The organism is Bacteroides congonensis, assembly GCF_900130125.1.
GTDB lineage: Bacteria > Bacteroidota > Bacteroidia > Bacteroidales > Bacteroidaceae > Bacteroides > Bacteroides congonensis.
This window is the reverse complement of the sequence record NZ_FQXY01000007.1, coordinates 403,700-461,370: the sequence shown is the minus strand read 5'-3', so window position 1 is coordinate 461,370 and position 57,671 is coordinate 403,700. Positions and strand designations below refer to the sequence as shown.

Annotated in this window: 39 protein-coding genes and 2 pseudogenes (2 of these 41 running past the window's edge); 24 read left to right on the top strand and 17 right to left on the bottom strand. The window is 42.1% G+C overall.

The features are described 5' to 3' along the window. From BQ7997_RS03255 to fsa, 6 genes are all read left to right on the top strand, one after another. Positions 1–1,624: the end of a SusC/RagA family TonB-linked outer membrane protein gene (locus tag BQ7997_RS03255; RefSeq protein ID WP_073343483.1), read on the top strand. The gene continues 1,970 nt to the left of window position 1, outside the view; the window shows 1,624 of its 3,594 coding nt (coding positions 1,971–3,594); the start codon falls outside the window, past its left edge; it ends in the stop codon at positions 1,622–1,624. A 21-nt stretch (positions 1,625–1,645) separates the two neighbouring features. Further along, the gene (locus tag BQ7997_RS03250; protein ID WP_073343480.1) at positions 1,646–3,073 is read left to right on the top strand and encodes a RagB/SusD family nutrient uptake outer membrane protein; all 1,428 of its coding nucleotides are present in this window, start codon (positions 1,646–1,648) and stop codon (positions 3,071–3,073) included. Positions 3,074–3,090: 17 nt separating this feature from the next. After that, a complete protein-coding gene (locus tag BQ7997_RS03245) occupies positions 3,091–5,601 on the top strand; it encodes a zinc-dependent metalloprotease (RefSeq protein WP_073343477.1) in 2,511 nt (836 codons plus the stop codon). Between the two features lie 238 nt (positions 5,602–5,839). After that, positions 5,840–6,586 carry a 2,3-diphosphoglycerate-dependent phosphoglycerate mutase gene (gene gpmA / locus BQ7997_RS03240; RefSeq protein ID WP_022137775.1) on the top strand — a complete coding sequence of 249 codons (747 nt, stop codon included), beginning with the start codon at positions 5,840–5,842 and terminating at the stop codon, positions 6,584–6,586. 27 nt (positions 6,587–6,613) lie between these two features. Continuing rightward, on the top strand, positions 6,614–7,666 hold the full coding sequence (locus BQ7997_RS03235) for a class I fructose-bisphosphate aldolase (protein WP_022137774.1): 1,053 nt from the start codon (positions 6,614–6,616) through the stop codon (positions 7,664–7,666). A gap of 67 nt (positions 7,667–7,733) precedes the next feature. Beyond that, positions 7,734–8,390, top strand: a complete 657-nt coding sequence (gene fsa / locus BQ7997_RS03230) for a fructose-6-phosphate aldolase (protein ID WP_073343475.1) — start codon at positions 7,734–7,736, stop codon at positions 8,388–8,390. Between the two features lie 104 nt (positions 8,391–8,494). Here the strand turns inward: fsa and BQ7997_RS03225 are convergent, their stop codons facing one another. Then, entirely contained in the window at positions 8,495–12,442 is a 3,948-nt protein-coding gene (locus BQ7997_RS03225) for a two-component regulator propeller domain-containing protein (protein ID WP_073343473.1), read from the bottom strand. Between the two features lie 115 nt (positions 12,443–12,557). On the opposite strand from BQ7997_RS03225, the gene BQ7997_RS03220 reads away from it, so the two are divergent. The 15 genes and pseudogenes from BQ7997_RS03220 to BQ7997_RS03145 all read left to right on the top strand — a co-directional run bounded on the left by BQ7997_RS03220 (position 12,558) and on the right by BQ7997_RS03145 (position 40,482). Next, the gene (locus BQ7997_RS03220; protein ID WP_073343469.1) at positions 12,558–13,991 is read left to right on the top strand and encodes a RapZ C-terminal domain-containing protein; all 1,434 of its coding nucleotides are present in this window, start codon (positions 12,558–12,560) and stop codon (positions 13,989–13,991) included. 7 nt (positions 13,992–13,998) lie between these two features. Further along, positions 13,999–14,748, top strand: coding sequence for a nucleotidyltransferase family protein (locus tag BQ7997_RS03215; protein ID WP_073343466.1), 750 nt, complete (start codon positions 13,999–14,001; stop codon positions 14,746–14,748). Between the two features lie 109 nt (positions 14,749–14,857). Beyond that, positions 14,858–16,858: a hybrid sensor histidine kinase/response regulator gene (locus tag BQ7997_RS03210; RefSeq protein ID WP_073343464.1), complete on the top strand. Its 2,001-nt coding sequence runs from the start codon at positions 14,858–14,860 to the stop codon at positions 16,856–16,858. 671 nt (positions 16,859–17,529) lie between these two features. Then, a pseudogene (locus BQ7997_RS03200) lies at positions 17,530–18,270 on the top strand (PD-(D/E)XK nuclease family transposase); the annotation flags it as partial. Positions 18,271–18,593: 323 nt separating this feature from the next. Next, positions 18,594–21,926 (top strand): SusC/RagA family TonB-linked outer membrane protein, encoded by a 3,333-nt coding sequence (locus tag BQ7997_RS03195; RefSeq protein ID WP_073343459.1) that lies wholly within the window; start codon positions 18,594–18,596, stop codon positions 21,924–21,926. Between the two features lie 17 nt (positions 21,927–21,943). Then, on the top strand, positions 21,944–23,749 hold the full coding sequence (locus BQ7997_RS03190) for a RagB/SusD family nutrient uptake outer membrane protein (RefSeq protein WP_073343456.1): 1,806 nt from the start codon (positions 21,944–21,946) through the stop codon (positions 23,747–23,749). 30 nt (positions 23,750–23,779) lie between these two features. Beyond that, positions 23,780–25,708 carry a DUF5006 domain-containing protein gene (locus tag BQ7997_RS03185; protein ID WP_073343454.1) on the top strand — a complete coding sequence of 643 codons (1,929 nt, stop codon included), beginning with the start codon at positions 23,780–23,782 and terminating at the stop codon, positions 25,706–25,708. A 38-nt stretch (positions 25,709–25,746) separates the two neighbouring features. Further along, positions 25,747–27,081, top strand: coding sequence for a PL29 family lyase N-terminal domain-containing protein (locus tag BQ7997_RS03180; RefSeq protein ID WP_073343451.1), 1,335 nt, complete (start codon positions 25,747–25,749; stop codon positions 27,079–27,081). A 229-nt stretch (positions 27,082–27,310) separates the two neighbouring features. Beyond that, a complete protein-coding gene (locus BQ7997_RS03175; protein WP_073343448.1) occupies positions 27,311–28,894 on the top strand; it encodes a sulfatase family protein in 1,584 nt (527 codons plus the stop codon). 18 nt (positions 28,895–28,912) lie between these two features. Then, complete coding sequence (locus tag BQ7997_RS03170; RefSeq protein WP_073343446.1) at positions 28,913–31,237, top strand: glycoside hydrolase family 20 protein; 2,325 nt, start codon at positions 28,913–28,915, stop codon at positions 31,235–31,237. A 70-nt stretch (positions 31,238–31,307) separates the two neighbouring features. After that, complete coding sequence (locus BQ7997_RS03165) at positions 31,308–34,388, top strand: glycoside hydrolase family 2 TIM barrel-domain containing protein (protein WP_073343443.1); 3,081 nt, start codon at positions 31,308–31,310, stop codon at positions 34,386–34,388. A 147-nt stretch (positions 34,389–34,535) separates the two neighbouring features. Continuing rightward, positions 34,536–36,353: an alpha-L-fucosidase gene (locus tag BQ7997_RS03160; RefSeq protein WP_073343441.1), complete on the top strand. Its 1,818-nt coding sequence runs from the start codon at positions 34,536–34,538 to the stop codon at positions 36,351–36,353. 138 nt (positions 36,354–36,491) lie between these two features. Then, a complete protein-coding gene (locus BQ7997_RS03155) occupies positions 36,492–37,667 on the top strand; it encodes a mechanosensitive ion channel family protein (RefSeq protein ID WP_044653838.1) in 1,176 nt (391 codons plus the stop codon). A gap of 107 nt (positions 37,668–37,774) precedes the next feature. Continuing rightward, positions 37,775–39,385, top strand: a pseudogene (locus BQ7997_RS03150) (ATP-binding protein). Between the two features lie 65 nt (positions 39,386–39,450). Beyond that, on the top strand, positions 39,451–40,482 hold the full coding sequence (locus BQ7997_RS03145; RefSeq protein WP_073343605.1) for a DUF7309 domain-containing protein: 1,032 nt from the start codon (positions 39,451–39,453) through the stop codon (positions 40,480–40,482). A 56-nt stretch (positions 40,483–40,538) separates the two neighbouring features. Here BQ7997_RS03145 and BQ7997_RS03140 read toward each other — a convergent pair whose 3' ends face one another. Both BQ7997_RS03140 and BQ7997_RS03135 read right to left on the bottom strand, forming a co-directional pair. Beyond that, positions 40,539–41,687 (bottom strand): endonuclease/exonuclease/phosphatase family protein, encoded by a 1,149-nt coding sequence (locus BQ7997_RS03140; protein ID WP_073343437.1) that lies wholly within the window; start codon positions 41,685–41,687, stop codon positions 40,539–40,541. After that, complete coding sequence (locus BQ7997_RS03135; protein WP_044653842.1) at positions 41,668–43,128, bottom strand: aminoacyl-histidine dipeptidase; 1,461 nt, start codon at positions 43,126–43,128, stop codon at positions 41,668–41,670. Before BQ7997_RS03135 ends, BQ7997_RS03140 begins: the two co-directional genes overlap by 20 nt. Before the next feature lie 134 nt (positions 43,129–43,262). Here BQ7997_RS03135 and BQ7997_RS03130 point away from each other — a divergent pair, with 134 nt between their 5' ends. Both BQ7997_RS03130 and BQ7997_RS03125 read left to right on the top strand, forming a co-directional pair. Further along, positions 43,263–43,496: a hypothetical protein gene (locus BQ7997_RS03130; protein ID WP_022136759.1), complete on the top strand. Its 234-nt coding sequence runs from the start codon at positions 43,263–43,265 to the stop codon at positions 43,494–43,496. Between the two features lie 27 nt (positions 43,497–43,523). Further along, positions 43,524–44,126, top strand: coding sequence for an OmpH/Skp family outer membrane protein (locus BQ7997_RS03125; protein WP_022136760.1), 603 nt, complete (start codon positions 43,524–43,526; stop codon positions 44,124–44,126). Between the two features lie 121 nt (positions 44,127–44,247). Here the strand turns inward: BQ7997_RS03125 and BQ7997_RS03120 are convergent, their stop codons facing one another. Together BQ7997_RS03120 and BQ7997_RS03115 are read right to left on the bottom strand one after the other, a co-directional pair. Next, a complete protein-coding gene (locus tag BQ7997_RS03120) occupies positions 44,248–44,589 on the bottom strand; it encodes a hypothetical protein (protein WP_073343434.1) in 342 nt (113 codons plus the stop codon). 3 nt (positions 44,590–44,592) lie between these two features. Further along, complete coding sequence (locus BQ7997_RS03115; protein WP_044653844.1) at positions 44,593–44,889, bottom strand: FtsB family cell division protein; 297 nt, start codon at positions 44,887–44,889, stop codon at positions 44,593–44,595. Positions 44,890–45,050: 161 nt separating this feature from the next. Between BQ7997_RS03115 and BQ7997_RS03110 the strand changes: the two genes are divergently transcribed. Continuing rightward, positions 45,051–46,922: a DNA polymerase III subunit gamma/tau gene (locus BQ7997_RS03110; protein ID WP_073343431.1), complete on the top strand. Its 1,872-nt coding sequence runs from the start codon at positions 45,051–45,053 to the stop codon at positions 46,920–46,922. A gap of 78 nt (positions 46,923–47,000) precedes the next feature. Here BQ7997_RS03110 and BQ7997_RS03105 read toward each other — a convergent pair whose 3' ends face one another. The 12 genes from BQ7997_RS03105 to BQ7997_RS03050 form a co-directional block, all read right to left on the bottom strand. Then, positions 47,001–47,234 carry a PspC domain-containing protein gene (locus BQ7997_RS03105; RefSeq protein ID WP_073343429.1) on the bottom strand — a complete coding sequence of 78 codons (234 nt, stop codon included), beginning with the start codon at positions 47,232–47,234 and terminating at the stop codon, positions 47,001–47,003. A gap of 107 nt (positions 47,235–47,341) precedes the next feature. After that, positions 47,342–47,800, bottom strand: coding sequence for a hypothetical protein (locus BQ7997_RS03100; protein WP_073343426.1), 459 nt, complete (start codon positions 47,798–47,800; stop codon positions 47,342–47,344). Next, the gene (locus BQ7997_RS03095) at positions 47,797–48,252 is read right to left on the bottom strand and encodes a DUF3990 domain-containing protein (protein ID WP_073343423.1); all 456 of its coding nucleotides are present in this window, start codon (positions 48,250–48,252) and stop codon (positions 47,797–47,799) included. The genes BQ7997_RS03100 and BQ7997_RS03095 overlap by 4 nt, the downstream gene beginning before the upstream one ends. A 773-nt stretch (positions 48,253–49,025) precedes the next feature. After that, a complete protein-coding gene (locus BQ7997_RS03090; RefSeq protein ID WP_139165025.1) occupies positions 49,026–49,553 on the bottom strand; it encodes a hypothetical protein in 528 nt (175 codons plus the stop codon). Further along, entirely contained in the window at positions 49,540–49,971 is a 432-nt protein-coding gene (locus BQ7997_RS03085) for a pepsin/retropepsin-like aspartic protease family protein (protein ID WP_073343601.1), read from the bottom strand. Before BQ7997_RS03085 ends, BQ7997_RS03090 begins: the two co-directional genes overlap by 14 nt. A gap of 23 nt (positions 49,972–49,994) precedes the next feature. After that, positions 49,995–50,882 carry a hypothetical protein gene (locus tag BQ7997_RS03080; protein ID WP_139260880.1) on the bottom strand — a complete coding sequence of 296 codons (888 nt, stop codon included), beginning with the start codon at positions 50,880–50,882 and terminating at the stop codon, positions 49,995–49,997. 949 nt (positions 50,883–51,831) lie between these two features. Then, positions 51,832–52,287, bottom strand: a complete 456-nt coding sequence (locus BQ7997_RS03075) for a JAB domain-containing protein (protein WP_073343414.1) — start codon at positions 52,285–52,287, stop codon at positions 51,832–51,834. An 8-nt stretch (positions 52,288–52,295) separates the two neighbouring features. Next, the gene (locus tag BQ7997_RS03070) at positions 52,296–53,381 is read right to left on the bottom strand and encodes a DUF3871 family protein (protein WP_073343412.1); all 1,086 of its coding nucleotides are present in this window, start codon (positions 53,379–53,381) and stop codon (positions 52,296–52,298) included. Next, positions 53,347–54,234, bottom strand: coding sequence for an AAA family ATPase (locus BQ7997_RS03065; protein WP_073343409.1), 888 nt, complete (start codon positions 54,232–54,234; stop codon positions 53,347–53,349). Before BQ7997_RS03065 ends, BQ7997_RS03070 begins: the two co-directional genes overlap by 35 nt. Positions 54,235–54,329: 95 nt before the next feature. Beyond that, on the bottom strand, positions 54,330–54,599 hold the full coding sequence (locus BQ7997_RS03060) for a hypothetical protein (protein WP_049702625.1): 270 nt from the start codon (positions 54,597–54,599) through the stop codon (positions 54,330–54,332). A 242-nt stretch (positions 54,600–54,841) separates the two neighbouring features. Continuing rightward, the gene (locus BQ7997_RS03055) at positions 54,842–55,516 is read right to left on the bottom strand and encodes a hypothetical protein (protein ID WP_073343406.1); all 675 of its coding nucleotides are present in this window, start codon (positions 55,514–55,516) and stop codon (positions 54,842–54,844) included. 234 nt (positions 55,517–55,750) lie between these two features. After that, positions 55,751–57,671 carry the 3' portion of a DEAD/DEAH box helicase gene (locus BQ7997_RS03050; RefSeq protein WP_073343403.1) on the bottom strand. It continues 188 nt past the right edge of the window, so 1,921 of the gene's 2,109 nt are visible here — the last part of the coding sequence; its start codon lies off the right edge, out of view; the stop codon is at positions 55,751–55,753.

The following is a 57,671-nucleotide window of genomic DNA, read 5'->3' as shown; positions in this document are numbered from 1 at the left end:
CGTGCGTAACCAGATAGACTTTGATAAAAAATGGAAGAATCATGCAGTAACTGCCATTGCCGGACTCGAATTCAGAGAGAATAAGATTCCGAAACTTACTCAGCAATTAATGTATGGATACGATCCTCAGACACTGACTTCTGACATTATGGATTGGCAAGCATACCGTGACGGTGTAGGAACCAGTGCTCTTACCGGTAGTACGATCACTTTAAGTGGTCTGCCGGCTACATTGCAAGAATCACGCCATCGTTATGCGTCTTTCTATGCCAATGTAGGCTATTCTTATCTGTCCCGTTATAATGTATCCGGAAGTATCCGCTGGGATCAGGCGGACTTGTTCGGACTTGATATCCGTAACCAGCGTCATCCCCTGTGGTCTGTCGGTGCGTCCTGGATTATGTCGGAAGAGTCATTTATGAAAGATATTGTTTGGCTCGACTTCCTGAAAGCACGTATGACTTATGGTATCAACGGTAATGTGGATCAGGGTTCGACTACCTATTTTGTAGTAAAGCAGAAGACCCAGAGCAATCCGATCAAGACGACTTACCTGACTTATGATGATGATGATCTTCCGAATCCGAAACTCCGTTGGGAGAAAACAGCCACTTACAATGTGGGACTGGATTTCCGTCTTTTCAATAATTTGGTCAATGGTAGCCTGGAGTATTATAACCGCCACGCATCTGATTTGCTTGTACGCCGCTACATGGATCCCACATTGGGGGCTAAATCACGTGTAGTGAATAACGGTGAGATGCGCAACCGGGGTGTAGAATTTTCTCTTACTGCCAATCTCATCAGGAAGAAGGATTGGAATTTTGCTGTTGATTTTAACTTAGCCCATAACAAGAACAAGATGTTAAAGGTGGATCATAGTGATTCGGACACTTCGACAAGTTTCATTGTGAGCCCGCAGAATTACTTTATGGAAGGAACCAGTTATAATACGCTTTGGGCTTACCGTATAGACCGTATTGAAAACGGATATCCGGTAGCGGTGGACAAGGACGGGAATGACTTGGTGACGTTCAACGAGGATGGTACGGTTGCCAATATTACTACCGGATCGTCACTGAAAGGTACTGAGAATCTTGTAAATCTTGGTTCGCTGACTCCGAAATTCAATGGAGCAGTATCCTTGAGACTTAGCTACAAGGGAATTGCCTTGAATGCTTTCTTTGTATATGCAGGCGGTAACAAACTGCGTAACAGTGTGGTAAGTATGAGTGATCAGGTGGGAAGCCAGACGTTGAAAGACATAACCAACCGTTGGAGTGCGGATGCACCGGATGCAAATGTACGTATGTATATTGATATGCCCACAAAGGTTAAAACTTACGCAAGCACTTTCCAGGACTGGTGGCAATATGGTGATATTAATGTGAAAGATGCAGGTTATGTGAAATTGCGTAGCTTGAGTCTGGGGTATAGTTTGCCGTCTGGTATCTGCCGTCAAATCCGGCTTAATTCATTGAAATTGAAGTTGCAAGTGAACAACCTGTTTACCTGGTGTAAGGCAGGAAGCGACATTGACCCGGAAAGCTACGGATTGAACAGCGGCACACGTGGCATGGCTTCACCCAAGACTTATTCTATCGGATTATCAACAAGTTTCTAATTATTAAAAAGAATATAGGATATGCGTAAATTACTTTATATATTGCCGGTTCTGCTTATCTTAGGATTTGCGGCTTGCGAGAATTACGTGGATATTACCCCCACAGGAAAGAAAACTGTGGACTCTACCGAGACTTATTATGAATTGGTGGCTTTGCCGAACCGGACTTATAATCCGATGTCTTTTGCATTGCTAAGTGACAATGTCTGGTCATTAGAATCAAAAATTATTGGTAAAGAATATACTTCCTTTGATGGCATTAATATGACTTTCAATGAGGAAGCCGACAGGAAAGAACTGAGTGACAACAATTTGTATGCAAATTGTTATACATATATCTTGCGGTCAAATATTGTGATCTCATTGGTGGATGATAGCCAGGGTGATAAAGATACCAAGGAACTGGCAAAAGCGGAAGCGAAGATTATGCGTGCTTGGGATCATTTTATTGTAGTGAATACATATGCGAAAGCCTATGATCCGGAAACGGCGGCGAATGACGGCGGGATTGCCATCGTCAGTAAATATGACTTGGAAGCTACTCCGGTTAAATCGACTGTTGCCGAAGTTTATGATTTCATCATTAAGGATATAGAAGAAGCACTTCCTTATTTACAGGAAGAGCCGGTGAATGTATATCATCCGTCCAAAGCGTTTGGTTATGCATTGGCCGCCCGCGTTTATCTGTTCCATCGAGACTGGAAGAAAGCGAAAGAAGCTGCGGAAGAATCGTTGAAGCGGAACAGTAGCTTGATTGATTATATAGCATTGGCGGATGCAGGGGGGCCGACCAAAGTTTTGACTTATGCCAAAGGCGGTAATCCGGAGATTTTGAACTATGCTTATATGGGAGGAACTTCTGATAACTTGGCTCATGTATATGGTATGGCAAGCCCGGAGTTAGTGCAACTTTACGGACAGAATGACGAACGTATGAACCAGTTCTTCAAAACGACCGGCAATAGTATCTATTATTTTGATGAAGGTTCTGGTGCTGCTTTGTGGAATACTTCAATTACTTATTCCAAATTCCAGACGATGTCCGTAGGTATGCGTACAGCTGAAGTTTATCTAATTTTGGCTGAAGCCAAAGCACGGTTGAAGGACATATCGGGGGCAGTCGGGACTTTGAACCTGTTGCGTGAAAAACGAATCAGAGGTACGGAAGCCGTATTGCCGGAACCGGCTACCGAGCGTGAGATGATGCAGGAAATCATTGATGAACGCCGCAGGGAACTGATTTCAGGCTTTAGCCGTTTCTGGGATTTGAAACGGTTCAATACGGAAGCAGACTATGCGAAGACGATTACCCGCAAGTTTCCGGTGGTTTCTACGGATGTTGAGCAGAAGACATATACGTTGAAACCGGATTCACGTTTGTATATCATTCCGTTCCCGGTGGCTGCCCGTGAAAAGAATCCGAATCTGACACTGAATACTAACGAATAAAATAAATCAGGAAAACAATGCAAAAGAGTTTGATGATAATTGTATTGGTGCTTTGGGCGTTGCAAGGAGCCGAAGTACAGGCTAGCGGTACCAGTCTGCCGGAATTTGGGAAGAAGAGTCTGGTAGTCCGTGAAGATACAGTTAAGAAAGACACTGTCAAGAAAGAGACAGCTTACGAGAAACTACTGAAAGATGGAGGTAGTGAATGTGAGGGGATGTTTACAGTACGGCATATCAAAGATGACTGGTATTTTGAAGTACCGGATTCTTTGATGGGACGGTTATTGTTGGTCGTTACCCGTTTTAAAGCCGTGCCGCAGGGTTTCAAGATGATTAGTGGTGAAGAGGTGAACCGGAGTGTGGTTTATTGGGAACAGCATAATGGCAAGACTCTCTTTCTGCGTGAGTATGTACAATCACAGTTTGGCCGTCCGGGTGATAAGATAGCTGAGGCTTTGAAGCAATCGACCGTAGATCCGGTAATTGCCAAATTCGATGTTATCGGTAGGAATCCGGAAACCCAGGCACAGCTCATTAATGTATCCAAGTTTCTTCTGGGGGATAACAAGACGTGTGGCTTTACATCAAGTGACCGTTCCATTCTGGGTATCGGCTCATTAGTACAGGACCGTACATTTATGGATACCATCAAGACTTATCCTATTAATGTAGAGGTGACCACCTTGCGTACTTACAATATTACTTCCGGCAAGTTGCCGGCGGCAACGACGGGTTCGGTGACTGTGAAATTGAATACCAGCATGGTAATGTTGCCTAAAGAACCCATGCAGCCACGACTGGCGGATGAACGGGTGGGATTCTTCCAGAATCCGGTAACTGAATTTTCGGACGACCAGCAGGTTACTGTGCGTGGAGCTATCATTCAACGTTATCGGTTGGAGCCGAAAGACCCGGAACGTTATCGCCGGGGACAACTTACCGAGCCGAAACGCCCTATTGTATATTACATAGACCCTGCAACACCGAAGAAATGGATACCTTATCTTAAAGCGGGTGTGAAAGACTGGAATGTAGCATTCGAAGCAGCCGGATTCAAAAATGCCATCATGGCTAAAGAATGGCCGGACGATCCTACTATGAGTTTGGATGACGCACGTTATAGCGTGTTGCGCTATCTGCCTTCGGAAAATGAGAATGCTTATGGGCCGCGTATTGTAGACCCTCGTAGCGGAGAAATCATGGAGAGCCATATCTGTTGGTATCACAACGTGATGAACTTGCTTAAAAAGTGGTATATGGTACAGTGCGGGCCTTTGGATAAACGCGCGCAGACAATGAACTTTGATGATGAATTGATGGGTACGTTGATTCAGTTCGTTTCCTCACATGAGGTAGGGCATACCCTCGGTTTGCGTCACAACATGGCGGCAAGTTCGGCTACGCCGGTAGAAAAGTTGCGTGACAAGGCTTGGGTGGAAGCCAATGGTCACACGGTGTCGATAATGGATTATGCGCGGTTTAACTATGTGGCGCAGCCTGAGGATAAGATTTCCGGGAAAGGACTTTTCCCTCGTATTGGCGACTATGATAAATGGGCGATAAAATGGGGTTACCAGTATCGTCCCGAATTTAAAGGCCCTTTTAAGGAGAAAGCGGCATTGCGTGCCGAAGTCACGAAGAAACTCCGGAGCGATCGTCGCATGTTGTTTATTGGTGATGAGGGAAAAGGTGCTGACCCGCGCAGCCAAAGTGAGGATTTGGGCGACAATAACATGAAGGCGAATGAATATGGCATAAAGAACCTGAAAAGGGTGATGGAAAATATAATGACTTGGACAGCGCAGCCTGACGGCCAGTATGACGACCTGAATACGATTTATAAATCAGTTCGTGCCCAACATATGAAATACACTATGCATGTACAGAGAAACTTGGGTGGCCGTTATACCAATAATCTGCCGGGGATGAAACCTCATGATTATCTGCCGCGCAGTGTGCAGAAAGAGGCGATAGAGTGGTTTGGACGCAATCTGTTCGAGGCTCCGCTCTGGCTCTATCCGGATAAAGTGGTGAGTTGCACGGGAGTCAAACCTATGGATGAAATTCGTGACCGCCAAAATTCCTTAGTCGCTTTATTGCTTGCGCCGGGAATGTTGTATAATATCTATTCGAGTTCTTTGTGTGGTTCGGAACCGTATCCGCTTGATGAATATCTGAATGATGTGTTCACTGCGATATGGAAACCTTTGAACACTTCCAATGAGTTGGAAAATAATCTCCGTCGCCAGTTGCAACGGTCTTATCTGACATTTATCGGACGCATGATGAATCCCGAAAGCAAAGATATCGCTAATGCGAATGCGACATTCAGCCGTTCTGATATCCTGCTCTTTGTGGAAACACATTTTGATAAGATGGAGGAATATGTGAAAAGACAGCTTGCCGTTTGCAAGGAAGGTGATTTGAATTATCGTCATTATGCAGCTTTGCTGCGGGATATTAAAAAGACAAAAGAAGCATATTATGGTATAAATGCCGATATATCTGCTTCAACAGAGGGCTTATAAAACAAAACGCAAAACTAGGACCGATTTTTATGCATTAAATTCTCTCTCTTTTTTTTAATAAACTCGCTTTTCCCTTCGGGGAAAGGTGAGTTTGTTTTTTATATACATGCTTCCTGTATTTTACTGATTTACTGAAAGAATCATCATTTGGGGATTTTGATAACTATTCATTCTCCAATGAACTTTGTGGAGAAACAAAATGTTGTATATGTAAAAAGAAGAAAGGAGATTTATAAGAATGAAAAAGATAGTATTGCTTCGTCATGGAGAAAGTGTCTGGAACAAGGAAAACCGTTTTACCGGTTGGACAGATGTAGACTTGACTGAAAAAGGAGTTGCCGAAGCTGAGAAAGCCGGCGTGACACTGAAAGAATATGGATTCAATTTCGATAAAGCCTATACCTCTTATCTGAAAAGAGCCGTAAAGACGCTGAACTGTGTACTGGACAAGATGGACTTGGACTGGATTCCTGTGGAGAAAAACTGGCGCCTTAATGAAAAGCATTATGGCGAGTTGCAAGGATTGAATAAAGCGGAAACCGCTGAGAAATATGGTGAAGAACAAGTGCTCGTCTGGCGTCGTAGCTACGATATAGCTCCCAATCCGCTTTCAGAAAAAGACCTGCGAAATCCCCGTTTTGATTACCGCTATCACGAAGTGCCCGATGCTGAACTCCCCCGTACCGAATCATTAAAAGATACCATCGAACGTATTATGCCTTATTGGGAATCGGATATATTTCCGAGCCTGAAGACAGCCCACACCTTATTGGTCGTGGCTCACGGCAATAGTTTGAGAGGTATTATCAAGCACTTGAAGCATATTTCGGATGAAGATATTATAAAACTGAACCTGCCTACTGCCGTGCCTTACGTGTTCGAGTTTGATGAAAACCTGAACGTGGCTAATGATTATTTCCTCGGAAATCCGGAGGAAATAAAGAAACTGATGGATGCAGTAGCCAATCAGGGAAAGAAAAAATAGAATAATAACACATTAAAAATTAAAGTTATGAGTAAAATAGTTGAATTACTAAGAGATAAAGCCAATTATTATCTGGATCACACTTGCGAAACCATTGACAAGTCATTGATTCATATTCCGTCTCCCGATACGATAGACAAGGTATGGATTGATTCCGACCGGAACATACGCGTATTGAACAGCCTGCAAACCCTGTTGGGACATGGACGACTGGCAAATACCGGTTATGTATCCATACTTCCTGTCGATCAGGATATCGAGCACACTGCCGGAGCATCGTTTGCCCCGAACCCGATTTATTTCGACCCGGAGAATATTGTGAAACTGGCTATTGAAGGCGGCTGTAACGGAGTAGCTTCCACATTCGGTATCCTTGGTTCCGTGGCACGTAAATATGCCCATAAGATACCTTTCATTGTGAAACTGAACCACAATGAATTACTTTCTTATCCGAACAGTTTCGATCAGGTATTGTTCGGTACAGTCAAGGAAGCATGGAATATGGGAGCGGTAGCCGTAGGGGCAACCATCTATTTCGGTTCGGAACAGAGCCGCCGACAGTTGGTAGAGATTGCCGAGGCTTTTGAATATGCGCACGAACTCGGTATGGCAACCATACTTTGGTGTTATCTGCGTAACAATGATTTCAAGAAAGGTGCTGTGGATTATCATTCCGCCGCTGACCTCACCGGACAGGCCGACCGTTTGGGTGTCACTATCAAAGCGGACATTGTAAAACAGAAACTTCCTACTAATAATGGTGGGTTCAAAGCCATCGGCTTCGGTAAGATTGACGAACGTATGTACACCGAATTAAGTTCCGAACACCCGATTGACCTTTGCCGCTATCAGGTAGCCAACGGCTATATGGGGCGTGTAGGATTGATTAACTCCGGCGGAGAATCTCATGGAGAATCTGACTTGCGTGATGCTGTCATTACTGCCGTAGTCAATAAGCGTGCCGGAGGTATGGGATTGATTAGCGGACGTAAGGCTTTCCAGAAACCGATGAATGAAGGTGTGGAATTATTGAATACCATTCAGGATGTATATCTTGACCCGGAAATAACAATTGCTTAATCCCGGAAGAATGGAAATTAATTCTTATCTTTGACTATTAGATAGTTAACCATTAAAAATTAGAAGTATGAAGTTTTTTATTGACACGGCCAATTTGGAGCAGATTCAAGAGGCATATGACCTCGGAGTACTTGACGGAGTGACTACCAATCCTTCGCTGATGGCGAAAGAAGGTATCAAGGGTACGCAAAACCAGCGTGAACATTATGTCAAGATATGCAAGATTGTCAATGGCGACGTGAGTGCCGAAGTGATAGCGACCGATTATGAGGGTATGATTCGCGAAGGCGAGGAACTTGCCGCGCTCGACCCGCATATCGTGGTGAAAGTGCCTTGTATTGCCGATGGCATCAAAGCTATCAAGCATTTTAAGGAGAAGAAAATTCGTACAAACTGTACATTGGTCTTTTCCGTAGGGCAGGCATTACTGGCCGCTAAAGCCGGAGCTACTTATGTTTCACCTTTTGTGGGACGCTTGGATGATATTTGCGAAGATGGGGTAGGACTTGTTGGCGATATTGTACGTATGTATCGTACGTACGATTACAAGACTCAAGTATTGGCTGCCTCTATCCGTAACACGAAACATATCATCGAATGTGTGGAAGTAGGAGCAGACGTGGCTACTTGTCCGTTGAGTGCTATCAAGGGATTGCTCAATCATCCGTTGACGGATTCGGGATTGAAGAAATTCCTGGAGGACTACAAGAAAGTGAATGGCTGAATGTAAGTGAGATGCGATTATATGTGATAAACGGTGGACATCAGGCAGGTTATGACTGCGTAGTGTTCACCGTTTTTCTTTATCTTTTTTAGTAGTAAAAGCTATTATTCGCTCTTTTTTTCCTGTTTCCGTTTTTCCTTGTACTGTGTCGGCGTATCTCCCGTATATTGCTTGAAAGCCGTACTGAAATAGCGCGAAGTCGTGAATCCAACTTTCTCCGCGATTTCCGTGAATGACATTTCCGTGCCCGTGATTAACGTAATCGCTTTTTCCATCCGGAATTTATTGATATAATCATTGGCTCCCATATCAGTCAGCGCTTTCAACTTGTTATAAAGCGAAGCCCGGCTCATTCCTATCTCTTTACAGATAAAAGTGACATCTAAACTACTGCTGTCCAGATTCACCTGAATAATCTGATTCAGTTTCAACAGGAATGTTTCGTCTGCCTGACTGAACGTACTTTCTTCCGCTGCGGGGATTAATCCTGCGTTCAGGTACCTTTTCTTGGTAGACTCCCGGTTCTTTAACCGGTTACGGATAATTTCCATCAGCATCTCTATTTCGAAAGGCTTTGTCAGATAGCCGTCCGCTCCATTCTTGTAACCGCTCAACTGGCTTTGTTTATCATCTCTTGCCGTCAGCAGAATGATAGGAATATGGCTGATGGTAATATCTTCCTTCATGTTCTTACAAAGTTCGTATCCGTTCATTCGCGGCATCATCACGTCACTGACAATGATATCCGGTGCATGATTTTTGATAAGTTGCAGCGCTTCCACACCGTCCGAAGCGATTACTATGCGTTTGAAATATTCTCCCAGTGATTTCTTCAGGAAATCTGTCAGGTCGGGATTGTCATCCACGACTAAAATCGTATAAGGAGCAGTGTCGAAATTACTCTCGTCCGGTATACGTTCATTCTTGTCGTCATTAATCAGTTCGTTCAGGTACGCTTTGGGTTGGCAGATAATCTCTTCAGTTCCTTGTTTTAGAGGAAGTTCGAAGAAGAAAGTAGCACCGGTTTCCTGATTATTACGGGCGCCGATAGAACCGCCGTGCAGCTCAACAAGAATCTTTGAATAAGACAGCCCGATTCCCGTTCCGCTTTGCTCTCCCGTTCCCTGATAGAAGCGGGTAAAGAGTTTCCGGATATCTACCTGCTGCAATCCGTTTCCCTGGTCGATAATGGAGATACGTACTCTGCCGGCTTCGGGAAGTAACTCTGAGGTAATTGTAATTTCCGTATTTTCGGGACTATGTTTCAGGGCATTAATAAGCAGGTTGCTTAAAATAGTTTCACACTTGTCCTTATCGAAGCTGACAGTTTCAATCCTCGGGTCGAGTGTATAGCGGATTCGTACATTCTTGGCTTCACCCTCATTGATGAAGTCCTGTGATACGTGCTCAATCCATTGGTTGAGTGGATGAGGCTGTATTTGCATTTTACTTTCTCCGACTTCCATCTTGCGCACGTCAAGCACCATGTTTATGAGATTCTTCATGCGTTGCGACTGTCTGTAAATAGCTTTCAACGGAAGATAATGATTGTCGTCGGAAGATAATGATTTCAATATCCTGCTGAGCGGAGCGTGTATCAGTGTCAATGGAGTACGAAGCTCATGGCTGATGTTAATGAGGAAACGTACTTTTTCCTCATACACCTGTTGCTCATGTTCCTTCATTGCCCACTTTAATTTTTCTTCTTTACGTTTCAATGTCCTTCGGAACGTTTCTATGATAACGGCGGCAACGAAAATCGCGCAGCTCAGGATGAACCACCACGTGCGATACCACGGCGGAAGAATCGTCAGTTCAAGTACTTCCTGACTGGGAATCCAACTACCGTCCTTTGCGGTACAGGAAGCCATGATTTTATAACTCCCCGGTGGCAGTGAGCGTATAGCCAGTTCGGGATTGTAAGATTCGATTTGCTGGTCGTTCAGCCCTTCTATCTGGTATTTATATACTTTTTGGCGGAAGATATCTTCCTCTTTTGACATCACCCGGATAGTAATATTACTGTTCCAGGGTGCGGTGATTCCTTTCGGATTGCCGCTCAACTCATTATTGCCGGACTCTCCGTTGATAATGACATCCGACAACTGGAGTTGGGGAAGTTCGGATGTCGTTAAAGGAAGGTTGCTGTTGATATGCAGCAGACCTTTTACCCCGCCCATATATACCTCTCCCTGCATGCTCAATAGCTGGGGCTTGGAAAGGTATTCGTTTAGGATGACGCCGTCGGATTCTCCGAACAGGACAAACTTCTTTTCCTTAATCAACCAGGCGAATAACATACTGTCGGCTCCTATCCATACTTTTCCCTGCTGGTCACATACTATCAGGGTGATTTCGCCGAACAGGGAAGTCGGTATCGGAGTCTTTGTCTTTGTACTGGGGCTGTAATGCACCAATCCGTAATTGTTTCCAATCCAGAAATTGCCCTCTTCGTCCCGTGAAACAGAATTGATAATCGTGTCTTTCTGACAAGAGTACAGGGCTTTCAGCCGGTTTGTACGGTTATCCAGTTCATAAATATGCTTTGTATCGCTCAGATAAGTATGCTCCTGATAATTGCCGATTGGTAGGAGAGCACCGATGATATCCTGTCCTTCCTGTTCTGTAGCGATGCTGAAAGTTTGCTCTTTCAGGTTGTACTTATAAATATGCTCCCCTAGAAATAGGATACTATGCGGTGTGTTTTGTAATAAATTCACGGCTTTTCCCCGGTTGCAGAGACGAGCGTTTGTTTCAGCATCGACAATGGTGAAAGGTTGTTTTTCTCCGGTTGCCGGATTGAAAATGAATACTCCCTGCGAGAAAAGGGAAATCAATAATTTGCCGGGAGTAAACGCGCAGATAGACGCCACCTTATCTTCCCAAGTCGAAGGGTAATGAGTGAATTTCTCCGTAAGCGGATTGAAACTGTTTATACCGCCTCCGTCCGTGCCTATCCATATCCGGCTTTCTGATTCCTGGAAAAGACTCAGGACAGTAGCGTTGCTTAGTCCGCGGTCATTGCCGGGCAATACGTCCTTATAAGTTTTCATGGAAACTTCCCGGATGCTGATTAGCCCGTTGCGGATGCTGCCTGCCCATATATTATTGTTCCGGTCGTTGTAAAGACATAAGATAGAATTGGCGGGAAGTGAATAATTATCCCTTCCGGGGATATGTTCCAAAAGAGAAAATTGTCCCGTTTCCGGGTCGAGGATATTGATGCCGCCCCCGTCTGTTCCAATCCATATTTGCCCTTCCCGTTCGGCAAGGCTTAATACGACGTTGTTGCTCAGGGATGAATTGCGGGTAGTGTAAGTGCCCAGTAATTTGCCGTCACGGGTCAGGCAATTCAATCCCCCGTTGTAAGGAGCTACCCATATCCTTTTTTGTGAGTCTATGAGCACATTCATGATTTCCTTTCCGCAATCGAAAGGCGGACGGCTGCATTTTCCGGTCTTCAGGTCGAGCAGGAGCAGGCCTTGCCACCGGCTGCAACAGAGTAGTGTATGTTCGTCCCAAAGGCTCAGCAGGGTGACATTGTAATTGGACACCAGGTCGAATGATTGCAGGAGACGGAAAGAGGTATCCTGGTAGTTATAGAAAAATATCTTGTTTTTCGAGCCGAACAAGACTCCGCCTTTAGTCAGGCAAACGGAATAAACGATGATGTTATTTCCTGTTTCATTTACCGGTATGAAGAAATCATCACTCTGCCGCTGATAGCGTGCCACTCCCTTATCCGTCAGAATCCATATGTTATTCTGTTCGTCTTCTATCATCTGATAGATTAGGTTATGAGGAATGGAGTGAGGGTTATCAGCCTGATGAACGTATTTCTTAAGTTCATGTCCGTCGTATCGTCCCAAACCGGAGCGTGTTCCTATCCATACGAAGCCTTGTTCGTCCGTCAGGATACACCTCACCGTGGAAGGCAATCCGTCTTTCAGGGAGATTTGCTTATAGTAATAGTGTCCGGCTTGAAGGGGGAGAATGCCGGCAAGCTGTATGATAAATGCAGTACATAGTAGTATCAGAATTCTTTTTTTCATGGAATCAGGTCAGTTTAACTGAAACAAAGATAGTGTATTCGGATGAATATTACTTGAATCAGACCCCTTATTTTTTAGTTATTATCCCTATCTTTGCCCGAAAATATACGAGACTATGATTACCGGAGAACTACAGAAACTTTATCAGGCATATACGGGCGTCCCCGCAGAGAATATAACAGAACTACCGTCTTCCGGCTCCAACCGCCGCTATTTCCGGCTGACAGGCGTACAGACATTGATCGGAGTGTATGGAACTTCCATTGACGAGAATGAAGCTTTTCTCTATATGGCAGCTCATTTCCGCAAAAGCGGTCTGCCTGTTCCCGAAGTCCATATCGTGTCGGATGACAAGGCCTGTTACCTGCAAGAAGATTTGGGCGATACCTTATTATTCCATGCCATTGAAAAAGGGCGTGCCACCAGTGTATTCTCAGAAGAAGAAAAAGAGTTGCTTCGCAAGACGATTCGGCTGCTTCCCGCCATCCAGTTTGCCGGAGCCGACGGGTTCGATTTTTCCCGTTGCCATCCCCAGCCGGAGTTCAACCAGCGTTCCATTCTCTGGGATTTGAATTACTTTAAATACTGTTTTCTTAAAGCTACCGGAATGGAGTTTCAGGAAGACAAACTGGAAGATGATTTCCAGAAAATGAGTGATGTCCTGCTCCGCAGTTCTTCCGCTACATTTATGTATCGTGATTTTCAGAGCCGCAATGTGATGATAAAGGACGGGCAGCCTTGGTTCATTGACTTTCAGGGCGGACGTAAAGGCCCGTTTTATTATGATATTGCCTCTTTCTTGTGGCAGGCAAAGGCGAAATATCCCGACAGCCTTCGTAAGGAACTATTACAGGAATACATAGAAGCCCTCCGTAAATATCAGCCGATTGACGAGCCTTATTTCTATAGCCAGCTCCGTCATTTCGTTCTTTTCCGTACCTTGCAGGTGCTCGGCGCTTACGGATTCCGTGGTTATTTCGAGAAGAAACCTCATTTTATCCAAAGTGTCCCTTATGCCATCGCAAATTTGCGCGGACTGCTGAAGGAAGATTATCCGGAATATCCGTATCTCTGCAAAGTTCTGCGTGAACTGACCGGATTAAAGCAATTCACAGATGATTTGAAAAAGCGTCAACTGACCGTCAAAGTAATGAGTTTTGCTTATAAGAAAGGCATTCCCGACGATCCGACAGGCAATGGGGGCGGTTATGTCTTTGACTGCCGTGCCGTGAATAACCCCGGAAAATATGAACGATATAAGCCTTTTACCGGATTGGACGAACCTGTAATCACTTTTCTCGAAGAAGACGGGGAGATACTTCATTTCCTCGACCATGTATATGCTTTGGTCGACGCTTCCGTGAAACGGTACGTGGAACGGGGATTCAGTAACCTGTCTGTCTGCTTCGGTTGTACCGGCGGACAACATCGTTCCGTTTATTCAGCCCAGCATCTGGCGGAACGTCTGAACCGGAAATTCGGAGTGAAAGTGGAACTGGTGCACCGTGAACAGAATATAGAACGTACGTTTGAAGCAACAACTGTGTAGAAGAGGTATGAAAGCTATGATATTCGCTGCCGGTTTGGGCAGCCGCCTGAAACCGTTGACCGACACCATGCCCAAAGCTCTTGTCCCCGTAGCCGGACGGCCGATGTTGGAACATGTTATCCTCAAACTGAAAGCATCCGGCTTTACGGAAATAGTGATTAACATCCATCACTTCGGGGGACAGATACTTGATTTCCTGAAAATGAACGATAATTTCGGGCTTGCCATACATATCTCCGACGAACGTGACCTGTTGCTTGATACGGGAGGAGGTATAAAGAAAGCCCGTACTTTCTTTGAGAATTCTAATGAACCTTTCCTGATTCATAATGTAGATATTCTTTCGGACATTGATTTGAAAAAGCTCTATGATTATCACCTGCAAGATGGAGGGGCAGCCACTTTGCTTGCCAGTCGGCGCAAAACTTCCCGTTATCTCCTTTTTGATACGGACAAGAGACTTTGCGGGTGGATTAATAAAGATACGGGACAGGTGAAACCGGAAGGCTTCCTGTATAATCAGTCCCTTTATCAGGAATATGCATTCAGCGGTATCCATGTACTTTCTCCCGTTATTTTTCAATGGATGGATGCGCCGCGTTGGGAAGGCAAATTCTCCATAATGGATTTTTATCTTGCCACGTGCCGGCAGGTAAATTACTCCGGTTGCTTGACTGGGAATTTGCGATTAATAGATATTGGCAAACCGGAGACATTGTCCGAAGCGGAAGATTTTATGTACCGAAGTTCTATATAGAGACACCTAAAGGGGCTATTTGCCCCTTTTATTATTATGTAACAACAGATTTATGTAACTTTACCCGGCTGAAACAAACAAGATTGTAATATTACACAAATTTTGCTACATGGAAAAAGAATATTCCCGGGCTTTGGTGAATGAGATAACTGATGATTTATTGCATAATATCTTTAATGACTTGTCTGTAGGTCTGGAGTTATACGATAAGGATGGTCTTATGATAGATGTCAATTACTCACGGTTGAAATCTATGGGGATAAAAGACAAAAAAGACATTCTGGGGCATAATTTATTTGACTATACAAGTTTCTCCGATGAAATCAAGGCACAGATCAGGAAAGGAGAAACTGTACGTTTTGTGGCGAAATACAATTTTGATACTTTGCGCCGTCTTTTTCCTACCACCTTGTCCGGTATCAAATTCTTTGAGTTTACTGTTTCTTTCGTACACAATGAGAGGGCTGAAATTACGAATTATCTGGTGATAACGCAGGATGTCACCGAACGTGTCTTGTGGCAAGATAAATATGATAACCTTTACGAAGAGGCCGTGCGCTCGAAAAAGGAACTTCTTGAAAGCGAACAAAGGATGATCCAGTTGAACCGTCAGAATGAGTTGGTATTGAATAATATTAATTCAGGTCTGGCATATATCGCGAACGATTATATAGTACAATGGGAAAACATCTCACTTTGCAGCAAGAGCCTTTCTTATGAAGCTTATAAGACTGGAGAACTTTGCTACATGACAGCGCATAATCGTAATACTCCTTGTGAGAACTGTGTAATGCAGCGTGCACGTCAATCCGGTCAGGTAGAATCCATATTATTCAATCTCGATAATAAGCACGTCATCGAAGTATTTGCTACTCCTATATTCAACGAACAGGGGGATATTGACGGTGTCGTAATCCGTGTGGATGATGTTACCGAACGGCAGCATATGATAGGTGAACTTGAAAAGGCAAGAAGCCGTGCCGAGCAATCCGATAAATTGAAATCCGCTTTTCTGGCGAATATGAGTCACGAAATCCGTACGCCGTTAAACGCTATCGTCGGTTTCTCTGACTTGTTGATGGTGACAGACGATGATGAAGAAAAAGAAGAGTACGTCCAAATCATTAATGCTAATAACGAATTGCTTCTGAAACTGATTAATGATATTCTGGATCTTTCGAAAATAGAAGCCGGCTCGGTAGAGTTGAAGTACGAAGAGTTTGATTTGACTGTCTATTTTAATGAATTGACTGCTGTCATGCAACAACGTGTCACTAATCCTCAAGTCCGTCTGGTAGCCATGAATCCTTATGAAACTTGTATCGTCCGTCTGGATAAGAACCGCTTGGCGCAGATTCTCATGAATTTTGTAACCAACGCTATCAAATATACCGTCAAGGGGATTATTGAAATGGGGTATGAGAAAATAGACGGTAATATTCGTTTGTATGTCCGGGATACAGGTATCGGCATACCCGAAGATAAAAAAGATAAGGTATTCCACCGTTTTGAGAAACTGGATGAATTTGCACAGGGAACCGGACTGGGACTGTCTATTTGTAAAGCTATCGTTGAGGCTTGTGGGGGAGAAATAGGATTCGAGTCTGAATATGAAAAAGGTTCTTTCTTCTGGGCGGTTTTGCCTTGTCGGTTTGAATCGGCTGCCGGTGGAGCGGAATCTTCCCGACAGAATCGTGGAAAGGGCATGGAGAAGGAGAAAGGGCTTTCTCTTGTTTCCGAAGATACTGTGAAACTTAAGAAGAAGGTGCTTGTAGTGGAAGATATTCAGAGTAACTTTTTCCTCGTATCTTCTATCTTGAAAAACCGGTATCAGTTATTGCATGCTCCGAATGGGCAGAAAGCTGTTGAAATTGTCCGGACTCAACCGGTAGACCTTGTGCTGATGGATATGAAGATGCCGGTCATGGACGGACGTACTGCGACTGCCGAGATTCGTAAGTTCAATACTCAGATTCCTATTATCGCCTTGACTGCTCATGCTTTTGACGCAGACCGGGTGGCGGCTCTGAAAGTGGGTTGCGATGATTATCTGGTGAAACCGATTAATGGGGCGAAGCTGATGCAGACTTTGAAAGAATACGGCTGTTGAAGTGAATCAGATTAAAAATGTGCTGACCTGAAAAAATGTATATTTTCTCCTTGTAGATTTTTATATATCAATCGCTTGTTCATAGTGAAAGGAAAAACGTCCGGAATTTGGGATGATGTAAATCCGAAGTGCCTGTGATATCCTGTTTGTGGAATTAGAAAGTATGCTAATTTTTTATATTTGCATCAATTTGCTTCTATTCTATAGGGATGTGTATTCATATGGTTGTTTTGGGACTTTCTCATATCTGAGATAAACTAGCGCTCAAATGCTCTTTTCGGAGAGCTGTTATAGCCTGGTCGGTGAGCAGGAAGAGGTTCCCCGGTGAGCAACAAAGTGTTCCACACCGAGGAACAAAGTGTTTCTCGGTGTGGAAACGAATTTATTTCACCGGAAAGAATGTATATTATTAGAGAATAGATGCAATATTCTCTTAGTTATCTGTATATATATGTAATTTGAAGATGTGTTTTTGTTCGGGAAGCTCTGTGCCAAGCGATTTTATTTTTCCTATAATCTTAAAAATGGAACATTTTTTCATATCCGGCAAATCTTATATATCCGGCAATGAGAATTATAATGTCGAAAAAGAATAGCTTGAATGGAACTATATTCCATAGGATATGTTATCTTTGCTATAAAAATAGAATATCATGTCCAGATATGTCAAGGATCGCACGCTTTATTATGTTTGTCGTGCAGTGAGCCGGCAGATTGAATCGCCTTCCTCAAAAGAAGTTCCTGTTCCGGAAGATCCGATGACTGCAAGAGAACCACTTGTTGCGTATGGGAAACAGTATAGATTACCTACTATATATGGAATCTTTCTAATGAATTTCAAAGAGGAAAATTTAGAGGCGAAGTTCCGTACGGATACGGTTCTTTCTGATCGTGATACAGGGAAAATTATTAATCCGCATCTCCGGCAAATTTATTTGCAATTTCCTTATTTTACTAAGGATCTATCGGACTGCCATACATTATATGATAAATTAATTTATGCACTGAAGAATATGAGCAATTGGAACAGAATGCCGGATGCTTTGAAAGAACAAGTGTTTGAACATCTGGCGAGATTGGCAGCAGTTGCCGATCTTTCGGAAGAAAACCGCATCGCTTATGATAAGGCGTTGGATCGGTATAGGGTCAACCTGATTGTGGAAGAGGATGAGCGGCGTAGAAATGAAGAGATGCGTAGAAAAGCTGCTGAAGAAGGGATGAAGGAAGGAATGAAGGAAGGCAGAAGAGAAGGAATAAAAGAAGGTAGAAAAGAAGGAATAAAAGAAGGGCTTGAGAAAGGTGAGAAAAAGAAACAGCTCGAAATTGCATGTAATTTGAAAAAAGCCGGAATCTCTATTGAGGTTATAGCTGTATCTACAGGATTAACCATAGAAGAAATAGAAACTATTTAATTTGCTGTTATAGCAATTATATTTGAAAAATATAAATATGGAAGGCGGGAATATTCGGAAACGAATATTCCCGTTTTCTTTTTTTGATTCGAAAGATGTTCAAAGATGTCTGTTATCCTTGTATTAGCCGATGAAATGGACGATTTTAGACAAATTTGGATATAAATTAGTGATTCTGGAACATTCTATTTTAATACCATTCCTAATTTTGTGACCGAAAGAGTTATTCAGCGAGAACTCTGATATACTTTTCAGACTTAGAATGTTTTGGGATTTATTTTTGTTAGCTAATAAATAAAATCTTTATTATTAAATGTAATATTATGAAAGAAAAGAAGCTTATGAAAAAACAAAGCTGCTTTGTTGTTCTTCTGCTGCTCCTCTTGTTATTTCCTTCAGGAGCATTTGCACAGCAACAGATGATTAAGGGACAAGTGGTAGACGATAAGGGGGAAACCATTATCGGTGGCACAGTCATGGTTAAAGGAACACAGGAAGGTACTCTGACTGATATTGATGGAAATTTTTCTGTCAAAGGAAAAGTCGGTGATATCTTAACTATTTCTTATGTTGGTTTTTCTCCTTTGACGGTAAAAGTGACCAAACTCGACGGTAATCGTTTCGTAATGAAAGAAGATACCAAAGTTCTTGATGAGGTCGTTGTAGTAGGTATGGACAAACAGAAACGTAACACTATTACGGCTGCCGTGGCTACTGTGAAATCAGATGCAATTGTTAATCGTCCGGTAACTGACGTGACTAGTGCGTTGCAAGGTAACGTGGCAGGTTTGAACTTCGCATCGGATGCGGCAGCAGACGGTGTCGGTGGTGAAACGGGTGCGGAAATCAAGTTTAACATTCGTGGTGTGGGCTCTATCAATGGTGGTGAACCTTATGTATTGGTAGATGGTGTAGAGCAAAGCATGCAGAATGTAAATCCTGCTGATATTGAAAGTATCAGTGTCTTGAAAGATGCTTCGGCTTCGGCAGTTTATGGTGCTCGTGCCGCTTATGGTGTAGTATTGGTAACTACTAAAAGTGGTAAAAAAGAGAAAACGCGCGTTACCTATCGTGGAACTGTCGGATTTAGCTCTCCTATTAATATGCCGCAAATGATGAACTCATTGGAATATGCGAACTACTGTAATCAACGTGATGTGAATATGGGCCGTTCTCCACAGATTGCAAACTCTACTATTGAAAAAATCCGGGGATTTATGAGTAATCCTTATTCAGCTGAATTTCCGGGAATTGGTGTCAACCAGGCCGGTGACGGATGGGCAGCTGCCGATAACGTACAATACGCTAATACAGACTGGTTTGATTTCTATTTTAAAGATCGTGCTCTTCGTCATTCACACAATGTAAGCATACAAGGCGGTTCGGAAAAAGCTACCTATTATGTGGGATTGGGCTATACCTATCAAGAGGGTTTGATGGATAAGGTGCAGGATGACTTGAAGAAATATAACGTCAACACAAAATTCTCTGTTACAGCAACTGACTGGTTGAAATTTAATTTCAATAATAATGTAACATTGAATATCATTAATCGTCCGATGGCCAACCAGACCATCTTTTATGGGACGATAGCCAATACGGCTCCAACCCGTGTCACTCAGCTTCCGGTGGAAGACCCCACTCTTGCGACTCCAACCTGGAATGAACAATTGTATTTGAAGCAATCCAATTACAATCAGAATCGTGTTTCGGATGCAATGTCTTTCTCCGCTATTATTACCCCTCTGCAAGGATGGGATATCATGGGAGAAATGAAGGCTCGTTTGGATGTTGAAAATAATAGCTTTAAATTAGGAAAAGCCAATTATATGCAGCCCAACGGACAGGTCATTGAAGTGGCAGGAAACCGTCAGGGCTATCAGTATCCTGGTATGAGATGGCAAAACACGCGTTTAGGTTCATTGACGAGAGGTAGTGCTTTCAATTACTATTTGTCTCCCAGTGTATCTACCGCTTACACCAATCAGTGGGGAGACCACTTCTTCAAAGTATTGGCTGGTTACCAGATGGAATTACAAGAAAATTCCAGTGAATTTATGTACAAGGATGGTATGCTGAGCAATGATATCTATTCATTTGATAATGCCAGCGGAACGCTATATTCCGGTGAAGCTCGTACACATTGGGCTACCATGGGATTCTATGCCCGTATGAACTGGAATTATAAGAACGTTTACTTCCTGGAGTTCAGTGGTCGTTATGACGGTTCGTCTCGTTTTGCTCCCGGGCATCGTTGGGGGTTCTTCCCCTCTTTCTCTGCCGGTTATGATATAGCTCGTACAGATTATTTTACGAAGTTAAGTTTACCTGTTTCACAATTGAAGGTGCGCGTGTCTTACGGACGTTTGGGCAATCAGAATGGAGCCGGATTGTATGATTATCTGGGAGTGATGAATCTCGATCCCAATAACGTGAACGCATGGTTGCTACCCGGATCAGGCGATGGAATCAATAAAGGAACTATAGCTTTGACTCCTAAAATGGTCAGCCCATATATTACATGGGAAAAAGTGGATAATGCCAACTTGGGATTAGACCTTATGTTGCTGGATAATCGTTTGTCTGTCACATTTGATATTTATCAGCGTACAACAAAAGACATGATTGGCCCGGCTGAAGCTATTCCTGCAATTAGCGGTATCTCACCGGACGACCGGGCGAAAATCAATAATGCAACTCTTCGTAACCGTGGTTGGGAGTTTTCTATCAATTGGCAAGACAAATTGAAATGTGGCTTTAGCTACGGAGTCGGTTTCAATCTGTTTAACTATAAAGCAGTTGTCACTAAATACAATAATCCGGAAGGCATTATATACAATAACCATACAGGTTTGGAACGTAACAAAGGTTACTATGAAGGTATGGATATTGGTGAAATCTGGGGATTTGAAGCAAATGATTTGTTTATGACCAACCAGGAAATAGATGCTTATCTGAACAGCAAAGACCTGTCATTCTTTAAGAGTGATAACCTTTGGCAAGTGGGTGACCTGAAATTCCTTGATACGAATCGGGATGGTAAGGTAGATCCGGGCAAAGGTACGCTGAACGATCATGGCGACCTGAAGATAATCGGTAATGCTACTCCGAAATATTCATTCGGTATTAATCTGAATGTAGGTTATAAAGGTTTCTCTGTCTCTACTTTGTTGCAGGGAGTTGCTAAACGTGATTTTGTGTTGTCGGGGAGTACCTATCTCTTTGGCGGAAAGAACTTCTTCAAAGAGCATCTTGATTACTTCAGTCCGCAAAATCCGAATGCTTACCTGCCACGTCTTACAGACCCCAAAACTATAGATTATAATACCAATATCGGTTATAATACATCCCGCTATCTGGTCAACGCGGCTTATATGCGAATGAAGAACTTGATGGTGTCTTATACATTTGATAAGAAACTGTTGAAAGCGATCAAACTCGAAAATCTGCGGGTATATTTCACTTGCGACAACTTGTTTACTATCAGTAAACTGCCAAAATCATTTGACCCTGAAACGCTGAATCAGGTAAATACATGGGCAGGTGGTAGTAATGCGACAGCTCCGGGCCTTACTTCCGCTTCCAACGAAAATGGTAACGGTAAAGTATACCCGATGAACAGAAACTTTGTATTTGGTCTTGATTTTACCTTTTAATTAATAGTATGAGAAATATGAAAATATCTTATTTATACATCGTATTGATAGCGGGTATCGGAACGTTGTTTTCTTCCTGTTCTGATTTTCTGGACCGTGAACCGATAACCGTGCCCAATAATGAAACGTTCTTGTCAGGCGAAACGCAAGTACGCAGTTATATCAATGGTCTTTATACGGCACTTCCATCATTGGCAAAGTTCGGAATGGGAGTGCGTGGAGAAGAAAAGAATAGTGATAATATTCTTTCCGAGATTTACGACAAGCGTTTGAATGGTGAGGAAACATTGTTTTCCAGTAATGAGGCATGGGAGACAGGTTATAAGAATCTGCGTAATGTGAATTATTTCTTTCACTATTATCAAGTACCGGCATCGCAGGAAACAGATGAAGTGAAGTCTTTGAAAGGAGAAGCATACTTCTTGAGAGCTTATTGGCATTTCGTACAGTTGAAAAAGTTTGGCAGTATTCCTATTATGGATGCTTACTGGGACAATCAGGCTACTATTGCCGGTTTGCAGATTCCGCAGAAGGACCGTGGAGAGGTTGCTAAATTTATCTTGGAAGATTTGAATACTGCTAAGGAGCTTCTTTATAAAAGAACCAAATACAGTGGCTTGCGCATTTGCAGAGAAGCTGCGATGTTACTTGCCATGCAAGTGGCGCTCTATGAAGGCTCATGGGAGAAATATCACAAGAATGATGAATTTGCGGCAGCTACCTATCAATCAGATTACTTCTTTGGTGAAGTGATGAAATGGGGAGACTTGCTTTTTGCTGAAGGCATACAACTGAATACCGACGAGACGGATAAAAACGCAGTCAACCCGGGCGATGCTTATGGTCATTTGTTCAATCAAAATGATTATTCCAATACTCCTGAGGTATTGCTTTGGAGAAAATACTCTATCGTTGATGGTGTATTCCATGCTTTGACCGGTTTATTAGGTGGAGGAGTTGTAGACCAGGATGGTCCAGCCGGTGTATCCGGAGACTTGGTGAATACCTATTTGAATAGAGACGGTAGTTTTATCGATCCTAAAGATGAGAAGTTTAAAGACTTCAATGAAACATTCGCCGGCAGAGACTTACGTCTTACTGAAACGATTATGAGTACCGGATATAAATTCAAGTCTACTGCCAAAGGCTCTCATCCGATGAATGTACAGGATGCTGCAACGAGTACGGAAAAAATCACATCTCCTTTCTTGACAGGTGATGGTAATGCTAAAAATGTGACCGGCTATCATATCCGTTTGGGAGTGGATACTACTTATGTTTCCGGCGATTGTGAGACAGGACTTGTGATGATGCGTTATGCTGATGCATTGTTGTGCTATGCCGAGGCTGCTGCAGAGCTTGGCAAATGCGATGATAAAGTATTGGAGAAGACCATAAAGCCTTTGCGTAAGCGTGCGGGAGTAGATTATGTAGCCCCTTCTAAAGATGTTAACTTCACCGATTATGGTTATGAATTGACACCGCTCATGCAGGAAATCCGTCGTGAACGCCGCGTGGAGCTTGCTTTGCAGGGATACCGTCTGGACGACCTGATGCGTTGGGCAGGTGCCAAGGTTGTAGTTGGCAAACGTGGTAGAGGAGCTTATTTGGGCGAAGATGGTATTCTGTACAAATCGTTTACAGAAGATAAGTACGAAGCATTGTCTACGGTATTGGTAGATGGTGACGGATGGATGGATCCTTTGCAGGAATTATTACCCGGTGGCTATCAATTCAATCCTGGGAGAGATTATTTATTGCCTATTCCGCCTAGTGAACTGAAGCTGAACAAGCAGATGAAACAGAATCCGGGCTGGGAATGATTAATGATTCTATAATAAAAGATATAGCATATGAAAAAGATTTTAAGAATGGCATATTTATGGACATTGCTGCTAGTTGTCGTGGGTCTGTCGGGATGTAGAGATGATGAACCTATAGCTCCGTTAGCTGAACCTGTTCCATTGAAAATGTCACTGAATAGTAAAGACTTAGTGATGGGAGAAGTGATGGAAATCACTTTTGACGTGACGGGTACGGAAGAAGGAAAGAAAGCGATGAATGAGGATTTGAATATCAGACTAAGCGCTAAGACGGATAGAGGTGCGGTAGATCAGCTACTCTTTGATGATTTTCCTGCTACGGTGACATTGAATAAGGGGGAGATTTCTAAAACTGTTCATGTTCCAGTAAAGCAAACAGGCATAAATAGAGAGCATAATGTTGAGTTATCAGCCTTTGCACGCGGATATAGGATGGCGGGCGCTTTACAGGTCGTTACAGTTAGTGATTTTCATTATTCAAAAGTCAGCATAAAAAACAATGCGGACAAGACTGTGAAGGAAGGTCAGTCATTTATATTGGTGGCTTCTGTTAACTCTAAATTGTTGGATGAACTTACAATAACTATTGAACCGAAAGAAGGTGAGGAAGAACGTTATGTAAACCTACCGTCAGAGTTGGTCATTCCAGCTGGAAAAAGTTCGGTGGAAAGTGCTCCTGTTATTATGAAGAAAGATGAAAATACCAAAGAAGATGAAGAACTCACTTTGAATCTTTCTACAATTCCTGTAGCAACTCGTTATCCGCTGAATGAGAAACAATTAATAATAAAGAAGATTGATGTTCATAAGAGTATGGATACAGAGGTGAGAGATGAACGTTGGTTATATGAAGATGCAGATTTATTATTTGTTTCAGAAAAGAATGAAGCTGCTTTGAAAAGTTGGGGGCAAACTAATTATACGGTAATGAAAGAAGGAGATCCTCATCCTAATAATGGTAATGTGCTCCCGAAGGGCAAATGGAAATTCTTCCGTGCATACGAGTTTCATAAGATTTCAGGATGTGTAATGTCAAAAGCAAGTAATGATGGAGAGTATACCAGTGAGGAGCATCCGGTTGGACTTGCCGACCAAAACACGGGAGCAGTGGAAACTCAAGGTGCTGTAGATAATGTTAAATTCTCTTGGGTGACTGATGAAGGTTATTTACGTATGATTTCGCTTAAAGATAAAGCAAAATCATCAAATACAGGCAATACTTTCGAATTTGGAACCTCCGCTTTTTATTCTTGTAAATTTCAGAGAGGAAATCCTAATAGTCCTACATGGCCTGCGGCTAATGTCCGTATTTATCCGGGGATGCGTATCGAAACACGTGCTCGTATAAGGGGGGCTCTCAATAGTGGCATGCTGCCTGGAATCTGGTTGCAAGGTAATGAACAAGTTGGTGGCAATGCACAGTGGAATGGATGGCCGGATTTTGGAGAAATTGACGTAATGGAGAATAATACGAAACATCCTACTATGAGTTACAGAACAAGTGTTGAACAAACTTTCCATTTAGGAGATATTACTCCGAATACTGGAAAGAGCAAAATATCACCCACTGTTGCTGTCACAGACATAGCCGGAACTATTGGCGAATTCCATATTTATTGGGTGGAATGGGTAGATAACCAGACGGTTCGTATGGGAGTGAATGGGAAACAAACCATTGAACTCACTCAAGCAGACGCGGAACGTCAGGGGGCGCGTTGGCCTTTTACAGATCAAGTGAATAGCGAAGGATTGTATTACATTTTAACTATGATGTTTTTACATAAAGCTAAACCAGATTATCCATCTATGGAAATGAGTTATTTGACAGCTAGAAGAATGCTCAAAAACAATCCTGATGCATTGATTCCTCGTATGGAGATAGACTGGGTACGCTTCTATGTTGATGATACCTATACGGATCATGGTATGCCATGGAGAGATGATGTCATTCTTTATTAATAAACAGAATAATAAACCTTTTTAAATAAAATAATAATATGAAGATCAAGACGATTTTATGTGCAGTATTTGCAGCAACTTTAATGGGTAGTTGTAATTATGATGATGGAGAATTGTGGGATGCAGTCAACGGGCAGGAAGAAAGAATCTCTGCTTTGGAGAAATGGCAGAAAACTGTGGTTGAACAATTGAACTCTTTGCAGGGGATACTGACTGCTACGGACTATATAACAGATGTAGACAAAGTAACAAAAGATGGAAAAGAAGGATATAAAATATCTTTCCTTCATGCAGCCCCTATTACATTATACTATAATGATGATAAAGAAGTAAGCGGCACTGGTGAAAATGTCATTGGTGTGGCAGAGGAAGACGGTACCGGTAAATGGTATTGGACTTTAGACGGTGAAGCTTTGAAAGTTGATGGCAAGACTGTATATGTGAATGGTGGAGATGATATTAAGGTGGAAGTAAATGCAGACGGTTCTACAAAACTGACTATTGGCGATAATCCAGTGACGGTTCCCGGGCCTATTACCCACCCTGTAACGGGAGTTGCTGAATCAGGTAATGTGGTAACTGTTACATTAGATGGAGGTACAACCATTGAGCTACCTAAGTATCTGAATCTGAATACTCTTTTGTTAGACGGATATAGCAAGGGGACAGCTGGAGAACAAATATATGAATTGAATCTTCCTGAAGGCTATATTATAAAATTGCTGGATGCAGTTCCTGAAAATTGGACTATAGAAGTAAATAATTCCACGTTGAAGGTGGTTTATCCAAGTATAGGGGAAACGGTAGTTACTTTCTTGATTTCAGATGGAAAAACCCAGACAGTGATGAAAACTGTTACTTTCAAAGCGGCAGCAGATCCGGGAAATATATGGGTTGCTATTGAGTATAAAGGGACGGCTATTGAAATACCTAGTGGTGCAGTTAGTATAAAAGTAACAACGCCTTCCACTGTTGCTACCGGTGCTCTTCGAGATAATATCTGTAAACCTTTGAAAGAAACAAAAAGCGTGGTAAATATTGATTTGTCAGGTGTGCTACTTACTACCGCTTTCCCTGCTAACGCATTTTACATGAGTACTCCTGTTCCTGAAACGGATTATAATACATCTATAGAAACCATTATTCTTCCGGAAGGTAACTATCCAAATATATTTGGAACAGCATTTAAAAATTGTAGTGCTTTGAAAAGTGTGACAATTAACACGTCAAGTACTATACCAGCAACAAACTCTGCTACTTGGTTTGTGGGCTGTACTGCATTAGAATCTATTTTTGTACCTACAGATAAAGTAGAAACATATAAATCTACTTGGGATTCTAGCTTGACCAATTTTATCAAAGCGATTGAATGAGCATATTTATTTGATCTCTAGAATTAAAATAATTGAATGTCGGGAGTAATGTCTTTAATATATGCATTATGCTTCCGACATTCTTTTTAGCATTTGAGAAATATAGCAAATTTCGTGATTGATTCATGCAGAAATGGAGATTTTTGGAAATTAATTGGTAATTTGTGGAAGCCGATTTTGCCTTTCTTTCCCTATCTTTGTTGTTACTTATCTAATATAAAATTGTTTTATGGAAAAACTGCAATCAAACTTATTCTTTCCTTTGGCAGGAGTAGCTGCCGTAGCTTCCCTTGCTTCCTGTTCAAACAAGCAAAAGCCTGCGGAGCAGAAACCTTTGAATATCGTCTACATTATGACAGACGATCACACGGCTCAAATGATGAGCTGTTACGACACACGCTACATGGAAACACCGAACCTCGACCGCATTGCTGCCGACGGTGTACGTTTTACTCAGAGTTTTGTAGCGAATTCTTTAAGCGGTCCCAGCCGCGCCTGCATGATAACGGGCAAACATAGCTGTGCCAATAAATTCTATGATAATACCACCTGCGTATTCGACAGTTCTCAACAGACTTTCCCGAAACTGTTGCAGAAAGTCGGTTACCAGACCGCATTGGTGGGCAAATGGCATCTCGAGAGCTTGCCTTCCGGTTTTGATTACTGGCAGATTGTCCCTGGACAAGGTGACTACTACAATCCGGATTTCATCACGCAAAACAATGACACTGTCCAAAAACACGGATACATCACAAACCTTATCACTGATGATGCTATCGACTGGATAGAAAACAAACGTAACCCGGAGAAACCTTTCTGTCTCCTGATTCATCACAAGGCGATTCACCGTAACTGGCTGGCGGATACTTGCAATCTGGCTTTGTACGAAGATAAAACCTTCCCGCTTCCGGATAATTTCTTTGACGATTACGAAGGACGTCCTGCCGCTGCCGCACAAGAGATGAGTATCGTAAAGGACATGGACATGATTTATGACCTCAAAATGCTTCGTCCCGATAAAAAGTCCCGTCTGAAATCCTTGTATGAGAAATATATTGGTCGCATGGACGAAGCGCAACGTGCCGCATGGGACAAATTCTACACCCCGATAATAGACGATTTCTATAAACAGAACCTGCAAGGCAAGGAACTGGCCAACTGGAAATTCCAGCGTTACATGCGCGACTATATGAAGACCGTGAAATCACTGGACGACAATGTAGGCCGTGTACTTGACTACCTGAAAGAGAAGGGATTACTTGATAACACGCTCGTTGTCTACACTTCCGACCAAGGATTCTACATGGGCGAACACGGTTGGTTCGACAAACGCTTCATGTACGAAGAATCCATGCGCACTCCGCTTATCATGCGTCTGCCGAAAGGATTCGACCGCAGGGGAGACATCACCGAAATGGTACAAAACATCGACTATGCGCCCACTTTCCTCGAACTGGCGGGAGCAGAAATACCTTCCGATATTCAAGGTGTATCCCTTGTCCCTTTGTTGAAAGGCGAACAGCCGGAAGAGTGGCGGAAAGCCCTCTACTATCATTTCTACGAATATCCCGCGGAACACATGGTAAAACGCCATTACGGTGTACGTACAGACCGCTATAAACTGATTCATTTCTATAATGACATCAACTGGTGGGAACTCTACGACCTGCAGGCAGACCCGTCGGAAATGCACAACCTCTACGGGCAGCCTGAATACGAACCGGTAGTGAAAGAGCTGAAAGAAGAAATGCTGAAACTTCAGGAGCAATACAATGACCCAGTCCGCTTCTCACCGGAGAGAGACAAGGAATAATACCAATGTACATACACCATGAAAAGATACATCTTAATCATTCTCATACTGCTTTCGCCACTGACAGCGTTACTACAGGCAGATAACTTAACATCCCCTTTGATTTCGATAGTTCCACGCCCGACACAGATTGTGCCGGGTAGTGGCAACTTTACCTTTTCTGCCCGAACGGTGTTTGCGGTGGAAAATCAGGAACAAGCCGTGATTGTCCGCAATTTTATCGACCTGTTTACCCGTGCCGCCGGAATAACCCCCGCACTGAATGTCGGTAGCAAAGAAGGGCAAGTCCGTTTCGTGACCGATTCTTCTTTAAAAACCGAAGCGTATCTGTTGGAGATTGCACCGGAACAGATACTCATTAAGGCTTCGGATACAAAGGGATTTTTCTATGCCCTGCAATCTATCCGCCAACTTCTTCCTGCCGCCATAGAATCGGAACAACCGATGCGGAATGTCGCTTGGAACGTTCCTGCAATGACCATTCAGGATGAACCCCGTTTCGGTTTCCGCGGATTACTGTTGGATCCTGTACGTTGTTTTATCCCCAAAGAGAACGTTCTGCGAATCATCGACTGCATGGCGATGCTGAAGATAAACAAACTTCATTTTCATCTGACGGACGATAACGGCTGGCGGATTGAAATAAAGAAATATCCCCGTTTGACGGAAGTAGGGGCGTGGAGAGTGGATCATACCGATGTACCTTTCCACTCACGTCGCAATCCGGAACGGGGAGAACCCACTCCGATAGGCGGTTTCTACACACAGGAAGAGATCCGGGAAATTGTGGCCTATGCCGCCGACAGACAGATTGAAGTAATTCCGGAAATAGATGTACCGGCACACAGCAACTCTGCTTTGGCCGCCTATCCCCAATTTGCCTGTCCGGTTGTGAAAGACTTTATCGGTGTACTTCCCGGACTGGGAGGACGTAATGCCGAGATAATCTATTGTGCGGGAAACGATAGCGTATTTACCTTCCTGCAAGATGTTTTTGACGAAATTCTGACGCTTTTCCCTTCCCGCTATATTCACGTAGGTGGAGATGAAGCCCGGAAGACGAACTGGGAGAAGTGCCCGCTTTGCCAGAAACGGATGAAAAAGCAGCGTTTGGCCGATGAAGAGGATTTGCAGGGTTACTTCATGAAACGAATCAGTGATTATCTGCGTAAGAAAGGTCGTGAAGTGATTGGCTGGGATGAGTTGACAAACAGTTCTTTTCTTCCCGAAGAGTCCATTATCCTCGGTTGGCAGGGAATGGGAACGGCTGCTCTGAAAGCTGCCGAAAAAGGACATCGTTTTATCATGACTCCTGCACGTATCATGTACCTGATCCGTTATCAGGGACCGCAATGGTTTGAACCGGTCACTTATTTCGGCAACAATACCCTGAAAGATGTCTTTGATTACGAACCTGTACAGAAGGACTGGAAACCGGAATATGAATCGTTGCTGATGGGCATACAGGCTTGTATGTGGACAGAGTTCTGCAATAAGCCGGAAGACGTGGATTATCTCTTGTTCCCCCGTTTGGCAGCTTTGGCGGAAGTGGCATGGACGCCCGCAGGTACGAAAGACTGGTCCGGATTCTTGGAACGGATGGACGCATACAACGCGCATATTGCGGAAAAAGGAATTGTCTATGCCCGTTCAATGTATAACATACAGCAAACAGTGACACCGGTGGACGGACATTTGGAAGTGAATCTGGAATGTCTCCGTCCGGACGTGGAAATTCACTATACACTGAACGGAAGTGATCCGGCTATGTCTTCTCATCGTTACGACGGCCCTATCCGTGTGACGAAGACGCAAATGGTGAAAGCCGCTACCTTTATGAACGGCAAGCAAATGGGAGAAACCTTGGAACTGCAACTTACATGGAACAAAGCTACGGCAAAACCCTTGCTTGGCAATAGGAAGAACGAAATGTTATTAGTCAATGGATTGAGGGGGAGCCTGAAATATACTGATTTTGAATGGTGTAACTGGAACCGGAATGATTCCATATCTTTCACGATAGATTTGCTGGGTAAGGAGAAATTGAATAAATTTGCCATTGGCTGCATTACGAATTATGGAATGGGAGCGCACAAACCGAAAATGATTCGTGTGGAAGTTTCAGATGACAACAAGACATACCGTGCCGTAGGGGAACTGAATTTCTCTTTGGAAGAAATATATAAGGAAGGAACTTTCAGGAATGACTACTCGATGGATATGGGCGGAGTATCTGCCCGTTATGTCCGGGTGACGGCGAAAGGAGCGGGGATATGCCCCGACAGTCACGTCCGCCCCGGTCAGGAAGCGAGGGTTTATTTTGATGAGGTGATTATAGAATAGTAATCAAGTTGTTAAGAACGACAATTAAGTGCTTTTGCAAAACAATCTTATATAAACTAATTATGATGACATGCTTATGAATATTAGCTTTAAGAAACAAACTTTTTTACTTCTATTGGCAGGACTGGCTGCTACTCTGGCCTCTGCGCAGAAGCAACCGTTGCCCGAATGGCAAAGCCAGTATGCGGTAGGGCTGAACAAACTTGCCCCTCATACCTACGTATGGCCTTACGCCGATGCTTCCGATATTGAAAAGACGGGCGGATACGAGCAGTCTCCATTTTATATGAGCCTGAACGGAAAGTGGAAATTCCATTGGGTGAAGAATCCCGATAACCGTCCGAAAAACTTCTATCAGCCTTCCTATTATACCGGTGGTTGGGCGGACATCAACGTTCCCGGCAACTGGGAACGTCAGGGTTATGGCACAGCTATCTATGTCAACGAGACATATGAATTTGATGACAAAATGTTCAACTTCAAAAAGAATCCGCCACTGGTTCCTCATGCGGAGAATGAAGTCGGTTCCTATCGTCGCACGTTCAAAGTGCCTGCCGACTGGAAAGGCCGTAGGGTGGTACTGTGCTGCGAAGGTGTAATCTCTTTCTATTATGTATGGGTGAACGGGAAACTGCTCGGATACAACCAAGGCTCGAAAACAAATGCCGAATGGGATATCACGGATGTCCTGAATGACGGAGAAAATGTAGTGGCCTTGGAAGTGTACCGTTGGAGTTCGGGCGCATATCTGGAATGTCAGGATATGTGGCGCTTGAGCGGTATCGAACGGGATGTTTACTTATATAGTACTCCCAAACAGTACATTGCCGACTATAAACTGAACGCTTCTTTAGATAAGGAAAAATACAAGGATGGTATCTTCGGATTGGAAGTAACTGTGGAAGGCCCTTCCGCTACCGCCAGTTCCATTGCATACACATTGAAAGACGATTCGGGTAAAGCTGTCTTGCAGGATGCTGTTCAGATTAAATCCCGTGGATTGAGTAACTTCATCGCATTTGATGAAAAGAAGATTCCGAACGTGAAAGCTTGGAACGCAGAACATCCTAATCTTTATACATTGCTACTCGAACTGAAAGACGCCCAAGGTAACGTCACCGAACTGACCGGATGCGAAGTCGGTTTCCGCACTTCGGAGATCAAGGACGGACGTTTCTGCATCAACGGCGTTCCGGTACTGGTAAAGGGAACCAACCGCCACGAACACTCACAACTCGGACGTACAGTAAGCAAGGAACTTATGGAACTGGACATCAAACTGATGAAACAGCATAACATCAACCTTGTCCGAAACTCGCATTATCCCACCCATCCTTACTGGTATCAGCTTTGCGACCGCTATGGGCTGTACATGATTGACGAAGCAAACATCGAATCTCACGGCATGGGTTACGGCCCCGCTTCCCTTGCCAAAGACAGCACTTGGTTGACGGCTCACATGGATCGTACGCACCGTATGTACGAACGCTCCAAGAATCATCCGGCAATTGTTGTCTGGTCGCTTGGAAACGAAGCCGGCAACGGCATCAATTTCGAACGTACCTACGACTGGTTGAAATCAGTAGAAAAGACCCGCCCCGTACAGTACGAACGTGCCGAACTGAATTACAATACAGACATTTACTGTCGTATGTACCGCAGTGTGGATGAAATAAAGGCGTATGTAGCGAAGAAAGACATCTACCGTCCTTTCATCCTTTGTGAATACCTGCATGCAATGGGCAACAGTTGCGGCGGACTGAAAGAATACTGGGACGTCTTCGAAAACGAACCGATGGCGCAAGGTGGTAGCGTGTGGGACTGGGTAGACCAGTCATTCCGCGAAATAGACGAGAACGGAAAATGGTACTGGACTTATGGCGGTGACTATGGGCCGGAAGGGATACCGAGTTTCGGTAACTTCTGCTGTAACGGCTTGGTCGGTGCCGACCGTGAGCCGCATCCGCATCTGCTTGAAGTGAAGAAAGTTTATCAGAACATCAAGACTACGTTGCTTGACCGGCAGAACATGAAACTTCGTATCAAGAACTGGTACGATTTCTCCAACCTGAATGAATATATATTCCATTGGAATGTAACGACAGATAGTGGAGAAAGACTGGCGGAAGGTACAAATGTATTGGATTGTGAGCCACACGGCACAATAGACATACAGTTGGGCAATGTGCTTCTTTCGAAGAAGGATCGGGAAGCTTATCTGAATGTGAGTTGGACGCGTAAGGAAGATTCTCCGATGATAGCCAAAGACTGGGAAGTGGCTTATGACCAGTTTGTACTTTCCGGATATAAGGACTCCACGGCTCATCGTCCTCAAAAAGCAGGTGAGACTACCTTTACCGTTGATAAACAAACGGGAGCCTTGGCTTCTTTAAGTCTGGATGGCAGAGAGCTGCTTTCTACCCCAGTGACATTGAGCCTTTTCCGTCCGGCTACAGATAATGATAACCGTGACAAGAACGGCGCGCGTCTGTGGCGCAAAGCGGGGCTGGATAATATAACCCAAAAAGTCGTTTCACTGAAAGAAGGCAAGAACTCGACAACTGCCCGTGTAGAAGTTCTCAATGCGAAAGGACAGAAAGTTGGTACGGCTGACTTTATCTACGCACTGGACAAGAACGGTGCATTGAAAGTGAACACAACTTTTGAACCGGATACTGCAATCGTGAAATCAATGGCTCGTTTGGGATTAACCTTCCGCGTAGCTGATACTTACGACCAAGTTTCCTATTTGGGACGTGGTGACAATGAAACATATGCCGACCGTGACCAATCCGGCAGAATCGGACTGTACCGGACAACTCCCGAACGTATGTTCCACTATTATGTCGTTCCCCAGTCTACGGGCAACCGTACTGATGTACGTTGGGCGAAGTTCACGAATCACTCCGGTGAAGGTATCTTTGTTGAATCAAACCGTACTTTCCAGTTTAGTATGATTCCTTTCTCGGATGTATTATTGGAAAAAGCACGGCATATCAATGACCTGGAGCGTGATGGAATGTACACAGTACATCTCGACGCAGAGCAGGCAGGTGTGGGAACTGCTACCTGCGGTCCCGGTGTGTTGCCGCAATATTTGGTTCCAGTGAAGAAACAGAGCTTTGAATTCACCCTTTATCCGATTAAATGAGTTTAGAAACGATAGGTTATTAGATTATATAATTGGGGTGTGGGTTTCACGGTTTCTTTGAATATTGTCAGAAATATTCTGTTGGAGTAGTGAAATTCACATCTTTATGTTATCTTTGTGCTATCAGCATTAATTAAATATTATATCATGAACAAACTACTGACCGCCTTCTTATTATCCTCTGCCATAACATTGGGCATGCAAGCCCAGAAGAAAGAAAACTATTATGTGAAGCATGTCGAATTCCCTCAAAATGCTACTCTTGAACAGAAAGTGGATATGGCTGCACGTCTCGTACCCACCCCTCAACAATATGCTTGGCAACAAATGGAATTAACAGCTTTCCTTCATTTCGGTATCAATACCTTTACCGGACGTGAATGGGGAGATGGAAAAGAAAACCCCGCTATCTTTAACCCGACCGAGCTGGATGCCGAACAATGGGTAAGAACTCTCAAGGATGCCGGCTTTAAAATGGTACTTCTGACCGCAAAGCATCACGACGGCTTCTGCCTTTGGCCGACAGCCACTACTAGGCATTCCGTAGCTTCTTCCCCCTGGAAGAACGGACAGGGTGACGTAGTCAAAGAACTTCGGAAAGCCTGCGACAAATATGATATGAAATTCGGCGTCTACCTTTCTCCGTGGGATCGCAATGCGGAATGTTATGGAGACTCTCCCCGTTACAATGAGTTTTTTATCCGCCAGTTGACGGAGCTGCTTACCAATTATGGTGAAGTGCACGAAGTCTGGTTCGACGGAGCGAATGGGGAAGGGCCGAATGGAAAGAAACAAGTATATGACTGGGACGCTTTCTATAAAACCATCCAACGTTTGCAACCGAAAGCGGTAATGGCGATTATGGGTGACGATGTCCGTTGGGTAGGAAACGAAAAAGGACTGGGGCGCGAAACGGAATGGAATGCAACGGTGCTGACTCCGGGAATTTATGCCCGCTCGACAGAAAACAACAAACGTTTGGGTGTATTCAGCAAAGCGGAAGATTTAGGAAGCCGCAAGATGTTGGAGAAAGCTACGGAACTGTTTTGGTATCCTTCGGAAGTGGATGTGTCTATCCGTCCGGGATGGTTCTACCATGCGGAAGAAGACGCGAAAGTGAAGTCCCTGAAACATTTATCGGATATTTATTTCCAGTCGGTAGGATATAACTCCGTGCTTTTATTGAATATACCGCCCGACCGCAAAGGCTTGATTCATGAAGCGGACGTGAACCGTCTGAAAGAATTTGCAGCTTACCGTCAACAGATATTTGCCGACAATCGGGTGAAGAAAGGAAGAAACTACTGGAATGCCACTTCGGGTAGTGAAGCCGTTTATTCTTTGAAACCGGGCTCGGAAATTAACTTAGTGATGCTTCAGGAAGATATCACAAAAGGACAGAGAGTGGAGTCTTTCGTTGTAGAAGCTTTGACTGATAATGGCTGGAAAGAAGTAGGCAAGGGTACGACAATCGGATATAAACGTATGCTACGTTTCCCGACAGTGAAAGCCAGTCAGCTACGGGTAAAGATTGACGAATGTCGTCTGACTGCTCATATCAACCAAGTGGCTGCTTATTATGCAGCTCCTTTGCAGGAAGTGGTTCAGGGTGAAGATTGGAATAATCTGCCTCGTGCAGGCTGGAAAAAAGTCGCTGATTCTCCATTGACGATTGACTTGGGCAAATCGGTGACATTAGCCAGCTTTACTTATGCTCCTTCGAAAGCGGAAGCAAAACCGACAATGGCATTCCGTTATAAATTCTTTGTGAGCATCGACGGGAAGAACTGGAAGGAAGTTTCTGCCAATGGCGAGTTCAGCAATATCATGCACAACCCGTTGCCGCAGACCGTCGCTTTCGGCCAGAAAGTACAGGCGCGTTATATTAAGTTGGAAGCTACTACACCTACGGCAACAACCGCAAAAGTGGAAATGAATGAAATAGGAGTGACGGTTGCTCCTTAATAGAGTTGCCATCGTTGAAAGATATGCTTAGAGAGTAGCAGTGAAGACTGGCGGTCTTGATTTCTTGTGAATCAGCCGCCGGTCTTTTTTTCTAAACCAAATGAATCTTTTGCTGTTATTAATAAAAAAACAGAAGTTATGCTCGTAGTAGATTTAGGAAAATGGATGAACAAAATCCTGATAGATTGGGGGATAGACCCGACAGTTGCCGACCGTTTTGATGAGACTATTATTGCTATTCTGATGATAGCAATTGCCATCGGTCTAAATTATCTCTGCCAGGCGATTCTCATAGGCGGGATGAGGCAGTACACCCGTCGGAAACCACATCAGTGGAATACGTTGCTGATGAAACGTAAAGTGTTTCATAACCTGATTCATACGATTCCGGCTTTCCTTGTCTATTATTTGTTGCCGATAGCTTTTGTTCGTGGTAAAGATTTGTTGCTTATTTCCCAGAAGGCTTGTGCCATTTATATCATTTTTTCTCTGTTGTTGGCTGTTAATGGAATTCTATTGATGATAATGGATATCTACGATGGGAAGGAGTCGATGAAGAACCGTCCGATGAAAGGGTTCATTCAAGTGTTGCAGGTTCTTCTGTTTTTTATCGGCGGAATCATTATCATTGCCATTATCGTGAATAAATCCCCAGCCAGTTTGTTTGCGGGATTAGGTGCTTCGGCTGCCATCCTGATGCTGGTATTCAAGGATTCCATACTAGGATTTGTGGCGGGTATCCAGCTTTCCGCCAATGATATGGTTCGTCCGGGCGACTGGATTACGCTTCCTTCCGGTGCTGCCAATGGCACAGTGCAGGAGATTACTCTGAATACAGTCAAGATTCAGAATTTCGATAATACGATTTCTACTGTTCCCCCTTATACCTTGGTCAGCAGTCCTTTTCAGAACTGGCGGGGAATGGTGCAATCAGGAGGACGAAGGGTAATGAAGAATATAACCCTGGACTTGACTACACTCCAATTCTGTACGCCCGAAATGCTTGACCGCTACCGGAAGGAAATTCCTTTAATGGCAGATTATCAACCCGAAGAAGGCGTAGTGCCTACCAATTCCCAAGTTTACCGTGTGTATATTGAACGCTATCTATGCAGCCTGCCTGTGGTGAATCAGGATTTGGACTTGATTATCAGCCAAAAAGAAGCCACGATGTATGGAGTCCCTATTCAAGTTTACTTCTTCTCCCGAAACAAAGTGTGGAAAGAATACGAACGCATCCAGTCGGACATCTTCGACCATTTGCTGGCAATGGTTCCTAAGTTTGATTTGAAGGTTTATCAGTATTCGGACTAAATGTTGAGTAGTAGTTCGAAATTCGTTTGATAATATCCGAATTTGTTTGCATTTATGTCCGCTTTCGCGTATCTTCGTCTATTGATTTATAAAAAGCCGATAAAAAGATGAAATACCCTATTGGAATACAGAGCTTTGACCGCATTCGTAAAGACGGTTTCGTGTACATAGACAAGACTGCATTGGTTTACAATCTTGTACAAATGGGTTCAATTTATTTCTTGAGTCGTCCCCGTCGTTTTGGGAAGAGCCTGTTGGTGAGTACACTTGCTTGTTATTTTCAAGGACGGAAAGAGCTTTTTGACGGATTGGCAATCGCCGACCTTGAAAAAGACTGGTTACAATATCCTATTTTCCGCATAGACTTTAACGGTGGGCCATATACCCAGCCGGGAGTGCTCGAAGCAACCATCGAAGGGTATTTGGGCAATTGGGAAGATATCTATGGTAAGAATCTGAACTATACTACCACAAGTGACCGATTCAAGGAATTACTGCGTCGTGCCTATGAACAGACAGGACAGCGTGCTGTTGTATTGATTGATGAATATGATAAACCCATTCTCGATGTGTTGGATACCGGAACTTACACCTGCAATCATGTAGGAGAGAAACTACTGCTCGAAGACCATCACAGGGAAATTCTGAAATCTTTTTATTCCACTTTTAAGGGAGCTGACGAATATCTGAAATTCGTACTGTTGACGGGAGTTACGAAATTCTCGCAAGTAAGTGTGTTCAGCGGTTTCAACCAACCAAAAGACATTAGCATGGATGAACGCTATGAATCACTATGCGGAATTACTCAGGAAGAATTGGAGAAATATTTCGAAGAACCTATATCGCGGTTGGCAACTAAATATGAATGTACGGTGGAAGAAATGAGGGATTGGTTGAAACGACAGTATGATGGCTATCATTTCAGTACGAATATGGCAGACATTTATAACCCGTTCAGCTTACTCAATACTTTTGATATGAATGAAATCCGCGACTATTGGTTTGCTACCGGTACTCCGACCTATCTGGTGCGTTTGCTACAACACAGCCGTGAACAGATGAATGAATTAACAGGAAAATTTTACGATCCGACCATGTTTGTGGATTATAAGGCAGATGTAGAACAACCCCTACCTATGATTTTTCAAAGTGGATACCTTACTATCAAGGAATATAATAAAAGAATGGGAACTTATCTGCTCGACTTCCCGAATAATGAGGTACGAAAAGGATTCTTGTCTGTATTAGCAGCCAACTATATGAAACCGAAGAGTAAGGAAGTGACGAGTTGGATAACAGATGCCGTAATGGATCTTGAACAGGGGGATACAAATGCGTTCCGCCGTTCGCTCACCTCTTTTTTGGCAAGTATTCCCTATGACTCACACGGTTCGTTGAAAGATATAGATATTACAGAAAAGCATTTTCAATACACTTTTTATCTATTGCTTCGACTGATAGGTGTATATTGCACTGCTATCCATTGTGAAGACCGCCAAAGTTACGGACGGGTGGACTGTACGCTGGAAATGGAAGATTACGTCTATATCTTTGAATTCAAAATGGACGGAACGGCACAGGAAGCTTAGGAACAAATAGAGAAGACCGGCTACGCCAAGCCTTATCTGGCAGACAAGCGAAAGGTGGTTTGTATCGGAGTGAACTTCTCATCCGTCACACGGACAGTAGAAGACTGGGAGGAAATTTCCATCGCATGACAAAAGTTAAATTATGAACTTCATAGAAAAATACAAAATGATAAAATATGATATTAAATGACTCTATGCTTTCAGTAGCCTTTCGCTACAGAGAAACGAATTTGTGGAAGGAACTCACAGATTCTGATGTTTTTGCGGTTCGTCTTTCTACAGGTGAGATAGGTTACTGCTGTGTTATGGGTAATGCGGGCGAGCATAATGCTCTCGCCCTATATATCGGGGATTCCGGCTTTTCTACTTATCTGAAAACAATTGAGATGGGAGATTTGGATGTTATGGCTGCCCATGAAGTAATAGTGACTTTTAATTGCATCAATTGTGACTTTGCGAATGCCAGCGGTATCATGTCTCATAGTAAAGAAATCATCAAGGCTTATGCTGAATCACATGGGTTGAAGATTCGTCGTTCCAATGGATGGCCTGATTTTGTTCGCTATAGCCCTTACAAAATGCCGTGGGGTATCACAAGCGAACAGGATGCGCAAGCGATAACCGAGGCTTTATCAGCTTCGCTTGATGTGTCGAAGATGATGAAGACCCATAGTTTTGGAGAGTTGGGTTTTGATGTGTCAGGTAAATATCCAACTCTGGAGGGAGGAAAGACAGTGCCGTATCTTGTTCCACAGCCTGATGGGACTTACGAATGGAGTTTAACGAAGTTGCCGGCTTTCTGCCAAGACGTTTATCCTATGCCGATCTTTGACAATGACGTTCTGGCGCGTAAAGTAAAAGGCTTAAGAAAATTGGATATACTTCAATGTCGTCTCGTCCATCTTCCCGTTTCCGTTCAATCGGAAACAAATGAAGTTCCTTATTTTCCTACTATTCTGTTGTGTGTTGATGAAAATAGTGAAATGCTACTTCCTGTAACTGGAATGGAGGAATTTGGACAGAAACCGGAAAATATGTTGACTGAATTTGCTAATATCCTGTGTTCTGCCAATGTATATCCCGCTAAAATTGTCGTCACCGATGAGCAGACAAAAAGATTACTTGATGATTTTTGTAAGAAATGTGCTATTGCTATAGAACAGAAGTCTCATTTGCAAGAGTTGGATGACGCTTGCTCTTTTCTTTTGTCTTATATGTTGGAGTGATTTATGTATATGAGATATCAGATAAATGTCCTAATTTAAATTATTTTTAGTTCCAGTTAATATAAAATCAGTTCGAAATCAGTGTAAATAGGCAAATGGTCGCTGATGCCGCCTTGATACTTCATCCCCTTATAAGTGCGGAAAGGCTCTCTACCACCGTATTTCTTATCCTCAATTAGTAAAAAGGGGAGCAGGCAGACATTTGCTTTTTCCTCACTGGTGAAGAACTTACCGGATTGATTCAACAAAGCACCGGATACAATCAAGTGGTCGAGCAATCCCCATTCGCCTCGATATTTATAAGAACCGAAATCTTTGGATTTGGCTTTTCGAGCGAGTAGATGATAGAGTTTCAATGGAGATAAGGTAGGGGATGGTGCTTCCGCTTCCAGTACCTCCTGAATAGATTTATTAGTCGGATAGTCATTAAAATCTCCCATAATGATAACTTGTGGATGAAGCCGTTTGTACAGAATACTATCCGCTTCCGTTCGTAGAATTTGAGCAGCATGAAGCCGGTAAGGTTCGGACTCTTTCGCTCCGCCCGAACGACTTGGGAGATGACAGACAAATACATCCAGCGTATCTCCTGTCAGTAATAAACCGCTGACGTGCAATAAATCTCTTGTCGGACGATGTTGGTTGAAAGGAGGAATGGAGATAGAACGGGAAGATAATAATTTGAATAAATCCCGTTGATAAAGCAGAGCTACGTCAATACCTCTTAAATCGGGAGAGCTCGTCATGACATAACGGTAACCAAGTTCTTTTAAAGGAGAGCGGTGGGTGAGGTCACGCAGTACCGTATCATTTTCTACTTCACAAAGACCTACGAGGACGGGCGGATTCCATTCACCGACTGCCGTGATGACACGTGCAATATCAGCCAGCTTCTTTTTGTATCTACTGTAATTCCAGTGGCGCATTGCGTCAGGAAGAAATTCGCGGTCATTCTTCAGGCTGTCGTGATGAGTGTCGAACAGGTTTTCTATATTCCAGCTTACGATGCGAAAAGGGACTTTTTCTTGGGAGAGAGAATCTTGCTTGTAATGAAGATCTTGTGCTATAATATAAGAAGGAGTAAGAAAGCTGATGCCCAATAAGCTCATAACAAAAAAGAGTATGGTAATAGCTACTCTTTTTTCGCTATTACCATAACTCTTGATTCGTTGACTAGTTTGTCTGTTATTTCTTGGCAGGAACATGTACCAGAATATCCAGTAAGTGCTTCCAGAACTTATCTACGGTAGGAATAAGCATCCGTTCATCGGGAGAGTGTACACCAGTCAGGGTCGGGCCGAAAGAAATCATATCCAATGCCGGATATTTATCAAGGAACAAGCCGCATTCCAGTCCTGCATGGATAGCTTTCACTTTGGCGTCCACACCGAATAAACGCTTGTAAGATTCGGCAGCCACTTCGAGGATAGCCGAATGTGGATTCGGTTTCCATCCCGGATAACCTTCACCAAAGGTTACATCCGCTCCTGCCAACCGGAATACGGCACGTACGGTATTCGCCATATCATTGCGGGCAGACAAAATGGAACTGCGCTGGCTGGTTTCGATGCGGATAACATTCTCCGGTTTCATTTTCACGGATGCAAGGTTTGTAGACGTTTCCACCAGTCCCGGAATATCCTGACTCATAGCATATACACCATGAGGAGCGGCATACAGAGCCTTCAGCAGACGGTCGGTTGTATTCTGGTCGACAGCAGTCTTGCGGGGAGTTTCCGATTCAAGAACCAGTTTCAAGTCCGGTTCTACGACGGACAATTCATCTTCCATTTCACTGGCAAAGATATTCAGTTCGGTACGAATATCGTGTTTCGCGTCTTCGGGCACTGCGCAGACAGCATACGCTTCACGAGGGATGGCGTTACGTAGATTACCGCCGTTGATTTCACAAAGATACAAGTCATGATTATCAGCTATACGGGTGAGGAAACGATTCAGAATCTTGTTCGCGTTCCCCCGTCCCAAGTGAATATCACCACCGGAGTGACCGCCTTTCAATCCTTTCACTTCCACCTTGAAGAAGAAATATCCGGCAGGAACCTCTATCTCCTTATAGGTAAACTGTGCCACGGAATCAATGCCACCGGCACATCCGATAAAGATTTCCCCTTCGTCCTCAGAATCGAGGTTCAGGAGAATATCACCGCTCATGAAACCCTCTTTCAAGGCAAAAGCACCCGTCAGTCCCGTTTCCTCATCCACGGTAAACAGACATTCCAACGGGCCGTGCTCGATGCTGTCATCAGCAAGAATCGCCAGTTCGGTAGCCACGCCGATACCGTTGTCCGCTCCGAGAGTCGTTCCTTTGGCTTTCAGCCATTCTCCGTCTATTTCAGTTTCGATGGGGTCGGTGAGGAAGTCGTGTTGAACATCGTTGTTCTTTTCGCATACCATGTCGATATGCGATTGCAGTACGACGGTTTGCAGATTCTCTTTCCCCGGAGTAGCGGGCTTTTTAATCAGTACGTTGCCGGCTTCGTCCACCTTGGTTTCAAGATTATGTTTAGCTCCGAATGCCTTCAGATAGGCAATCATTTTCTCTTCCTTCTTTGAAGGGCGCGGCACTTGGCAGATTTCTTCGAAATACTTGAATACGCCAGCCGGCTTTAAGTCTTTTTTTTCCATGCTATTTTCTTTTTATAATAAGGAATAGAAGGGTGGTTTTGTCCGCTTCTATTGCTAAATATGGTTAATTTGATTGACTTATCTGAACTCATATCTCATTAAAGCCTATCTTTGCACTCACAAAATTAATAGAAATGGTTGAGACTATACTGATAACTTTGTTAATAGTTGCTATTTCCCTGGCATTATTAGGGGTGAAAGTATTCTTTACGAAGGGTGGGAAGTTCCCTAATGGTCACGTGAGCGGAAACAAAACGTTGCGTAAGAAAGGTATCGGATGTGTGCAGTCCCAGGATAGGGAAGCACAAAAGAAACCACGTTTTTCTATTGATGAGTTGGAAAAAGCCTTGAACGATAGTATGAATTAAATTATTTAAAAACAATACTTATAGATTATGAATAGAATGAACTACCTCATGAATGGTTTGGCTGCTCTTGCGTTTATCGTTTTATTTTCACAATGTGCCGGCAAAGCTGATAATCAAACTACTACTGCTCCGTCTCAGTCTAACGCCGAATTGTCAGGAATGAAAATCGCCTATGTTGAAATTGATTCGCTGCTTGCTAAATACAACTTCTGTATTGACTTGAATGAGGCAATGGTAAAGAAGAGCGAAAACGTACGCATGACGTTGAACCAAAAGGCTAACGCTCTGAATAAGGAAAAACAAGACTTCCAGAAGAAAGTTGAGAATAACGCATTCTTGTCACAAGACAGAGCTCAGCAGGAATACAACCGTCTGGTGAAGTTGGAACAAGACCTGCAGGAATTGAGCAACAAACTTCAGAATGGTCTGATGGAAGAAAATAACAAGAATAGCTTGCAGTTCCGCGATTCTATCAATGCTTTCCTGAAGGAGTATAACAAGACTCACGGATATAGCTTAATCTTCAGCAACACAGGTTTCGATAATCTGCTTTATGCTGACAGCACATTCAACATTACAAAAGAAATTGTAGACGGGTTGAATGCAAGATATTCTCCGGTAAAGAAATAAAATTTGTAAATAATAATAATTGATATGTTCCGTGCTTTGTGAGAAAGGACGGAACATGAATTTTAAAATTTTGTTTGTGTTGGTGCCTGTTCAAGACTGTGAAGCTATGAGCGGGCTTTTTTTATGTCCTTTCCTTTTCTTCTTCCTGCGGGATACGGAAGGCGGTATAAAGTTCGAGTATGGCGGCAATGGTAAGACAGGCAATCCACTCATTGCCACGTGTAGTGAACATGAAAGCCCCGGTCAGTATGAGGGCCAATGCTCCGAATATCTGCTGGACGCGCAGGCGTTTCAGTGTTTTGCTTTTCCCTTTGACGGGTGTGTTCACCTGTGCCAATGCGATGAATCCGGCTCCGATAGTGTAGATATAGGGAGCATATATCCATCCGGTGATAAATACAGCAGCTCCGGCAAGAGCCATGGCAGCTCCGACGACGAAAAGGGCGGGTACAAGTTGTTTCATTCTTTATTCTTCAAAAACGTAAATATCTTCGTTGGGTTTCTTCATCAGATACTTCTCACGGGCAATCTGCTCGATAGCATCCGGATTGGTGCTTATTTCATTGAGACGTTTCGTGTTCTCTTCATAATCCGCCCGGTACTTTTCTATTTCTTCTTTCAATTGACTGATTTCACGCTCATATCCGAAACGGCGAACCAAACTGTTCTCGTCCAGAAAACCTATGATGACAGCAAATGCAACGACCGTAATAAGATACTTGCGTCTGCATATGAAATTCCAAATACTGATTAGTTTACCCATAACTTCTCCTTATTAATATTCGCATTAATATCCGCAAAGATAAAACTAATAACTTAAAAACTTATCGCTTCGGCTTCAAAACTTCTCTCTCTATCCCTTATTACTTATCACTTTTTTGTGTACATTTGCAGCAAAAGCAAAAAACAGAGAGAATCCCGGATATGGAAAACTATATTGTATCAGCCCGTAAGTACCGACCATCCACGTTCGAGTCAGTGGTAGGTCAGCGGGCACTGACCACTACGCTGAAAAATGCGATTGCCACTCAAAAACTCGCTCATGCTTATTTGTTCTGCGGGCCGCGTGGGGTAGGAAAGACTACTTGCGCGCGTATCTTTGCCAAAACGATTAACTGTATGACGCCCACCGCCGATGGCGAGGCTTGCAATCAATGCGAATCTTGCGTGGCGTTCAACGAACAGCGTTCGTACAATATCCACGAACTTGATGCCGCATCCAATAACTCGGTAGACGACATCCGCCAGTTGGTGGAACAGGTACGCATTCCGCCCCAGATCGGCAAGTATAAAGTATATATCATCGACGAGGTGCATATGCTCTCCGCATCTGCTTTCAACGCATTCTTGAAAACACTCGAAGAGCCGCCCCGTCATGCTATCTTTATTTTGGCTACAACAGAGAAGCATAAGATTCTTCCCACCATCCTTTCCCGTTGCCAGATTTACGACTTCAACCGGATTAGTGTGGAAGATACGGTGAATCATTTGTCATATGTCGCTTCGAAAGAAGCCATCACCGCAGAGCCGGAAGCATTGAATGTGATAGCGCTGAAAGCGGACGGTGGTATGCGTGATGCCCTGTCTATCTTCGACCAGGTAGTGAGTTTTACGGGTGGAAACATCACGTATAAGAGCGTGATTGATAATCTGAATGTACTTGATTACGAATATTATTTCCGTCTGACGGATTGCTTTCTTGAGAATAAGGTAAGCGATGCGTTGCTGCTTTTCAATGATATATTAAATAAAGGCTTTGACGGAAGCCACTTTATAACCGGCTTGTCCTCTCATTTCCGTGACTTACTGGTGGCCAAAGATGCGGTGACCTTGCCTTTGCTGGAAGTAGGAGCGAGCATACGCCAACGTTATCAGGAGCAGGCGCAGAAATGTCCGTTGCCTTTCCTGTATCGGGCGATGAAGCTCTGTAATGAATGTGATTTGAATTACCGCATCAGCAAGAACAAGCGTTTGCTGGTAGAACTGACCTTGATACAGGTTGCACAGCTTACCACCGAGGGGGATGACGGTAGTGGTGGGCGTAGCCCTAAGAAGACTATAAAACCCGTGTTCGCCCAACCTGCCGCAGCACAGCAGCCGCAGGTCGCTTCTGCAACCTCAGCTCAGCAGAATCCTGTTCATTCATCTCCGTCTTCAACTCCAACTCAGGCTGCCGGTAATGTTACTGCTGTCCGTCAACCGCAGACATCTGCGGCGGCACAGCCTGCATCGTCTTATCCGAATGCGACTTCTTCTGCTCCTTCACAGGGGGCGGGAGCTCCTCAGGTAGTGAGGGAAGAACAACGGAAAGTTCCGGTGATGAAGATGTCCAGTCTGGGCGTGTCCATCAAGAATCCGCAGCGTGGGCAGGAAACACAGAATACGGCTACGGCCACTGCTCCCAAAGTGCAGATGCAGCCGGAAGAGGATTTGATATTCAATGACCGTGACCTGAACTATTACTGGCAGGAATATGCGGCGCAATTGCCTAAAGAGCAGGATGCGCTGATGAAGCGTATGCAGATGCTTCGTCCGACACTGTTCAAGAACTCGACGACTTTTGAAGTTGTAGTGGATAATGAGATGGCAGCGAAAGACTTTACCGCCCTGATTCCCGAATTGCAGGAGTATCTTCGCGGCCGGTTAAGGAATAGTCAGGTAGCGATGAAAGTGCGGGTTAGTGAAGCGGCGGAAAATATACGTCCGGTAGGACGTGTAGAGAAGTTCCAGATGATGGCACAGAAGAACCAGGCTTTGATGCAACTGAAAGAGGAATTCGGACTTGAATTGTATTAGTCTTTTAAAGAATCCATATAGAATAGAGCCCCATTCGAGTTTATGCCAAACAATAACTAATCGAATGGGGCTCTTGTTTTAATGTAATCTGTTATTCATACGTTCTTCATATCCGTCTGACGGCATTTTGGACGGCATGATAATCCATAGAATGATATAGATGATTACTCCAGCGAAAGCCGTAAAGAATGTAGCTAATATATATACTATTCTCAATAAAGTCGGATCCCAGCCGAAATACTCTGCAATTCCGGCGCATACTCCTGCAATCATCCGGTTAGCAGAACGGGTTAGTTTCTTGTTGTTTCCCATATTATAGTATAATTTTGAGTACGAATGTTGCACAAATATAAAGAATATATTTGTTCTTGTGTTCTTTTGTCCGAAAGATTTAGTTTATGGTTCGTATATCTTTGATTTTATAATGCTTCTCCCTTCTGATAGGAAGCATACAGGTAACTCGGATTTTCGTAATACATGCTACTATTATAATTGTCTATTTTATCAGCTATCCATGAATTATATACTTCTATTAATGCATGAATAGGAGTTTTATTCTCATGTTGGCAAACATCAATAATGAGTCGTTGATATACTTTTCCAATATCCCAGTGAGTAGGAATAGCGTATTGTGCCTGAGCTATATTATCAAAATACCCAGCTGAAATATGATATTTCTCGATAAGCTCATCCGATACTTTATCTATATTGTCACTGTGATAAATGTCAGCCAAATTATATAAGTGCTGTAATCCGTCTTGTCCGATTGCATTAACTATCACACGACGGTAATTTTTTGTTTTTCGTGCTATGTATTCTATCAGGCTACATACAAAAAATAAATTGTTATATTCAGTCTTTTCTCTTCCGTTTATCATTTGGTCACCTCCTCACTTTTTATAAAGGTTAGACATTCAACAGCTTTGTCGGTGCAAAAGTTTATTTGGTGGGTAGGATGTTTAAATTCGGCTAATGCCCAAAATTGTTTTCGGGTAATAACCCCATTGATAAAATCAGCGATGTAGTTATATATTTGATCGTCTGCCATAGCGCCTATGACAATATCATAATTATGCTTTTCTCCTTTGCGGCAAGATACGATAAAATCCAGCCATTCTTCTGTCATTTCTTTAAATTCGAGGATTCGGAGAGATAAATCCGGCTTGTATTGATAGGTACACACAATAGGAGTATCGTAGCGTTTCGCCCATCTTTCCGCTTGTGCTTTTAAGACAGTACAATAGAATCCTGTACCAAAATCTTTGGTATATTTCCCTTCAATTATTTTCGGGAAAATGATTTCGCAATATGTACCGTGGTATATCGTCATGATATTCGAAGCTTTTTATAAGAAAAAAGCCTCGAATATTACTACTCGAAGCTTGCATAATTTTTCTTTTTTTGTTGGGTGGAAGACCGGACTCGAACCGGCGACATTCAGAACCACAATCTTTAACGAGTAGCCTTATAGTGGTCTCAACTGTCAGCAAGTTAAATATCTCCTTGCTAGCTCATTAGTCAACTATTAGTCAACATGATAGTATTGCTACTAATTTGGCTAGCTTCTCCACCATTTTATATGGTGTCAGTATAACAGGTTTACCTGCTAATCACTGTTAAACTCTAAGGTGCTTTCTTCATTACTTTTGATTTTAATTATTAATGCAAATATAGTGAATATGTTTGGTTCTCCAAACAATCTCTAACTTTATGTTGTAGTTGAACTCTTCTTACATTACTATTATGCTAATATCATGCTACCAATAGCACTTGGACTGTGCTAAGTTTCTTCCTTCTGTTTCATAACTTAATTAGTTTAAAGTGTCATTCAATAGATGTCCATTTGGTATAAGTAGGCATGAGTGTAAATACCCTATCAGAGCTTTAATAAGGTCAGGGTTGCAAGTATTCAAAGTAACTTACTTGAAATACTTCATTTGCCTTTTTCTTTCTACATATGAGAACTGGCAATGATTGTCAGTACCACCATGATGATGATTAGTAAGGCTGTACCTGCTATCATCAGGATACCAGACCATTTGTTAGGCTTTGGATTTGGTATAGTGCCGTATTGAGCTAATGGACTAGTGTTAAATTTAAGAATCAATACTTTCTAAATGCCCTTGAATAATAATGCACATAATAATTAGTATTCATCCTACCTACTTGCACATAAAACTCATCAAAGAAGTATTGTCTACTCCAAAACTTATCTTCTGGAGTGAAATCCCCAATTACATTATTAGGAATACAGTCCAATAGTAAACTATCATATTTAATAAATTCTTCATAATCAAAAGGCATGCTACAGCCTTGCCATACAATAGAGTCATTCTTAACATATATATCAATAGCTAAATTATTATAGCTACCTGACTCATCTTTGATAAGCTTTGAGTACATTTCTATATTATTATCCTGTGCACCCATATCTTTAAAATGAGACCTATATTTATAAGTAGACCATTTTGTATTGACTATTGTACCTAATTTTTCAGTAAGAACATTTTCAATAACAGTACCATTCTCAACTGTAATACTATTAGATTGCTCCGCTCTTTGTTTTCCTGTACATCCTATGTTGAGAGTTAGGATTAATGTTATAAGATAAATAATGTTATACTTTTTCATAACCATCCGCAATGTTAAGTTGTTTGAAGTCAATAATCCACTCGTTATCCACTAAAAAATGGATTCCTAAAACCCCATGTATCTGTACTCCAGATTCTTCTTGTACATGTTTCATACCATCAGATACATCTAATACAGAGAAAATTGAAGTATAATTCTTCCCCTCAAAGTCAAATGTGGCTTCTATCTGTGGTGTCTCATGTTGCTGACCTTCAAACCCCATAATAGAACCTTGCTTATCTAATGATTTGAAGTTCTTCTGAAAATGCTCATATACAAAGCTGAACAATATGTTGTTGGTAGAACCTGTATCAATTAACAAGCACAATTCTCTGGTTGTTCCTGTATCAGCAGTACAAGTAACAACAATAAGGGGTAAACCTGTCTTTTGCAGTCCCCAGTATAAAGGAAATTCCATATTATATATATTAAAGTTAGTAATCAATCTATGTTCCAGTAAGCATCTGGGTCTCCTTCAAAAGCGTCACTTATGGTAGCGTCATCATATCCCATAACATCTTGAACATAGCTGCCATTGTAGTCATTATGAGTATTCTTCTTATTAAGAATTGAATGATATGCAGAATCAGCTAAATTCTCTTGTGCCTGAAAATAGTTTATATTGCAATCAATACTTATTTTACTATACTTTCTACGTTTCATATTAGGAGGAAGGAGACTTGCAAATAAGGAGGCATCATCTTCATCCATTCCCCAGTATAAATCCAATATATCAGAAATAGACAATTTTTCAATTAAATTTCCGTCAACCCATTTGCCAATCTCAATATATCCATTATTGTTGAATTTTATTAAAGAACCTGTCTTTTTAAGGTTAGCAGTAGTACCAACATAGACACTTCCATCATCCATAAAATGGAATCCCATGAAGTTGCTAGAAATAGTATCGTCATATTTTCTACTTGGAATCCCAATTAATATTTCACCTGTTTTTGGATAATAATGAAACATAGTATCTCGATAATTGGATTCTAATATCTTATCAAAATACCATTCTACAAAATTGGTGAGATTAAGCACCAACTGGCTACTTTTATATACTCCAAATGTTAAGACTCCGCCATTTATCATCATTCCCCATCCATTCCCCCTATTGTTCTTCATCTGACTTGTCATCATATAATGATGATGATTAATGTAAGCAGGACCATTTAAAGTACCCCTATCAAACTTTCCTATGACATAATAACTAGGATATTCTTTCTTTCCATATCCATGAGGTAGTTTATACTTGTTCTCTATTAAAAGAGGACCAGTATATTTCGTTCCATCGTTTAATAATTCATTCTTCACTTCAAGTAATTCCATAATCATTTCCTTTTGTAGCCATACTACAAAAAGAAGGTGTGAGCCTAACCTTGATTGCTTATCAGAAGGTATCGCCAAACACCTATAACCATGCAAACAAGGAAAGCCCACACCTATATAGGTATGAGCATTCACTAACCTGCTTTTGATGGTTATATCTGATTGAAATTGGCGATTTCTCTGATAACATCAAGCAAGAAGCAAACACTTCTTTTCTAATATGTCTTGTTAAACTTCTATTTCATTAGTTGTCATTTAATTAATACTGCTGCAAAGATAGAACTTTCCAGTAATACTTCATCATTTGACAGTCATAATTTAATAGGTTTAAAGCCATATCAGTACCATAGGTGTAGGCTTATATCCTTATTGCACAAAGGTAGGCTTAATTATTCATTTTCTGTATGCCCAATTGATAAATAGAGCACCAGTAGCTATTAATATGAACCACTGTAATATCATATCTAATGCTGTCATATATACACTAGTTAAAGCCCCAGTCCATTACAGAACTAGGGCTATCAACAACAATAAAATCACATAGTAAGAGGCATATAACCTCTTAATCCTTAAGTATCATACTAGTGAGGACAAACCCTACCAGAATTAAGATAATCTCACACATAATTCAATCAACATTTAATTTAGTCTAACTTACTAACTATTGCTATAATTCATGTTTACATACTTCACCGAACCTCAAGTGGTTAAGTAATTATAGCAGCACTTCTCTCTATCCTATAATCAAACATCATCAACTTGTATTAAAAGAGGCAGTCAACCTCTATTAAACCATCCTCTGATTTGCTATTCTGCATCACTTACTTTGTATATATAACATGTAAGAGAGTGAGATTTTCAAAATTTCCCATCATAATGGTATAATAATAGCAGAGGGGGATGGATTTAATAGAAGGTAGGGTAATGTAGACCTTAGAAGGTTAAGTATTTATAATCTACCTTCATCATTATAGGAATAGTACTCCTTCTCTGGATTTAGGATTATATGGTCTGCTACATGAATTTCCATGAGTTCAGCCACCTTCCTTACTTTTTCAGTCAAAGCATCATCCAGAGTACTGGGTTTCATGCTTCCAGAAGGGTGATTATGTGCCAATATTATCTGTGTTGCATTAGCCAGCAAGGCAGCTTGTAATATCAGCCTTACATCTACATAAGTAGCAGAGATTCCACCTTCTGAAATAGGTACTATACCCAGTACTCTGTTAGACTGATTAAGTAGTACCACTTTAAAGCTTTCCCTGTAACCTATTGTATCATCAGGGAAGCACTTTATCAATAGTTCATAGGCATCCTGTGAGCTATTTATCTTGTATCTAGTTGATGATTTGACATTGCTTTTATAGCTCAATTGAACCTCTGATACATTCATTATATTATCCATAAGATGCACTAATTAATGAACCAACTATATTCATTTTCACCATATAAAGCCTTATTAAGTCCTTCAGCCAATTGGGTGGCATTAAGTGACCTGTCCAAGAAGTTATCAATGTAACTACTTTTATTAGCTCCAGTTAGTAAGTTGTACACATTCCACATGCTGATTTCCCTGCTGTCCAGAAGGGTGCTAAAGTTATCATCATTGTAATATGCTTTGGCTACTAATCCTATCTGGGTATCAGTCATCAGCATCTGTGGTAACTTCTTCTTCTGGTCTACAGGCAAGAACTGATATAATCTGCATCTGCCTAAGAACTGGGCAAATTGGGACTCTCTCATATAAGTATCCTTATAAGCTGACATGTAATACAAGTGCTGGGCTATATTGTACTCTTGGAACAGCCTCATCACTACATTGAATAGTTCAGTTGTACTCATAACCTTTAATTCTGACCTGTAACCATCTGTTGATACACACATGTTACAGCAGACTAAGTTCTTGAAACCTATGAATACCTTGAACTTCTCTGCACCTTTCTTACTGTAGAGGTTCTCATGGTTATAAGCCCTAACTCCACCTATGGTTAAATTCAGTCTGTTACCTGCAATATCCTCATATATGGTAGGTATCTCAAAACAGAACATCATTCTCTCAAAGTAAATGGTTTTATCAGATTCCAGTAATTGATTCACAGGTTTATGAATAGCTTCCGGTATTCTGCCTTTGATAACATGGCTTACCCTGATGGCAGGTTCTTCTATTCTCTCATTGGAGAACACCTTATTGGCTGCTTCCCATACTGTTTCAATGAAACTGGAATGTGATATAGTAACCTCATTATCTTTAGAGAACACAGGTGTGATACATTCTTCCTTGAGGTACTGCATGGTTACTTCCTTTGTATTAGCTTCAATAAAAGGTAACTTATTGCCTTCTCTGGTGCTTATTGGTTCAGCTTCTACAGGATTTGTTGATATAATGCCTGTATTGATGATTTCTATTGGCTCAACTGTTTGAATATAAGGATTATCTACCTTATTTCTATTAGGGTATATCAGATTAGCTCTGACTGGCTGCAACTGCATTATTTCCATATCTAACGTAATTAGGGGTATAGTTAATAGTTTGTTGATTCTTTTGTACCTGAAGTGCTGCTTTCTTCTGCATGAATTCTGATGTTAACTGCTGATACCATTCAGGAAATTGATGATAGATGGCAGTCAGTTCTTCAATGGTCTTGCTGCTGTTAATCTTGCTCCTTATCATCTCCAGATTGACACCATCATTACACCAATCAAGTATTATCTGACCTGTAGCAGGTGTAATGGTAAAGTCTGGCTTACCTATAAACAGGTTTGTCCTGTCTTTAGATGCAATAGTCTGGTGCTTCATGTTGATGTCAAAGACTATGGTAAACTCATAATCAATACCATCTCTCATGACTGCTTTAAGTCCTACTTTCTCCGGTATCATCTTGCCATTCTTCTCACTTAAAACATAGTCTTGTTTACATCTCATAGTGCATATAATATGGCTTCCAGACTGCAATATTTTCTGCATGAAAGCATTGATTCTGGGTGTCACCTTCTGCCAATTAGTGAAGCTGTTACCTTGTAGACCTGCATGGTATTCAAGCAAGTTATCCCAACACTGTGAGATGCTATCAATTATGATAACTTCCATGCCTGCACCTTCACATATTTCAATAGCTTGTATATAAGTTTCAGGTGTAAAATTATCACTTAGACTTAATACATTATAAGCACCTAAATGAGCATAAAGGTCAGCACTTCCATGTTCACTATCAATGATGGCTATCTTAGTCCAGTCATTACATAAACCATAAGCTAAAAGTAATGCAGAATAGGTCTTACCTGAACCTGCGCAGCCTTGTAAAGCAAGCTTAATTTTAGCCTGCTTCTTGGATGAAACTCTTAAGTTCAACATATCTGAATAATATTAATAGTTGATGTATAATCTATAAAGAAAAAAGGAAGCAAGTCCTAATAAACTTGCCTCCTTGAGGTCTACATTAACAACCATCATAAAGTTGCCAATGTCATAGCTCCACCTTCACCTCTTTGGTGCAGCATATAGAACATGTCACCTGTATCTGGTGAACATACTTGAGAGATAACAGGATTGGTTACTTCTCCATTAAGAAACTTGTCACTTACTGCACCAGTTTCACAGCCATAAACAAAGAAGCACTTCCCTGTATGAGGATTCTGCTTTACTTCAATCTTACTTACTCCCTTTTGAGCCTTAAACTCATTCACTGTCACTGTCTCTAAGAACTTTAACTTTTCCATAATTGTTTTTTTATTATTGTTGCAGAGGGGGATATCCCACTCCTAAGGTAAGGGGAGGGAGACTTTGTGACTTAGAGTGCACTTGTAGATATCAAGTTTGCAGAAATTTAAAATAAAAATTAAAAATATCAGAGAGACTGTATATCAGATGACAGTAGGAATTGCTATATATTAGTTATATACATATAAAGCAATCCCCTGCCTTCTGGTGGGAAAACAGGGGATATTGGGGTATGTATCATTCATTCATCATTAACAGTATCAAGGTAGTGCTTGATTTCATCATCATCTGGTACATGTGATATAACTTTGTCTATCCAAGTATCGTGACCCAAGTGAGGGTACAGAAGGACTTTAGCTTCCATGTGCTCAGTCCATGTTAGTGCCATTGGAACATCATGGGAAGACCAGATTACTTTCTTCTCAATCAATAAGTCCCTATACTTTTTATATGTGTTCTTTGCCATATCCAAGTGACTATAAATGGCTTTGTCTGATAGGTCTATTCTGAACTCATTGTTAACACAAAGGCAATATAACCCTATCATAACTCCTTTCTCTTCTGGACCTAAAGAGCTGTCACTGAATAACTCTGCCCATATAATTCTGAAATTCTTAGGAGGGTTAGGTAGATAATAGATGTTCCTTCTAATCTCTTTTTGCGGCTGTATAGTCTCTACTCTATATCCTTTATCTTCTAGCTCCTTTAGTCTGGGGATAAAGGAATCCTTGATATAACTTGTACTTACTCCTGTAAGCTCTGACAACTGACTGATAGTAGTATTTGTTGTCATGTAGTTGCTTTCCCTTTGGGGATAGGCATTAATATAGAGACCTGCTAATAGGTAGAGTTGCTTTGGATTGAAGTACCTGCAAGCTTCAATGGGGATGATAGTGAATTGCTTAACTGTTGCCATTAATTCTTATTTTAGAGGGGTCAAAATCCACTCCATACTAATTACCTACAGTAATAAAGGATTAAAGGTAATTAGTATAGGGTGATATTTGACCCTAAGGTTAATTCTGTTGATAGCCAATGCCATATTAGAGGTGTATTACTTCTATAAGTATCTGATTATCAGTTGTAAATATAACAAATAAAGTCTATAATACCAATATTCTTATCATTTATTTAGTCACATATTAACCTTCTATAACATAAATAGCCTTAACAAATTATTCTCTTTGGTAGATATCCTGCCAGTATGTTCTTTAAATCCTCTAGGATTCTCTTCTCTGATGGTGTACTTATTCCTAGATGTCCTGTCAGTGGCATATATGCTTCTCAATAGGGCTACATATTTTCTAGGTTTCAGTATCTTGTGTAGATGATACTGGACTATAGGAGCTAATATCTCTTGTATCTCACTTGCTGAATAGCTCTTATTTAAGGTGAAACTTCTTCTTATTGCAACCTTGAAAGGATGCTCTTCATCTAGTGCCCAATACATGACTGCATTATTGAGGTTCTTATAAACTATACTGTTACTTGTTCTAATCTCCCATAGTTGATGTAGTAGACTATCAAGGTCAACATACCTATATAGCTTGATGAATCTCTCTAAGAATATCTTAGTTTTACTTCTGCAATGTCTAGTATATGAGTACAAGGTATTATCATTCAACTGCCCTGTGGTTGATAATACTTTGATGCTATCTATGGCTTCTTGAATGTAACTATCTGTCAACTTATTCTGTGCATCCTTATTGGTTTTCTCTATGCTGTTTTGTTCTGGAGAAACATCATAAGATAGGGATTTGTAGCTAATGATTTTAACCTGTTTACCTAGTACTTCTTTCAAGGTTTCAGGCATAAAATATGAGGCATATAAGTCGGTTCTTTCAATGATGTAATCTATGTTGAGGTAGGCAGGTACATATTCTCCATCCACATTCTGTCTAATTAGATTAATTAACTCATTCCCTGCAATCCTTTCTTGTGCTTTCTCTCTTATGGCTTCTTTAACCATTGCAAATAGGTCAATCAAGGTATAGTCACCTTGCATAATATCATCTGCTGAATCTATTACTTTGAGTACCTTCTTAGCTTTATTCAATAGGGTAATGGTGTACTTTTCCATGCTTTCCATTACTGATACATACCCTAAGGTATTATATATGATAGTTTCACTTAATACTCCATTATCTTTTCTACATCTGCCATGTATTTGTGTCATCCTATCTAAGGTCAACATTGAGTGGCTTCTTCTTACATCTGATACAGTGATTAAATGGTAACTATCCTCTATATCTATACCAGTAAAGTAGCAACAAGTGGCAAAATTAATCCTAGCAGGTAAGGTATTATTGTCTCCTAGTTTAGGTGCAAAATATTCTCCTGCTTCCTTTATGGATGCCTCACTACATAGGATAGCACATTCCTTTCTGGTTTCTTCATCTAGTGATGCTATAATGTTTCTTATCTGGAGTATGGAGTTATAGGCAATGAATATCTTCTCTATAGAATGGGAGATAATCTCTTCTATAACAGTCTGAGTGATATTGTTAGTGTGCAATAACCTAACATCTCTTCGGGCATTATATGTCCAAGTTATGGAGAACTTACATTCTTTCTTTAGTAGTGGATTGCTGAACTCCTTCATGGTAGCTGTTACCATACATCTGTTCTTTGATGGGAACATACAGTAGTAGTCAATCACATTCTCCAATTGGGGTCTGAAGTTGTTGTCAGTCTGGAGAACATCAACCTCATCAATCATAAGGAAGTAGTCTCTATAGTTTTTACCTATGATACCTAATAACCTACCTAGGCTGTCTGCAACTACTAGAAGTTTCTTGTATCCATCTTTAGCCAAGTATTCCTCAATCTGCTGATTAGTGACCTTTTCACCTTTAATCTCACTACCTACATATAATGTATTAGGATGCTTTGAGTGTTTACCATAAGCCAGAGCCTTAGTAGGAAGGACTATGATTGAGTTTCTCTTTGAGTTTATCTCAAGGGTAGTGGCTCCAATGCCGGGTATCTTCTTGTCTACTAACCCATGAGGCATCTTATCTATGAAGTTAGCCAGATTCCAGAAGGAGTCACCAACTTCTTCTCTTATTACT

Excerpts from the sequence above, each read along its gene's own strand:
- BQ7997_RS03165 (WP_073343443.1), top strand. The coding sequence starts at position 31,308 with ATGCTTATGAATATTAGCTTTAAGAAACAAACTTTTTTACTTCTATTG.
- BQ7997_RS03155 (WP_044653838.1), top strand. The coding sequence starts at position 36,492 with ATGCTCGTAGTAGATTTAGGAAAATGGATGAACAAAATCCTGATAGAT.
- BQ7997_RS03065 (WP_073343409.1), bottom strand. The coding sequence starts at position 54,234 with ATGTTGAACTTAAGAGTTTCATCCAAGAAGCAGGCTAAAATTAAGCTT.
- BQ7997_RS03235 (WP_022137774.1), top strand. The coding sequence starts at position 6,614 with ATGAGTAAAATAGTTGAATTACTAAGAGATAAAGCCAATTATTATCTG.
- BQ7997_RS03175 (WP_073343448.1), top strand. The coding sequence starts at position 27,311 with ATGGAAAAACTGCAATCAAACTTATTCTTTCCTTTGGCAGGAGTAGCT.
- BQ7997_RS03220 (WP_073343469.1), top strand. The coding sequence starts at position 12,558 with ATGATTACCGGAGAACTACAGAAACTTTATCAGGCATATACGGGCGTC.
- BQ7997_RS03090 (WP_139165025.1), bottom strand. The coding sequence starts at position 49,553 with ATGAAAAAGTATAACATTATTTATCTTATAACATTAATCCTAACTCTC.
- BQ7997_RS03250 (WP_073343480.1), top strand. The coding sequence starts at position 1,646 with ATGCGTAAATTACTTTATATATTGCCGGTTCTGCTTATCTTAGGATTT.
- BQ7997_RS03060 (WP_049702625.1), bottom strand. The coding sequence starts at position 54,599 with ATGGAAAAGTTAAAGTTCTTAGAGACAGTGACAGTGAATGAGTTTAAG.
- BQ7997_RS03195 (WP_073343459.1), top strand. The coding sequence starts at position 18,594 with ATGAAAGAAAAGAAGCTTATGAAAAAACAAAGCTGCTTTGTTGTTCTT.
- BQ7997_RS03105 (WP_073343429.1), bottom strand. The coding sequence starts at position 47,234 with ATGGGAAACAACAAGAAACTAACCCGTTCTGCTAACCGGATGATTGCA.
- BQ7997_RS03145 (WP_073343605.1), top strand. The coding sequence starts at position 39,451 with ATGCTTTCAGTAGCCTTTCGCTACAGAGAAACGAATTTGTGGAAGGAA.
- BQ7997_RS03120 (WP_073343434.1), bottom strand. The coding sequence starts at position 44,589 with ATGAAACAACTTGTACCCGCCCTTTTCGTCGTCGGAGCTGCCATGGCT.
- BQ7997_RS03130 (WP_022136759.1), top strand. The coding sequence starts at position 43,263 with ATGGTTGAGACTATACTGATAACTTTGTTAATAGTTGCTATTTCCCTG.
- BQ7997_RS03075 (WP_073343414.1), bottom strand. The coding sequence starts at position 52,287 with ATGGATAATATAATGAATGTATCAGAGGTTCAATTGAGCTATAAAAGC.
- BQ7997_RS03080 (WP_139260880.1), bottom strand. The coding sequence starts at position 50,882 with ATGGAATTACTTGAAGTGAAGAATGAATTATTAAACGATGGAACGAAA.
- BQ7997_RS03225 (WP_073343473.1), bottom strand. The coding sequence starts at position 12,442 with ATGAAAAAAAGAATTCTGATACTACTATGTACTGCATTTATCATACAG.
- BQ7997_RS03135 (WP_044653842.1), bottom strand. The coding sequence starts at position 43,128 with ATGGAAAAAAAAGACTTAAAGCCGGCTGGCGTATTCAAGTATTTCGAA.
- BQ7997_RS03115 (WP_044653844.1), bottom strand. The coding sequence starts at position 44,889 with ATGGGTAAACTAATCAGTATTTGGAATTTCATATGCAGACGCAAGTAT.
- BQ7997_RS03085 (WP_073343601.1), bottom strand. The coding sequence starts at position 49,971 with ATGGAATTTCCTTTATACTGGGGACTGCAAAAGACAGGTTTACCCCTT.
- BQ7997_RS03215 (WP_073343466.1), top strand. The coding sequence starts at position 13,999 with ATGAAAGCTATGATATTCGCTGCCGGTTTGGGCAGCCGCCTGAAACCG.
- BQ7997_RS03110 (WP_073343431.1), top strand. The coding sequence starts at position 45,051 with ATGGAAAACTATATTGTATCAGCCCGTAAGTACCGACCATCCACGTTC.
- fsa (WP_073343475.1), top strand. The coding sequence starts at position 7,734 with ATGAAGTTTTTTATTGACACGGCCAATTTGGAGCAGATTCAAGAGGCA.
- BQ7997_RS03190 (WP_073343456.1), top strand. The coding sequence starts at position 21,944 with ATGAAAATATCTTATTTATACATCGTATTGATAGCGGGTATCGGAACG.
- BQ7997_RS03100 (WP_073343426.1), bottom strand. The coding sequence starts at position 47,800 with ATGATAAACGGAAGAGAAAAGACTGAATATAACAATTTATTTTTTGTA.
- BQ7997_RS03095 (WP_073343423.1), bottom strand. The coding sequence starts at position 48,252 with ATGACGATATACCACGGTACATATTGCGAAATCATTTTCCCGAAAATA.
- BQ7997_RS03160 (WP_073343441.1), top strand. The coding sequence starts at position 34,536 with ATGAACAAACTACTGACCGCCTTCTTATTATCCTCTGCCATAACATTG.
- BQ7997_RS03170 (WP_073343446.1), top strand. The coding sequence starts at position 28,913 with ATGAAAAGATACATCTTAATCATTCTCATACTGCTTTCGCCACTGACA.
- BQ7997_RS03070 (WP_073343412.1), bottom strand. The coding sequence starts at position 53,381 with ATGGAAATAATGCAGTTGCAGCCAGTCAGAGCTAATCTGATATACCCT.
- BQ7997_RS03180 (WP_073343451.1), top strand. The coding sequence starts at position 25,747 with ATGAAGATCAAGACGATTTTATGTGCAGTATTTGCAGCAACTTTAATG.
- BQ7997_RS03125 (WP_022136760.1), top strand. The coding sequence starts at position 43,524 with ATGAATAGAATGAACTACCTCATGAATGGTTTGGCTGCTCTTGCGTTT.
- BQ7997_RS03210 (WP_073343464.1), top strand. The coding sequence starts at position 14,858 with ATGGAAAAAGAATATTCCCGGGCTTTGGTGAATGAGATAACTGATGAT.
- BQ7997_RS03140 (WP_073343437.1), bottom strand. The coding sequence starts at position 41,687 with ATGTTCCTGCCAAGAAATAACAGACAAACTAGTCAACGAATCAAGAGT.
- BQ7997_RS03245 (WP_073343477.1), top strand. The coding sequence starts at position 3,091 with ATGCAAAAGAGTTTGATGATAATTGTATTGGTGCTTTGGGCGTTGCAA.
- gpmA (WP_022137775.1), top strand. The coding sequence starts at position 5,840 with ATGAAAAAGATAGTATTGCTTCGTCATGGAGAAAGTGTCTGGAACAAG.
- BQ7997_RS03055 (WP_073343406.1), bottom strand. The coding sequence starts at position 55,516 with ATGGCAACAGTTAAGCAATTCACTATCATCCCCATTGAAGCTTGCAGG.
- BQ7997_RS03185 (WP_073343454.1), top strand. The coding sequence starts at position 23,780 with ATGAAAAAGATTTTAAGAATGGCATATTTATGGACATTGCTGCTAGTT.